The organism is Ottowia flava (assembly GCF_008017535.1).
GTDB lineage: Bacteria > Pseudomonadota > Gammaproteobacteria > Burkholderiales > Burkholderiaceae_C > Ottowia > Ottowia flava.
The window spans coordinates 1-56,115 of record NZ_VRUA01000008.1; the positions used below are offsets into that span (position 1 = coordinate 1).

General features: G+C 66.8%; 49 protein-coding genes, 1 tRNA gene, 2 pseudogenes and 1 riboswitch (1 of these 53 only partly in view). Of the genes and pseudogenes, 26 read left to right on the plus strand and 26 right to left on the minus strand.

All coding sequences use genetic code 11. The features are described from left to right. Positions 1-26: 26 nt before the first annotated feature. Positions 27-980, minus strand: a complete 954-nt coding sequence (locus FVQ98_RS09745) for an IS5 family transposase (protein WP_147913252.1) — start codon at positions 978-980, stop codon at positions 27-29. A gap of 288 nt (positions 981-1,268) precedes the next feature. On the opposite strand from FVQ98_RS09745, the gene FVQ98_RS20305 reads away from it, so the two are divergent. Both FVQ98_RS20305 and FVQ98_RS20310 read left to right on the plus strand, forming a co-directional pair. Continuing rightward, positions 1,269-1,385: a DUF4113 domain-containing protein gene (locus FVQ98_RS20305; protein WP_147913253.1), complete on the plus strand. Its 117-nt coding sequence runs from the start codon at positions 1,269-1,271 to the stop codon at positions 1,383-1,385. A gap of 347 nt (positions 1,386-1,732) precedes the next feature. Next, a complete protein-coding gene (locus FVQ98_RS20310) occupies positions 1,733-1,909 on the plus strand; it encodes a hypothetical protein (protein ID WP_370512939.1) in 177 nt (58 codons plus the stop codon). On the opposite strand, the gene FVQ98_RS09760 is transcribed toward FVQ98_RS20310, so the two are convergent. After that, positions 1,843-2,034 carry a type II toxin-antitoxin system TacA family antitoxin gene (locus FVQ98_RS09760; protein ID WP_147913254.1) on the minus strand — a complete coding sequence of 64 codons (192 nt, stop codon included), beginning with the start codon at positions 2,032-2,034 and terminating at the stop codon, positions 1,843-1,845. The two genes, FVQ98_RS20310 and FVQ98_RS09760, sit on opposite strands and share 67 nt — an antisense overlap. Positions 2,035-2,054: 20 nt before the next feature. On the opposite strand from FVQ98_RS09760, the pseudogene FVQ98_RS09765 reads away from it, so the two are divergent. Continuing rightward, positions 2,055-2,294 (plus strand): annotated as a pseudogene (locus FVQ98_RS09765) (chromosome partitioning protein ParB); the annotation flags it as partial. 22 nt (positions 2,295-2,316) lie between these two features. On the opposite strand, the gene FVQ98_RS09770 reads toward FVQ98_RS09765, so the two are convergent. Both FVQ98_RS09770 and FVQ98_RS09775 read right to left on the minus strand, forming a co-directional pair. Further along, positions 2,317-3,009, minus strand: a complete 693-nt coding sequence (locus FVQ98_RS09770; protein WP_370512940.1) for an inovirus Gp2 family protein — start codon at positions 3,007-3,009, stop codon at positions 2,317-2,319. 136 nt (positions 3,010-3,145) lie between these two features. Continuing rightward, positions 3,146-3,364 (minus strand): helix-turn-helix transcriptional regulator, encoded by a 219-nt coding sequence (locus FVQ98_RS09775; RefSeq protein ID WP_370512945.1) that lies wholly within the window; start codon positions 3,362-3,364, stop codon positions 3,146-3,148. A 303-nt stretch (positions 3,365-3,667) separates the two neighbouring features. Here FVQ98_RS09775 and FVQ98_RS09780 point away from each other — a divergent pair, with 303 nt between their 5' ends. Further along, the gene (locus FVQ98_RS09780; RefSeq protein WP_147913256.1) at positions 3,668-4,570 is read left to right on the plus strand and encodes a hypothetical protein; all 903 of its coding nucleotides are present in this window, start codon (positions 3,668-3,670) and stop codon (positions 4,568-4,570) included. A gap of 234 nt (positions 4,571-4,804) precedes the next feature. Here the strand turns inward: FVQ98_RS09780 and FVQ98_RS09785 are convergent, their stop codons facing one another. Beyond that, positions 4,805-5,998, minus strand: a complete 1,194-nt coding sequence (locus tag FVQ98_RS09785) for a tyrosine-type recombinase/integrase (RefSeq protein ID WP_147913257.1) — start codon at positions 5,996-5,998, stop codon at positions 4,805-4,807. Positions 5,999-6,433: 435 nt separating this feature from the next. Here FVQ98_RS09785 and FVQ98_RS09790 point away from each other — a divergent pair, with 435 nt between their 5' ends. Beyond that, positions 6,434-6,706, plus strand: coding sequence for a hypothetical protein (locus FVQ98_RS09790; RefSeq protein WP_147913258.1), 273 nt, complete (start codon positions 6,434-6,436; stop codon positions 6,704-6,706). Positions 6,707-6,866: 160 nt separating this feature from the next. On the opposite strand, the gene FVQ98_RS09795 is transcribed toward FVQ98_RS09790, so the two are convergent. Continuing rightward, entirely contained in the window at positions 6,867-7,913 is a 1,047-nt protein-coding gene (locus tag FVQ98_RS09795) for an AraC family transcriptional regulator (protein WP_255507732.1), read from the minus strand. Positions 7,914-8,443: 530 nt separating this feature from the next. Between FVQ98_RS09795 and FVQ98_RS09800 the strand changes: the two genes are divergently transcribed. Then, positions 8,444-8,848: a hypothetical protein gene (locus tag FVQ98_RS09800; protein WP_147913260.1), complete on the plus strand. Its 405-nt coding sequence runs from the start codon at positions 8,444-8,446 to the stop codon at positions 8,846-8,848. A 67-nt stretch (positions 8,849-8,915) separates the two neighbouring features. Next, on the plus strand, positions 8,916-10,445 hold the full coding sequence (locus tag FVQ98_RS09805) for a phosphatase domain-containing putative toxin (RefSeq protein ID WP_147913261.1): 1,530 nt from the start codon (positions 8,916-8,918) through the stop codon (positions 10,443-10,445). Between the two features lie 61 nt (positions 10,446-10,506). Here FVQ98_RS09805 and rpiA read toward each other — a convergent pair whose 3' ends face one another. Further along, positions 10,507-11,178 (minus strand): ribose-5-phosphate isomerase RpiA, encoded by a 672-nt coding sequence (rpiA, locus tag FVQ98_RS09810; RefSeq protein WP_147913262.1) that lies wholly within the window; start codon positions 11,176-11,178, stop codon positions 10,507-10,509. Between the two features lie 48 nt (positions 11,179-11,226). Between rpiA and FVQ98_RS09815 the strand changes: the two genes are divergently transcribed. Together FVQ98_RS09815 and FVQ98_RS09820 are read left to right on the plus strand one after the other, a co-directional pair. Then, positions 11,227-12,297 (plus strand): quinone-dependent dihydroorotate dehydrogenase, encoded by a 1,071-nt coding sequence (locus tag FVQ98_RS09815; RefSeq protein ID WP_147913263.1) that lies wholly within the window; start codon positions 11,227-11,229, stop codon positions 12,295-12,297. Further along, positions 12,294-13,781 (plus strand): MFS transporter, encoded by a 1,488-nt coding sequence (locus tag FVQ98_RS09820; RefSeq protein ID WP_147913264.1) that lies wholly within the window; start codon positions 12,294-12,296, stop codon positions 13,779-13,781. The genes FVQ98_RS09815 and FVQ98_RS09820 overlap by 4 nt, the downstream gene beginning before the upstream one ends. Position 13,782: 1 nt before the next feature. Here FVQ98_RS09820 and FVQ98_RS09825 read toward each other — a convergent pair whose 3' ends face one another. Together FVQ98_RS09825 and FVQ98_RS09830 are read right to left on the minus strand one after the other, a co-directional pair. After that, the gene (locus FVQ98_RS09825) at positions 13,783-14,910 is read right to left on the minus strand and encodes an NAD(P)/FAD-dependent oxidoreductase (protein WP_147913265.1); all 1,128 of its coding nucleotides are present in this window, start codon (positions 14,908-14,910) and stop codon (positions 13,783-13,785) included. Beyond that, entirely contained in the window at positions 14,907-15,941 is a 1,035-nt protein-coding gene (locus FVQ98_RS09830) for a histone deacetylase family protein (protein ID WP_147913266.1), read from the minus strand. Before FVQ98_RS09830 ends, FVQ98_RS09825 begins: the two co-directional genes overlap by 4 nt. Before the next feature lie 221 nt (positions 15,942-16,162). On the opposite strand from FVQ98_RS09830, the gene FVQ98_RS09835 reads away from it, so the two are divergent. Then, complete coding sequence (locus tag FVQ98_RS09835) at positions 16,163-16,564, plus strand: hypothetical protein (RefSeq protein ID WP_147913267.1); 402 nt, start codon at positions 16,163-16,165, stop codon at positions 16,562-16,564. 151 nt (positions 16,565-16,715) lie between these two features. Here the strand turns inward: FVQ98_RS09835 and thiD are convergent, their stop codons facing one another. The 3 genes from thiD to FVQ98_RS09850 form a co-directional block, all read right to left on the minus strand. After that, positions 16,716-17,576, minus strand: coding sequence for a bifunctional hydroxymethylpyrimidine kinase/phosphomethylpyrimidine kinase (gene thiD, locus FVQ98_RS09840; RefSeq protein ID WP_147913268.1), 861 nt, complete (start codon positions 17,574-17,576; stop codon positions 16,716-16,718). Between the two features lie 95 nt (positions 17,577-17,671). Continuing rightward, entirely contained in the window at positions 17,672-19,339 is a 1,668-nt protein-coding gene (locus tag FVQ98_RS09845) for a PfkB family carbohydrate kinase (protein WP_147913269.1), read from the minus strand. 2 nt (positions 19,340-19,341) lie between these two features. Continuing rightward, positions 19,342-20,163 (minus strand): thiazole synthase, encoded by an 822-nt coding sequence (locus FVQ98_RS09850; RefSeq protein ID WP_147913270.1) that lies wholly within the window; start codon positions 20,161-20,163, stop codon positions 19,342-19,344. 155 nt (positions 20,164-20,318) lie between these two features. Here FVQ98_RS09850 and FVQ98_RS09855 point away from each other — a divergent pair, with 155 nt between their 5' ends. Further along, positions 20,319-20,711, plus strand: a complete 393-nt coding sequence (locus tag FVQ98_RS09855) for a nuclear transport factor 2 family protein (protein ID WP_147913271.1) — start codon at positions 20,319-20,321, stop codon at positions 20,709-20,711. Positions 20,712-20,833: 122 nt separating this feature from the next. Here FVQ98_RS09855 and arcD read toward each other — a convergent pair whose 3' ends face one another. The 5 genes from arcD to thiC form a co-directional block, all read right to left on the minus strand. Then, positions 20,834-22,282, minus strand: a complete 1,449-nt coding sequence (arcD, locus tag FVQ98_RS09860; protein ID WP_370512941.1) for an arginine-ornithine antiporter — start codon at positions 22,280-22,282, stop codon at positions 20,834-20,836. An 82-nt stretch (positions 22,283-22,364) separates the two neighbouring features. Continuing rightward, on the minus strand, positions 22,365-22,868 hold the full coding sequence (locus tag FVQ98_RS09865) for a hypothetical protein (protein ID WP_147913273.1): 504 nt from the start codon (positions 22,866-22,868) through the stop codon (positions 22,365-22,367). Between the two features lie 17 nt (positions 22,869-22,885). Continuing rightward, on the minus strand, positions 22,886-23,134 hold the full coding sequence (gene thiS / locus FVQ98_RS09870; protein ID WP_147913274.1) for a sulfur carrier protein ThiS: 249 nt from the start codon (positions 23,132-23,134) through the stop codon (positions 22,886-22,888). Between the two features lie 83 nt (positions 23,135-23,217). Next, the gene (locus FVQ98_RS09875; protein WP_147913275.1) at positions 23,218-24,369 is read right to left on the minus strand and encodes an FAD-dependent oxidoreductase; all 1,152 of its coding nucleotides are present in this window, start codon (positions 24,367-24,369) and stop codon (positions 23,218-23,220) included. A gap of 64 nt (positions 24,370-24,433) precedes the next feature. After that, entirely contained in the window at positions 24,434-26,314 is a 1,881-nt protein-coding gene (thiC, locus tag FVQ98_RS09880; RefSeq protein ID WP_147913276.1) for a phosphomethylpyrimidine synthase ThiC, read from the minus strand. 73 nt (positions 26,315-26,387) lie between these two features. Beyond that, positions 26,388-26,499, minus strand: a riboswitch (TPP riboswitch). Between the two features lie 116 nt (positions 26,500-26,615). Here thiC and FVQ98_RS09885 point away from each other — a divergent pair. Next, positions 26,616-26,691 (plus strand) — tRNA-Asn (locus tag FVQ98_RS09885). 43 nt (positions 26,692-26,734) lie between these two features. Here the strand turns inward: FVQ98_RS09885 and FVQ98_RS09890 are convergent. The 3 genes from FVQ98_RS09890 to FVQ98_RS09900 are packed head-to-tail and all read right to left on the minus strand — an operon-like array spanning position 26,735 to position 29,032. Beyond that, positions 26,735-27,091 carry a tyrosine-type recombinase/integrase gene (locus FVQ98_RS09890; protein WP_255507724.1) on the minus strand — a complete coding sequence of 119 codons (357 nt, stop codon included), beginning with the start codon at positions 27,089-27,091 and terminating at the stop codon, positions 26,735-26,737. 31 nt (positions 27,092-27,122) lie between these two features. Further along, positions 27,123-28,058, minus strand: coding sequence for an amidohydrolase family protein (locus tag FVQ98_RS09895; RefSeq protein ID WP_147913278.1), 936 nt, complete (start codon positions 28,056-28,058; stop codon positions 27,123-27,125). A 14-nt stretch (positions 28,059-28,072) separates the two neighbouring features. After that, a complete protein-coding gene (locus FVQ98_RS09900; protein WP_147913279.1) occupies positions 28,073-29,032 on the minus strand; it encodes a Bug family tripartite tricarboxylate transporter substrate binding protein in 960 nt (319 codons plus the stop codon). A 136-nt stretch (positions 29,033-29,168) separates the two neighbouring features. On the opposite strand from FVQ98_RS09900, the gene FVQ98_RS09905 reads away from it, so the two are divergent. Further along, complete coding sequence (locus tag FVQ98_RS09905) at positions 29,169-30,074, plus strand: LysR substrate-binding domain-containing protein (RefSeq protein ID WP_147913280.1); 906 nt, start codon at positions 29,169-29,171, stop codon at positions 30,072-30,074. A 205-nt stretch (positions 30,075-30,279) separates the two neighbouring features. Here FVQ98_RS09905 and FVQ98_RS09910 read toward each other — a convergent pair whose 3' ends face one another. From FVQ98_RS09910 to FVQ98_RS09925, 4 genes are all read right to left on the minus strand, one after another. Continuing rightward, positions 30,280-31,236, minus strand: coding sequence for an alpha-E domain-containing protein (locus FVQ98_RS09910; RefSeq protein WP_147913281.1), 957 nt, complete (start codon positions 31,234-31,236; stop codon positions 30,280-30,282). Continuing rightward, entirely contained in the window at positions 31,230-31,376 is a 147-nt protein-coding gene (locus FVQ98_RS20315; RefSeq protein ID WP_147913282.1) for an alpha-E domain-containing protein, read from the minus strand. The genes FVQ98_RS09910 and FVQ98_RS20315 overlap by 7 nt, the downstream gene beginning before the upstream one ends. Positions 31,377-31,388: 12 nt before the next feature. Beyond that, complete coding sequence (locus FVQ98_RS09920; protein ID WP_147913283.1) at positions 31,389-32,858, minus strand: circularly permuted type 2 ATP-grasp protein; 1,470 nt, start codon at positions 32,856-32,858, stop codon at positions 31,389-31,391. 107 nt (positions 32,859-32,965) lie between these two features. Next, the gene (locus tag FVQ98_RS09925) at positions 32,966-35,485 is read right to left on the minus strand and encodes a DNA internalization-related competence protein ComEC/Rec2 (protein ID WP_147913284.1); all 2,520 of its coding nucleotides are present in this window, start codon (positions 35,483-35,485) and stop codon (positions 32,966-32,968) included. Between the two features lie 233 nt (positions 35,486-35,718). Between FVQ98_RS09925 and FVQ98_RS09930 the strand changes: the two genes are divergently transcribed. From FVQ98_RS09930 to FVQ98_RS09945, 4 genes are read left to right on the plus strand one after another with little or no spacing between them, the layout of a single operon-like run. After that, positions 35,719-39,255, plus strand: coding sequence for a transglutaminase family protein (locus FVQ98_RS09930; protein WP_147913285.1), 3,537 nt, complete (start codon positions 35,719-35,721; stop codon positions 39,253-39,255). Positions 39,256-39,298: 43 nt separating this feature from the next. Then, positions 39,299-41,929, plus strand: a complete 2,631-nt coding sequence (locus FVQ98_RS09935; RefSeq protein ID WP_187265690.1) for a circularly permuted type 2 ATP-grasp protein — start codon at positions 39,299-39,301, stop codon at positions 41,927-41,929. A gap of 2 nt (positions 41,930-41,931) precedes the next feature. Continuing rightward, positions 41,932-42,876 (plus strand): transglutaminase family protein, encoded by a 945-nt coding sequence (locus tag FVQ98_RS09940; RefSeq protein ID WP_147913287.1) that lies wholly within the window; start codon positions 41,932-41,934, stop codon positions 42,874-42,876. Positions 42,877-42,909: 33 nt separating this feature from the next. Beyond that, positions 42,910-43,365 (plus strand): RidA family protein, encoded by a 456-nt coding sequence (locus tag FVQ98_RS09945; RefSeq protein ID WP_147913288.1) that lies wholly within the window; start codon positions 42,910-42,912, stop codon positions 43,363-43,365. 274 nt (positions 43,366-43,639) lie between these two features. Here FVQ98_RS09945 and FVQ98_RS09950 read toward each other — a convergent pair whose 3' ends face one another. Then, positions 43,640-47,293, minus strand: a complete 3,654-nt coding sequence (locus FVQ98_RS09950; protein WP_147913289.1) for an indolepyruvate ferredoxin oxidoreductase family protein — start codon at positions 47,291-47,293, stop codon at positions 43,640-43,642. A gap of 145 nt (positions 47,294-47,438) precedes the next feature. Between FVQ98_RS09950 and FVQ98_RS09955 the strand changes: the two genes are divergently transcribed. The 9 genes and pseudogenes from FVQ98_RS09955 to ahbB (FVQ98_RS19895) all read left to right on the plus strand — a co-directional run bounded on the left by FVQ98_RS09955 (position 47,439) and on the right by ahbB (FVQ98_RS19895) (position 54,915). Then, complete coding sequence (locus FVQ98_RS09955) at positions 47,439-47,960, plus strand: Lrp/AsnC family transcriptional regulator (protein WP_147913290.1); 522 nt, start codon at positions 47,439-47,441, stop codon at positions 47,958-47,960. Between the two features lie 93 nt (positions 47,961-48,053). Then, on the plus strand, positions 48,054-48,257 hold the full coding sequence (locus FVQ98_RS09960) for a hypothetical protein (protein ID WP_147913291.1): 204 nt from the start codon (positions 48,054-48,056) through the stop codon (positions 48,255-48,257). Between the two features lie 409 nt (positions 48,258-48,666). Continuing rightward, positions 48,667-50,427, plus strand: a complete 1,761-nt coding sequence (locus FVQ98_RS09965) for a cytochrome D1 domain-containing protein (protein ID WP_370512942.1) — start codon at positions 48,667-48,669, stop codon at positions 50,425-50,427. Between the two features lie 200 nt (positions 50,428-50,627). Then, a complete protein-coding gene (locus FVQ98_RS09970) occupies positions 50,628-50,936 on the plus strand; it encodes a c-type cytochrome (RefSeq protein ID WP_147913292.1) in 309 nt (102 codons plus the stop codon). A 20-nt stretch (positions 50,937-50,956) separates the two neighbouring features. Beyond that, positions 50,957-51,325, plus strand: a complete 369-nt coding sequence (locus tag FVQ98_RS09975; protein WP_147913293.1) for a c-type cytochrome — start codon at positions 50,957-50,959, stop codon at positions 51,323-51,325. Positions 51,326-51,332: 7 nt separating this feature from the next. After that, positions 51,333-52,565: a cytochrome D1 domain-containing protein gene (locus FVQ98_RS09980; protein WP_370512943.1), complete on the plus strand. Its 1,233-nt coding sequence runs from the start codon at positions 51,333-51,335 to the stop codon at positions 52,563-52,565. A gap of 261 nt (positions 52,566-52,826) precedes the next feature. Continuing rightward, positions 52,827-53,888 (plus strand): siroheme decarboxylase subunit beta, encoded by a 1,062-nt coding sequence (gene ahbB, locus FVQ98_RS09985; protein WP_187265691.1) that lies wholly within the window; start codon positions 52,827-52,829, stop codon positions 53,886-53,888. After that, a pseudogene (locus FVQ98_RS20110) lies at positions 53,878-54,282 on the plus strand (Lrp/AsnC family transcriptional regulator); the annotation flags it as partial. The gene ahbB (FVQ98_RS09985) and the pseudogene FVQ98_RS20110, both read left to right, overlap by 11 nt. Positions 54,283-54,435: 153 nt before the next feature. Beyond that, a complete protein-coding gene (gene ahbB, locus FVQ98_RS19895) occupies positions 54,436-54,915 on the plus strand; it encodes a siroheme decarboxylase subunit beta (protein ID WP_222707597.1) in 480 nt (159 codons plus the stop codon). A gap of 174 nt (positions 54,916-55,089) precedes the next feature. On the opposite strand, the gene FVQ98_RS09995 is transcribed toward ahbB (FVQ98_RS19895), so the two are convergent. Continuing rightward, on the minus strand, positions 55,090-56,115 hold the 3' portion of the coding sequence (locus FVQ98_RS09995) for a 2Fe-2S iron-sulfur cluster-binding protein (RefSeq protein ID WP_147913295.1). It continues 99 nt past the right edge of the window; the window shows 1,026 of its 1,125 coding nt (coding positions 100-1,125); the start codon falls outside the window, past its right edge — the gene reads right to left on this strand; the stop codon is at positions 55,090-55,092.

Here is a 56,115-nt window from a genome sequence, read left to right on the forward strand (position 1 = left end):
GGCGCCTTGCTGGGGCAGGCTTTATCTCACGGACGGGCGTAGCTCACTTCCAAGTAATTCGTGCAGACCTTCCTTAGGCGGGCCGTGTTCTTGGCCAAGCCGCGGTAGCGCACCTTGGCGTAGCCGAACTGCTGCTTGACCACCCGGAACGGATGCTCGACCTTGGCCCTGATGCTGGCCTTGAGCTTCTCGGCCTTCTCCCGAAGCCTGTCGAGCTCCCGCGCTGGATCGAGCCGGCGCCGCTTGCCAGGACGCATGGCCACTTCCCAGCGCACGACGCTGCCCTCGCACTCCTTGCGCTTGTCCACGCCCTGGTAGCCCGCGTCGCCCCAGGCATCGCTTTCCTGCCCATGCAGCAAGGCCGCCGCCTGGGTGACATCGGCGACGTTGGCGGCCGTGCCGATGACGGTATGCACCAGCCCCGAATCGGCATCCACGCCGATGTGGGCCTTCATGCCGAAATGCCACTGGTTGCCCTTCTTGGCCTGGTGCATCTCCGGGTCACGCTTGCCCTCGGCGTTCTTGGTCGAACTCGGCGCGGCAATGATGGTGGCGTCGACCACCGTACCGGTCTTGAGCATCAAGCCCTGCCGGGCCAGGGTGGCGTTGATGGCGGCCAGCACCTTCGGCGCGAGTTGCTGCTTCTCCAGCAGGTGCCGAAAGCGCAGGATGGTGGTCTCATCGGGCATGCGCGCCGAGCCGTCGAGCCCGACGAAGCGCCGGTACAGAGGGCGCTCGTGCAGTTCCTCTTCCATGGCCGGATCGCTCAGGTTCCACCACAGCTGCAGGCAGTGGATGCGCAGCATGGTCTCCACTGCAAAGGGTGGGCGGCCTCCCAGGGCCTGGTGCGCCCCGCGGGCATGGGGCTGGATCAACGCCACCAGCGTCGACCAGGGCACAACCTGGTTCATCTCTTCAAGGAAGACTTCCTTGCGCGTCTTCTTGGGCAGCGGGTCGAGGCCGAGGTTGATCTGGTCCATGGCCCCGATCCTCGCTCATCCGATGCTTGCCTGCCACCGGGCCGGGAGGTTTTGCAGACCTTCCTTAGCAGCCCTTGCACCTGAAATTGAAAAACAAAAAGAAAGAGCTAAGGCTGGGATGCGTACGAAAGATTCCCGCCGTCGAGTTAGGGCGGCTCGACCGCTGGCCGACACAAAGCAGAGCCTCACGAACGGCCCTATGGCCGCCGTGAGGACAGTCAATTGCCACCATATACGACTCATCCGAGCGACGGCGGCGACCATGGCCAACGCAGAGGCTGTCCAGACATGAAGCAGGAGCGACGCACGCCGCAGTACACGACGCGGTGGGAGGACGTTCCCATTGTGAGCGTGATCCCTGTGGTGTACGTCCAGATGGCTGCCGAACAAATCCCCAACGCATGAGCGTGCTTGCGTTGGAGCTGACGGGAGATGGTCCAATCGGGTCCATTTTTCTGAGAGTGTTTTGCGATTGTGATTTCGACATCTTCTTGGCCAGGCGGCTGGCTCCTGGCGACCACGCTGATCCTTTGCTTCAGCGTCTGTGCTCCCACCCCGACATCGGCGCGTACGTCTCAGTTCGACAGAACGGCGTCACTAACACCCGAACCCAGCAGTTTTGCGCAGTGCCCGCAGTTTTTTATGGGCGGGAACCCTCCGGCCATCACACCCCGCCCTCAGCTGCGTGAGCTGTGCTACGAAGCCTTTGCGGTGCTGCACAGTGGGACGACCCGACCCGAACGCCGGTCTATGTGGCGCAGCGTCTGAACCGACGCAGCGTCGAGGATGCGGACGAGAAGCGTGCCAAGAGATTCTTTGCAGATGCGCGGCTGCCCAGTGGCGAGCGGGCAGAGCTGGAGGACTACAGGAACTCCGGCAAATCCATCAGGGCTTGGTACTGGCTGCCCGACACCATGAACAGGCGCTGATCTAGCAGGGTTTGCTCGGCGGCCAAGCAGGTGCTGTCCAGAATGAAGTCCGTCAGGGATTCATGCGCCACCTCGGCGGCACGGCGCAGCGCCACCTCCTGTTCGGGTGTAGCGCGTAGTCCCAACCGAGCAGTGCGTACAGAAGGAGGACCGACTAGAAGGCATGCCGGACTGGCCCGCCATGGCGCTGCGCGAACTGCAACAGGTGGCGGGTGATGCCTTGCCGCAGGACGGTGCCGAACTGTTCGCCGCGCTGTCGGCGATGAAGCAATGCGAACTGGTCAAGCGGCTGGCAGTGTGTGTGGCCGTGACAGTAAACATGGGGATACCCCGTGCCACCACGCAGCAACCGAACGCGGAACTGGCGCAGATCGAGGGGCTGGATAACCGTTCAGTTCCCTCCTTCGTCACTTTCTGCTCGCACCGTAACCATGGTGACCATGCCCATACTGCTTCGTTTGAGCCTTGCACAAGTAACTCGCCCGATAAAAGAACGCCGAAACCGACCCAGGATCGTTGCGCGCGAGCATGTACGACGGATTCTCAGTGAAATGCACTAGCGGCTTGGCGCTCTCGACTGTCTCATTCAGGGCACTTGCCCAAGCCTCCCAGATGCGATTGGCGATATTTCCGCCAGACGCTCGGTAGGTGCCCAGCCAATTAAAAGCGTGCCCATTCAAGAACATCGCGAAGTGGTAATGGACTCGACCACAATCACCGACCTCTCTCACCCAGAAGTATCGAACCTCGGTGTCATGGAAAAACGAGCCCTCCTTGGCAAGGCATTGCCTGTTATGCCTTATTTTTGCCTTGAACGACTCGATAAACCTGGATGCCACGGAATTGCAAAGCTCAACGGAGTTTGCATCCATACCCAGAGGAAGATGAAGATCAAACCTGAACGCGAAGACCTTTGAATATTGGGTCAGTGACTTACATACCACCGCATGCAATGCCTCCAGGTACTCCTTGATCATGGGGTAGCTCCTCCCCATGACAGATAGTTCGTTGTACTCATCACCCAAATGTAAATGATGATTCTTACCTAATTCGTAATCCATAGCAACCTCACTCACTTCAATGCCTAACCATTCATCCATGATGTTAGTATTTATTTATATTACCAATACCTAGATCAAAAATTAAGACAATCACTCAACTCACAAATCCCCCCCTCTAAGGAACAGCAGAAAATCATTCACACAACGAATTTCCCACTCTGGAAAAACGGGATGATCAATAGGCCGCTCTCGACTCCTTTCGCTGACGCAACCACTCCTCAATCTCTTCCTGAAGCCAGCCAACGGATCGAGGTCCCAGCTTCAGAGGCTTTGGAAAGTGGTTGTTTTTCATGTACAGATAAAGCGTGGATCGTGGTAGGCCAGTTACCTCACGCACCATGGGGAGTCTCAATACCTTCATGCCTTGCACCTTGCGAAGTTTCGTACAGAGCATTCCCACGGTCCGTTTTTCTTTATTGGGCCTGTCGTTTATTTACCATGGACGGGGAAGCACAGAGCCACGCGCGAGACAGGTCTCTCCCAGTGAACTTGGTCGACGTGAGTCCCCCATGGGCCGCCGGAAAACCAGGACAGCCGGAAACAGTTCGCCAGATGGGCTCAATGACATTGACATGGAGCAGCTAATGAAAAGTGTCATATATTCAATCTACTTTTCTTCTAGAAGCAATCTACATTGCACCTCCATCATCTCTTTTTTTCATCTATAATTCATCATGTTTCCTCATGGAGAATCATCATGGCAGTGAGCAGTGAAAAAAAAGACGTGCTATCGATTTATTTTGGCGTACGACTAGCTTCCGAGCGCTTGTTTTCTCTTGTGTGGACCATGATTTGCACATACGATCCGCAATTTCAAAATCAAAACATCGAAGGAAATTCAGAAGAAATCATCAGATATTTAAACAACAGCCATGGGCTACGAGAAAATGTGAAAAACATGCTTCGATACGCCTTAATTCCAGACGAAAATCTTGATTGGATCACAGATAGCAAACGGCAGCTCACATGGATTTTTAACTACATCAAATCGATCCCCGGAGCTCAAAAGTCCCCCATACGAGTTCCAATTCATTTATCAAAGAGAAATCAGGTCATTGCCTATCTTGACTATTGGTCAGGAACATCTCTCCCCGACGTACTGGCACGCCTTGGATTCAATCACACAATGCAGAGCAACTGGGAGATTCAAACCAAGCCGGATCGCCACTTTGACTGGCTGAAGAAAGATGGCAGCCCGGAAAAGATAAATTTCCTCTGGGATTGGCTGCCAGCCAATAGTGGAATATTTACTGGCAGGAATATATTTATCGGACATGAGGCAAGATTCAAAAACCACGAAGATGTTCTAATTTTCTCCGATCAAGCCAGACTATCCAATGCAGACATTATTCTTCTGAACCAGAGAGCCCGGAGAACATGGCTCCAGCGGCAGCAGAGGGCCAAGGCGGTGGATAAAGGGCAATGCAATTTCGTACTAACAAAGAGCACGATCGCCAAGCTGGAAAAGCTCGCTCAAAAGCATCGCTCAAACCGAACCGAGATAATTGAATTGCTTATCAACGAGGAGTTCAGAAGCGAGCACCACATTCACCAAGTAAAGCTCCGCCCACTGAGTCCAGAAACCCAAAAAATAAATTAATCGCCCCTAGAGGGGCGCGTAATATTTCAGAGGTATCACATTGCACGAAAAGGCCGTGCAATAGCCGAGCACATAAGCCATGGTCACGGCCACGGCCACGGCCATTTGGCTCTGACGGACAGGGTCTAGATGTGGGTTCACCGAGAACCTCCTGACGGTTGCAGCGGTAGACCTGGATATGCGTGGAGCAATATCGATAGGATGTTTCTCAACGCGATTGCGAAGGGACTCAACTCACGCGGACTTGGCACAAAAATGCGCCCATTCTTCCATCATCTGGCGCCGTTTCTCCAAGGCATCCCCCCGGCGGTAGGCGGCCTCGACCTTGCTCTCCAGCGTGTGCGCCAAGGCCTGCTCCGCCAGCTCCCGGGGGTAGTCGGTCTTCTCCCCCACCCAATCGCGGAAGGTGGAGCGAAAGCCGTGGGGCACGGCGTCCACGTTCATCCGGCGCATCACGGCCGTCATGCTCATGTCCGAGAGTGGCTGCCCCTTGGTGCCAGGAAACAGCAGTTCCGTGTCTTCAAATCGAGGGAGTTTGTGCAGTAAATCCATGGCCGCCTTGGATAGCGGGACACGGTGCTCGGTGCTGGCCTTCATCCGCTCGGCGGGGACCGTCCAGACGGCGGCTTGCCTGTCGATCTCCGACCAAGTCGCGCCCCGTGCCTCTCCGGACCGCGCGGCGGTTAGCACCACGAATTCCAGGGCGCGCGCCGCGATACCTTCGCGTTGGCGGAGATACGCCATGAAGCGCGGAAGATCCTCGACGGGAATGGCACGGTGGTGTTCGACCTTCTGGATCTTGGAGGGGGCCGCCAACACCTTGTCCAGATGGCCTTTCCAGCGCGCCGGGTTCTCCCCGGTCCGGTATTTGCGCACGGTCGCCCAGTCCAGGATGGATTCGATGCGCCCCCGCAACCGGCTGGCCGTCTCGTTCTTCGTGCTCCAGATCGGCTCCAGGCAGGCGAGTACGTGCGGGAGATCGATCACCGACACGTTGAAATGGCCGAGGTGAGGCATCGCATAGGTCTCGAGCGTGTTCTCCCACTGCTGGCGGTGCTTGGGGTTGCTCCACTCGGGCGCCTTCGCCCGCAGGAACTCTTCCATGCACCAGCGAAATGTCTTTTCGGTGGCAGCCTGCGCGGCCAAGGCCATGCGCTGTTGCTTTCGCGGGGCCACGGGATCCACCCCTTCGCGCAGGCCGGCGTGGATCTCCCGAGCCTTGTCGCGAGCCTCGGACAGCCCCACGGAGGGATAGGCACCCAGGCCGATGTCGCGCCGCTTGTCACCCACCATCAGGCGCAGAACCCAGCCCCTATGGCCTGCGCTGACTCGCAAGTGCAGGCCAGGAGCACCGCCCACGGCATGCCGCCCATCGGTCTTGATCGCCGCCACGGCGCGATCGGAAAGCTGCCTGGCCACCTTGGGCATGGGAGGGTCTCCGCCAAAAAATCTTGTCCCACATTATGCCCACATAAAACACTGGCTGTGGCTAGAGCTGATTGGATCTTCTTGGACAACAAATAACAAATAATCTATTTGAAATCAATAACTTACCAAACATCCATGGACATCATTGGAACTGCATTTAGCGGACGCCCTCTCCGCCACGGTGAGATCAACGACAGCCTTTGCAACGTATCCGGTTGCAAAGGCTTTGTCTTTTGGGTCGATCAGATCCGTCAGTCCGGCGTGGAACGGTCTCGCCCAATGCGCGGCAAGCCGCTCCCATGCGTGTCGGCCGCAGCCTCGCTTGCTGGCGTTGTTTCCATCCCTTTCAGAACGCCTCGATCGACTGCACTGAGGCACTGTCCAACTGGACCGAACACCTAGCGTCCCTGGGCTTCGGCCGCTAGCATGGGTACCATGAACATCGTCATACCCTTGCTCGTGTTTTTCTTCATCGGCGGGGCGATGATCATGGCGCTTGGCGTATTCGTATTTCCGCTGTACCTGCTGGCGCTCTGGCACGCAAACAATAGCTTGGAAGAGGCGCACGCAGCGCAGCAACTGCTGGACCCTGATGGGGCTTCCAACGCTGAGCAGGTTTGTCCCTGTTGCGGTCAGGCTGTGCGTGTCCGAGCCCACCGTCGCAGGCGGCAGCGCAAGCAGCGGTATGCGCGGTCAGGTGAGGATTGAGCGCACAGGCAGCGGCTGTGAAATTGCACCGGACGACTGCTGCCCATTTAGCACCTGAGGCAGGCAGGCACACAGCCCGAAGTGCAGCCAAAAGGCTCTCCAGCCATGCTGGCGTGATGCCGGCTCTTCGGCCGTTGACCGCCCAGGTGGCCTTACTTGGTCAGCGACCGCCCTTGCGGTAGTACTGCGGCGTGTGACCTGTCCAGCGCGAGAACGCGTTCCTGAAGTTGGACACGTCGCTGTAACCCAGGCGCGAGGCCACTTCCACGGTGGACATGCGCGTTTTGCGAAGGTATTCGATGGCCAGCAGCTTCCGTACACCCGCCAGCAGCTCGCGGTAGGTCGTGCCCTCGGCTTCAAGGCGGCGACGCAGTGTGCGCACCTGCATGCCCAACTCAATGGCCATGGCTTCGGTGGTCAGGAACTGGCGCGGGGTCTTTTCCAGCAAGGCCCGCCGAACTTGCGAAGCGACGCCGCCGACGTGCGACATATCGGTCAGGAACTGCTGGCAGAACTCCTCGGCCATCAGATGGGACACCGCGTCCGGCGTACGACTGGGCTTGTCCAGCCAGTAGGGATTGATATCCCAGCGATTGACGGGCTGGCCGAACAGCACCGGGCAGCCCAGGTATCCGGCGTAGCGCTCGGCATTGGGTGGCGCAGCGTAGACGAACGACACCGCCTGAAAACTGAACTCGTCGCCATACAGATCGCGGCAAATCCGCGTCTGGGAAGCACTGAAAAATTCCAGCGCGAAACGATAGACCGGGTCGGTCGGGTCGGTGCTCAGGGCAACGCCCATGGTCAGCCAGGCGAGTTGCTCCTCACGGGCGAAATTGAGCAGCCGAATGACCGAGCCCGTCACCTGGTTGTACTTGAGCGTGAACTGGATTTGCTCCAACAGCGTAGGGCTGCTCAGGATGCCGTAGCCGTACATCCCATACGCCGCAACATGCATGCGCGTACCAGCGCGAAAGGCGAGGTCAGGATCCTGTGACAGCCGCAGGCCGTTCTTGATCACCGTCAGGAGTTGGGCATAGGAAACGCGCGTCGAAGTCGAATACAGCATGTCGGGCGTCAGCCCGGTCCCAGACAAAGCTTCCGGCGCGCCGACGCCCTCTTCCGCGAGCGTCGCCACGATGGCGGAGATTCTCTGCGGTGCGTACAGACGCGATTCCCAATCGAGCAGAAAACTACTAGCAGTCATCTTCAAGCTTCAATCACTAAAACACTTGCAACCACGGATTGCGTTTCAAAACGGAAAGTGCAACCACCATTCCCATCGTCCGAGTCCAAACGCATCCTGGACGCGCGCTGAATCGACTTGCCAAGTGCAATGGCACACACCTGTATTCAACTCGCAATCGATGTCATATTGGTATTACCACCAATCGAAACACCCCCCAGAGCATTCATTCACCCCATCGACTGTGGGCTCACGTTCACAACGTGAAGAAGTCAAGGTTAAGCCGAAATACCTCTCATTTTGATGGTTTAATTGACCTATTTCGATGTTAAATTTCTCCTCCTCCCTAGGCGAATTGACGCAATTACTGTCTATTTGGCCAAAGTCCACTCACATCGGTATATCCATGTCCTTTTTTCACATTTCCATGAATAACTCACACGGCAAACATCGACAATCGATCATTTGTTACAAAAATTCAACAATCAATCCTATTTTTACTACTAAAGCTATAGAATTTCCCCGTTATCACTTGTTTCAAGGAAATCAAAATGTCCCTCGATGCCAAGCTCGCAAGCGTCAGCACTACGATCCCGGAGTGTGTTGCGGCCGGATATGTCGATATCGGCTCAGGCATGTTGCTGTCAGTCAAGACGGTCGACTCGCACCCCCAGGAAGTGATCGCGTTGCTGGCAGCGGCAACGGCCGACATGTTTGCAGGCCCGAATATCAGCACGATCGAGCGGCTATTTAAAAAAGCTCGCGGCATCGCCGACGATGGGCATCACTATTTCCAGGAAATGGTGGTCAACAGCGACAACCTGGTGCACGTCTTCCTGCGCGGCAAGCAATATCCTGACTACGTGGCGGTCTTCGTCTGCCGAAAGAGCGCCAACCTTGGCATGGCCCTGACCAAGGCGCGCATGGCCATGCCTGAAATCGAAGGCGCGGTGTAATCCTTAAGCCGTACTCAGCTTCGTTTATCTGGCTGGTCTACCTATCCCGCTTTTTCCGGTTTTTTCGATGTCTGCCCTCCAGCTTTCAGGATTCGGCGTCTGTTTTGGGCACCGGGTAATACTGTCGAACATCGACCTTGAACTTCCCGCACAAGGTGTGGACGTTCTGATGGGGCCAGTCAAGACGGGTAAATCAACCCTGATGCGCACGCTCGCCGGTTTGAATGCCTGCACGACCATCCATCGGCATTGGGGATGCGCGAAACTGGCCGACCGACCGGTGGGTGCTGGCTGGCGGCCGACACTGGTGCAGCAGCATGCCGCGCTGTTCAAGTCTTCGGTTCAAGAAGCGGTGCTGGCACAGAGCGCGCCCGCCACGCGGGCACAGCGCGACGAGGCCGCTCGCGAGGCCTTGCAGGCCCACGGGTTGGGCAGCATCGCCAATGGGCTCCGCCAATCGGTGCTTGAGTTGCCGGTGCACCAACAGCGGGCGATCAACATCCTGGCGCATGCGCTGCCTTGCCCGCCGCTGCTGATGGTCGATGAGCCGACCTACGGCCTTCCGCCCGATGCTGCCCAGTGGCTGGTGGACTGGCTGCGCGCGCTGGGGGACAAGGTGCGCCTGTTGGTGGTGCTGCACCACCAGGGCCAGGCCCGACGGCTGGCCGACCGCGTGGTGTTGCTCGGGGGAGGTGTTGTGCTGGCGCACGGGCCAAACCCGCGCTTTTTTACCCATCCAGTCAACGACTGGGTGCGCCAGTTCGCGCTAAGCGGCAGCTTGTCGGTAGCATCGCCGGACGCGCGGGAAGAAGACCTTGACCCCTCGGTTCCGCCGCCCCCGCGCCTGCCCCAGGCCGCGCTCGACGCGGTGGCGGAATTCACGCAACGCCCGCCTCCGGCAGCACCCGTCGCGGCGGCCGTGCCACCGCCCTCGCCGCGGCCTCCACCGCCCGTGGATGTGCCGGCGCTCGCATCGATCGCTGTCAACGGCCACGCCACGACGCCACCGGCCAGGCATTGTGCGTCCACGGCGCCCATGGCCACGGTCGGCGCAGCGCTGCCGCCGCTGTCCCGCACGGGGGTCGAGACGGCCTCCATGGTCGGAAAGGCGATCATGACCGAGTACCGCGGGCCACACGGCTTTCATTGGATCATTCCCGGCACGCTCGCAGGCTGCGGCGAACCCGGCGCGATGGCGCCAATCGATTACGACATGCAGTTGCTCGCCAACCTGGGAATTTCACATCTCGTCACCCTGACGGAGAATGACATCGACGAGAACGCACTCGAACGCAACGGCCTGAAAAACATCCACCTGCCCATCTTCGACCGCGAGGCGCCCTCCGTCACACAGGCCTACATGCTGGTGCGGCGCATGCAGTTGCTGCTGGACCAGGGCCACGTCATCGCGGTGCATTGCAAAGCGGGCATTGGGCGCACCGGCACCATCCTCGCTGCTTGGCTGATACGTGAGGGGGGCCTGAGCGCATCCGACGCGATCGCCCGGCTGCGCAACATCCACACCTACTACGTGCAAACGCGCGAGCAGGAAGTCTTTCTCGAACGGTTCGAGCAGGACATTCTCAAGCGCACCTGAAGCGCCAGTATTTTCAAGCGAAACTGGCCTGAAGCGCGCTCTTATAGAGCGCAACCAGCTATCAAAAGCGCAGTGTCCTGACCCCATTGGCCGTGCCCAGCAGGCACACGCTGGCCTTCTGGTGCGCGAAAACACCCACGGTGACGACGCCCGGCCATTGGTTGACCTCGCTTTCAAAGCCCAGCGGGTCGGTGATCGCCAAACCGCGCACGTCCAGAATGTGCTGGCCGTTGTCCGTCACCAGCGGCTGGCCGTCTTTCACGCGCAGCGTGGCCTGCGCATTCATCGCGGCAAACTGGCGCGCAATGCGCTGCGCCGCCATCGGGATCACCTCCACCGGCAGCGGGAACTGCCCCAGCACGTCGACCCGCTTGGAATCGTCCGCGATGCACACGAACTGGCGCGCCTGCGCGGCCACGATCTTCTCGCGCGTCAGCGCCGCGCCGCCGCCTTTGACCAGGTAGCCCTTGGGGTCGATCTCGTCCGCGCCGTCGATGTAGACGGCCAGCTCGCCGACCTCGTTGGCGTCGTACACCGGGATGCCCAGTGCCTTCAGCCGCGCGGTAGACGCTTCTGACGACGACACGGCGCCGGCGATGCGGTCCTTGACCAGCCCGAGCTCGTCAATGAACTTGTTCACCGTCGATCCGGTGCCCACGCCCACGATTTCGCCGGGCACCACGTAGTCCAGCGCGGCCTGGCCGACCATGGCTTTGAGTTCGTCCTGGGTCATTTGCGACAATTCCTCCGGTTCACACAATGTCTTGCGAAGAATTATCCAATGGCCCTGCTCCCCTACGGTCTGGCGCGCCCCTTTCTGTTCAACCTGGACCCGGAGGCGGCGCACGAGATGACCATCGACGCCCTGGCGCGCGGCGCCGGCACGCCGCTGCAATGGGCCTGGTGCGGGGCGCGGGTGGACGACCCGGTCATTGTGGCGGGCCTGCACTTCCCCAACCGCGTGGGCCTGGCAGCGGGCTTGGACAAGAACGCGCGCGCCATCGACGGCTTTGCCGGCATGGGCTTCGGCTTTGTCGAAGTCGGCACCGTGACCCCGTTGGCGCAGCCGGGCAACCCCAAGCCGCGCATGTTCCGCCTGCCGCAGGCCCATGCCCTGATCAACCGCATGGGCTTCAACAACGACGGGCTGGACGCGTTTGTACGCAACGTCAGAAACTCCCGATTTCATAGCAGATCGCGCAGTTCTGGCAAGGGCCAACGCATGATTCTTGGCCTGAACATCGGCAAGAACGCGACCACGCCGATCGAGCGCGCCACCGACGATTACCTGATCGGCCTGGCCGGCGTGTACCCGCACGCCGATTACGTGACGGTGAACATCTCCAGCCCCAACACCAAGAACCTGCGCGACCTGCAAAGCGACGCCGCACTGGATGCGCTGCTCGGCGCGCTGAAAAGCCGCCAGCGTGAGCTGGCCGACGAACACCGGCGCCAGGTCCCGCTGTTCCTGAAGATCGCACCGGACCTGGACGCCTCGCAGGTCCAAGCCATCGCGGACGCGCTGCGCCGCCACGCCATCGACGGCGTGATCGCCACCAACACCACGCTGTCGCGCGAGGCGGTGCAAGGCATGCGCCACGCCGACGAGGCGGGCGGCCTGTCCGGCGCGCCGGTGCGCGAGGCCAGCAACCGCGTGGTGTCCGAGCTGCGCGCGGCCCTGGGCGAGGGCTTCCCGATCATCGGCGTGGGCGGTGTGATGAGCGGCGCCGACGCCGTTGCCAAGATCGACGCCGGGGCCGACCTGGTGCAGATCTACACCGGGCTGATCTACCGCGGCCCCGCGCTGGTGCAGGAAGCCGCCGCCCAGCTGCGCCAGCGCGCGGCCCGATGAATCCGACCCCGGGGGCGCCGGAGCCAGCAGACCCACCGGGCCGCCCGGACATCGAAGCCACCGGCGTCGGATCGGCCCACCCGGCGCCGTCGCCCGCGCCGAGCGCACCCGATGGCCTGCCCCAGCCCGCGCGGCGCTGGGCCATGGTGTGCATCCTGATCGGCATTGGCCTCTCGGTGCTCGATTCGAGCGTCGTCAATCTGGCGCTGCCCACCATCGCACGCGATTTCGGCGGGCCGGCAGCGCATTCGATCTGGATCGTCAACGCCTACCAGCTGGCCGTGCTGATGCTGTTGCTACCCTTCGCCACCCTGGGCGACAAGGTCGGCTACCGCAAGGTCTACATCGGCGGTGTCATGGGCATGCTGGTCGGCAGCGCCGGTTGCCTGTTGGCGCGCGACATGCCCACCCTGATCGCCTGGCGCGCCGTGCAGGGCGTGGGCGCGGCCGGGCTGATGGGCGTCAACGCCGCTCTGGTGCGCCTGACCTACCCGCGCGCCGAACTCGGGCGCGGCATGGCCATCAATTCGGCCACCGTGGCGGCCACGTCCGTGGGCGGGCCGGCCATCGCAGCGGCCGTGCTGTCGGTCGCGCACTGGCCATGGCTGTTCGCCATCAACCTGCCGCTGCTGGCCGGCCTGTTGTGGCTGGCCCCGCGCACGCTGCCATCGCCGCGCGGCAACCCGGCAATCCGCCTGCGCCTGGGTGACGTGTTGCAGAACGCCTGCACCTTCGCGCTGATCTTCCTGGGCGTCGAATTGCTCGGCACCCGCGCCAGCAGCAGCGCCACGCCCAACCTCACGCTCGGCGCAGCCATGCTGTTGGCCGGGCTGGCGATCGGCGCATGGTATGTGCGCGGGCAACTGGCGCGCAGCACGCCGCTGCTGCCGGTCGACCTGATGCGCAATCCGGTCTTTGCGCTCACCGTGGGCACGTCGGTGTTGAGCTTTGCGGCGCAGACGCTCGGCTTCGTCGCCATGCCGTTCCTGCTGCTCGGCGAGCATGGCCGCTCCACCGCCGAAGCGGGGCTGCTGATGTCGGCCTGGCCGCTCGGATCGATCGTGGTCGCGCCCTTGGCTGGCCGGCTGATCGGTCGCGTCAACGCTGGCGTGCTGGTCGCCATGGGCTTGGGCATCCTGAGCCTCGGGTTGGTCCTGCTGGCCACCCTGCCCGCAGCCGCCAGCAGTGTCCACATTGGCCTGTGCATGGCGCTGTGCGGTGTGGGTTTTGCGCTGTTCCAGTCGCCCAACAATTTCACGCTGGTGACTTCCGCGCCCACGCACCGTTCGGGTGGCGCCAGCGGCATGCTGGGCACGGCCCGCCTCATCGGCCAGACCAGCGGCGCGGTGGCGGTGGCCATCGTGTTCAGCGCGGTCGGCAGCCGCACCGGCGGTCCGATCACCGCCCTGTTTCTCGGTGCGCTGTCGGCCTTCGTGGCGGGCATGCTCAGCCTGCGGCGCCGGGCCGCGCTGGCGTCGGTGTGAGTCAGGAACCGGCCAACGCGGCGACAACGGCCTGCCCCAGCGCCAAGCAGCTGGTCAGACCAGGAGACTCAATGCCGAACAAATTGACCAGCCCGCGCACGCCGTGTTCGCGCGGGCCCTGAACCGCGAAGTCGGCCGCCGACTCGCCCGGTCCGCTGATCTTGGGGCGGATGCCGGAGTAGCCGGCCTGCAGCGCACCAGGGGGCAGGCCGGGCCAGTAGCGGCGCACTTCGGCGTAGAAGGCGTCGCCGCGGGCCGGATCGACCAGGTAATCGTCCGGGCCGTCCACCCATTGCACATCGGGGCCAAACTTGGCCTGGCCGCCCAGGTCCAGCGTCAGGTGCACGCCCAGGCCACCGGGTTCGGGCACCGGGTAAATCAGGCGACCAAAGGGTGCGCGGCCGCTCAGGGTGAAGTAGTTGCCCTTGGCGAAGTGCGCGCGCGGCACATGGTGCGCGGCCAGCCCGCGGGTGCGTTCGGCGAGCGCAACGGCCCCCAGACCGGCCGCGTTGACAACGGTGCGCGCGTGCAGGCGCACACCGCCTACCGCTTCAATTTCAATAGCTGCCTGCGCAGATGGTTGTAGGGCTGCAAGGCTAAAAACCTCTGAATTGACGGCCAGCATACCGCCCGCGTTCTCCAGATCGCCCAGCAGCGACAGCATCAGCCCGTGGCTGTCGACGATGCCCGTCGATGGCGACAGCAGCGCGGCGTGACAGGCCAGCGCAGGCTCCAGGGCCTGCGCCTCGGCCGCGCTGAGCAGGCGCAGGTCGTGCACGCCGTTGGCCGCGGCACGCCCCTGGATGGCCCGCAGCTCATCGACCTGCGCGGCGCTGGTCGCCACGATCAGCTTGCCGCAGCGCTGGTGCGCCACGCCGCGCTCGGCGCAGTAGGCGTAGAGCATGTCCTTGCCCTGCACGCACAGCCGGGCCTTCAGCGACCCTTGCGGGTAGTAGATGCCGGCATGGATCACCTCGCTGTTGCGCGCGCTGGTGGCGGTGCCAAAGGCTTCGGCGCGTTCCAGCACCATCACCTCGCGCCCCGCCAGCGCCAGCGCGCGGGCGACCGCCAGGCCAACCACGCCGGCACCGATGACGACGGTGTCCACGGTCTCAACGCCGTCGCTCATGCTTCGAATCCTTCCAGGACGTGGCAGGCGTTGTCGCCCAGTTCGGCGCTGGCGTAGCCGCCCTCCAGCACCATCACCGTGGGCAATGCAAGTCGCTGCAGACGGGCGCCCAGGCGCGGGAAGTCGTCGGCCTGCAGGCCAAAGCCCGCAATCGGGTCGGCGCCAAAGGTGTCCAGCCCGAGCGAGACGACCAGCGCGTCCGCCCCGTGCGCCGCCACACGCTGGCAGGCCGCGTCCAGCGCGTCGAACCAGGCATCGGGCCGCGTGCCCGCCGGCAGCGGCAGGTTCAGGTTGAAGCCCGCGCCCTCGCCCTCGCCGGTTTCGTCGGCGTGGCCGAGATAAAACGGATATTCCGTGCGTGGATCGCCGTGCAGGCTGACGAAGAGCACGTCGGCACGGCGGTAGAAGATCGCCTGCGTGCCGTTGCCGTGGTGGTAGTCCACGTCCAGCACCGCCACGCGCGCCGCACCGCCCTGGCGCAGGGTTTGCGCGGCCACGGCGGCGTTGTTCAGGAAGCAATAGCCGCCCATGAAGTCCGGCCCCGCATGGTGGCCGGGCGGGCGCGTGGCGCAGAACGCCGCGCGCTCGCCCGACAGCAGCGCGTGCGCTGCGCTGGCGGCGGCGTCGGCGCCGCCCTTGGCCGCGGCCCAGGTGCCCGCGGCCAGCGGGCTGCCGTTGTCCATGGCATACAGACCGAGCCGGGCAATGAAATTGGCGGGCTCCACGTCACTGCGCAGCGTGCGCACGGGCCAGACCGAAGGGAACGGCTGCACGTCGGCGTTGGCCCCATCCAGCGCCAGCCACTGCCGCCAGGCGTCCTGCAAAAAGGCCAGGTAGCGCGGCGCGTGCACTTCCGCCAGCACCGCGGTGCTGTCGTGCGTGGGCGACCCGACGGGCACGCCACGCGCCGCCAGGGCTTCCAGCACGTAGCGCGCGCGGGTCGGGTTCTCAAAGCACGGCACGCGCTGGCCGCGGAAGAATTCGTCGCGCGGGTTGTGGCCGGCCTGTTCGGGGTTGCTGAAGATGCGCATGGACTGGGCAAGTGTGCAGACAGCAGATTATCGCAGCTTCGCAATCGCCTGTTCTGCCAGCACCGTCCACTGTCAGACAGCGCTGACACACCCAGGCCGCGCCGCCCTACCAGCCCACTGCAGGCGCGCCGACCCGCGTGCTGGCGCGTACCCCCTACAGTGGCCTTCGACTCGGGGACTTTCCCCGTCCCGCAATACCCGAAGTGCAAGGAGATCACACCATGAAGCATCTGACCCCGACCCTCGCCGCGCTGCTGGCCGCCGCGTTCTTTTCCGGCCACGCCATGGCACTGACGAAAGCTGAGTACGACGCGGAGAAGGACCGCATCGAAGCGACCTACAAGTCCGAGAAGGAACAGTGCAAGTCGATGGCCGGTAACGCCAAGGACGTGTGCGAAGAGGAAGCTGAGGGCAAGGAAAAGATCGCAAAGGCCGAGCTGAAGGCGCAGCACGAGCCCACGCCGCGCAACCACCAGAAGGTGCTGGAAGCGCGCGCCGATGCGACTTACGAAGTCGCCAAGGAAAAATGCGACGACCTGAGCGGCACCGCCAAGAACGCCTGCGAGAAAGACGCCAAAGCCGCGCACACCAGCGCCAAACAGGCGGCCAAGGCAGCCAAGTAACCAGGCAAAGCGATCGCCGCCGCCTTGGACGGTGGTCGCGCTTTGCCCCCGACGAGCCGATCCGGTCGGCCGGGGCGCAAGAAAAAGAGAACTCAGGCCCGCTGAACAGCGGGCTTTTTCATGCATGCGCAGCGCGCACGCAGAGGCGGCTTCAGCCCAGGTCTTCCAGTTCGCGAAACACCGTCTGCTTGGGTGAAAAGCCGTGGTTCAGCGGACCAGCGCCGTGGCCGGTGCGCACGCCCGCGCCGCTCTTGAGCGCGTCCAGCACGAAGCTGCGCGCCGCCTCGGCCGCCAGGCGCAGCGGCAAGCCCTGCGCCAGGAACGCCGCCAATGCTGACGACAGGGTGCAGCCCGAGCCGTGCACGTTGGGCGTGTGCACGCGCTCCGAGCGCATTACGTGCGATTCGCCGCCGCGCTCGATCAGGTAATCCTGCACTTCATCGCCCGCCAGGTGCCCGCCTTTCAGCAGCACCGCGCGCGCGCCCATCTGCAGCAGCGCCTGGGCGGCCGCCGGCATGTCGGCCGCGGTGGCCACCGGGCGCCCCAGCAGCAGCGCGGCTTCGTCCAGGTTGGGGGTGATCAGGTCGGCGCGCGGAAACAGCTCGCTCACCAGCGCCTGCACCGCATCCGGCTGAATCAACGTGGCGCCGGTGGCCGAGACCATCACCGGGTCGAGCACCACGCGCGTCAGCCCGTGGCGGTCGATCGCCTGCGCAACCACGTGCACCAGCTCGGCGCTGTGCAGCATGCCGATCTTGACCGCGTGCGCACCGATGTCGGTGGCCACGGCGTCGATCTGCGCTGCCAGGAATTCCGGGGGCGCGGCGTGGATGGCGCTCACGCCCTGTGTGTTCTGCGCCGTCAGCGCGGTCACGGCGTTCATGCCGTAGCAACCCAGCGCGGCCAGCGTCTTCAGGTCGGCCTGGATGCCGGCACCGCCGCCGGAATCGGAGCCGGCAATCGCCAGCACGCGCACGTATTCATGGGTAGGAGGAAGGGAATCCATCGACATTTCATCGGCCCTTTGGTCGAAACAAACATGTCCAGAGCGCCATTAGAGCAGGTGCACCAGCCATCCGTATTTCAGAGCGCAACCCTGCGGGCTTTTCAATCGGCGCACGCCAGCGACGGGTGCGGCAGCGCCGGCACCGGCAAGCGCGCGGCCGCACGTCCGCGCGCGATGGCGGCCTGCCAGCCCGGTGCCTGCGCGGCGGGGTCGTCGCCCAGCCCGCGCACGATGCACACGCCCGCCGCGCCGCTGCGGGCAGCTTCTTCCGCCTGTGCGTGCTCCAGGATGCCGCCGATGGCCACCACCGGCGCGCCCGCCATCTGCACCCACCAGGCCAGGTTGTCCAGACCCTGCGGCACCCAAGGCATGTCCTTGGTCAGCGTGGGCCAAATCGGCCCGCAGGCCGCGTACCAGGGGTGCAGGCCGCGCGCGCGTGCCAGCTCCCACAGGCTGTGGCTGCTGATGCCCAGCTGCAGGCCGGTGGCGGCCAGCTCGGCACGCCCGGCGGTGCCCAGGGTGTGCAGGTCTTCCTGGCCCAGGTGGAGGGCCAGGTGCGGCGCAGCGCTGGGTTCGCGTTGCGCCAACGCGTGGGCGATGCGCCAGTGGTCGTTGACGACCAGGGTGGCGCTCGCCGCTTGGCAGGCGGTCAGGGCGGTTTGGAGCTCAGTTTCGAGGCCGGTGAACCATGGCGCGTCCACGTCACCCGGCGTCTTGATGCGCAACTGCACCGTCTTCACGCCGGCCTGCAACACGCGCTGCACGCGCGCCGCGCTGTCGACGATGGCGTACAGGCCGAGGTCGGCATTCTCAGATGAAATTCGGCTCTGGCCCTTGTCCCATCTGCGCAGGCAGCTATCCAAATCGTAGTCGTCGCCCCAGCCCATGCAGGGCGTCAACGAGGGATCGGCGCCAAACCCGGCGGCCGCCGCCACGGGGCCAGCGCCCTGCCCCGCTGCATAGCCGCGGCGCAGCGCGTGGGTGGTCGCCATCTTGGCGAGCACCAGCGCATCGGGCGCGACAAAGCCCAGCGCCATCGCGGCGGCGGCGCTGCTGGCGAACGTGCAGCCGGTGCCATGGGTGTGCGGCGTGGCCACGCGCGGCAGCGCCAGCCAGCCACTGGCCAGCAGGGTCTGCACCCAGTCGAGCGACCAGGTGGGCTGCGCCGCGCCCTCGTCGCCGCCGGTCACGCAAACGCTGGCGGCGCCCAGGGCCTGCAGCGCGGCGGCCAGCGCGGGCGCGTCGGTGCTGTCCGGCAGGCCGGCGAGTCGCAGCGCCTCGCGCCGGTTGGGGGTGAGCAGCGTGGCGCGGGGCAACAGCAGGTCGCGGTAGGCGTGAAGGGTGGCCTCGCCTGCGAACGCAGTGCCGCTGGACGAGCGCAATACCGGGTCGACCACCAGCGCCACGCTGGGCTGGCGTTCGCGCAGGCGGTCCACCCAGCGGGCGACCACGGCGACTTGCTCGGGGCCGCCCAGCAGACCGGTCTTGATGACGGTGGGCGGCAGGTCATCGGCCAGGGCGGCGAGTTGCGCGTCCAGCACCTCGGGCGCGACGGGAACCACCTGCGTCACGGCCTGCGAGTTCTGCGCCGTGATGGTGGCAACCACGGGACACAGGTGCACACCGAACGCCTCGGCCGCGCGCTGGTCGGCCGCCAGGCCGGCGCCGCCACCGGAATCGTTGCCGGCAATGCTCCAGACAATGGGCTTGGCGTAGTCGGATACTTCTTTTTTTTTGATAGCTGCCTCCGCAGGTGGTTGTAGGGCCACGGTCAGTTTCCGATCAAAAACGGGTTACCGGTCACCGGGGTGGTGGCGGTGGCGAAGTCCTGCTTGGCCATCACGCCGGCGCGGTAGGCGGTGCGCCCGGCCTCAATGGCCTGGCCGAAGGCGGCGGCCATGCGCAGCGGGTCGCTGGCCTGGCTGACGGCGCTGTTCAGCAGCACGGCGTCGAAACCCATTTCCATGGCCTGCGCGGCGTGGCTGGGCGCGCCGATGCCGGCGTCGATGATCAGCACCACGTCCGGCAAACGCTCGCGCAGCGTGCGCAGCGCAAAAGGGTTGATCAAACCCTGGCCGCTGCCGATGGGCGCGCCCCAGGGCATCAACAGCGGGCAGCCGGCGTCGAGCAGGCGCCTGCAGGTGACCAGGTCGTCGGTGCAGTACGGGAAGACGGTGAAACCGTCCTTAGCCAACTGCCGCGCGGCCTCGACCAGCTCCACCGGGTCGGGCTGCAACGTGTATTCGTCGCCCACGACTTCCAGCTTGACCCAGGGCGTGTCGTACAGCTCGCGCGCCATGTGCGCCAGTTGCACGGCCTCGCGCGCCGTGGTGCAGCCGGCGGTGTTGGGCAGCAGGCGCGCGCCCTGCGTCTGCATGGCGGCGCGGATGATCTCGACAAAGCCGTTGTCGCCCGCCGCCGCCAGCTGGCGCTTGAGGCCCACGGTGACGATCTGCGCGCCCGAGGCGACGATGGCCTCCCCCAGCACCTGGGGCGATGGGTAGCCGGCGGTGCCGAGCAGGAAGCGGCTGGTCAGCGCGGTTTCGCCGACCCGCCAGACGTCGGCGGCAGAAAAATCAAGAGTGGTGGTCATGAAGAGATTCGCTTGAATGCGTGAAAACGGAGGCAAGGGGAGGAGGCGGCGTCAGCAGGTTCCGACAAGGCGCGGGGGCAAACGCGCACAGAACCAGCACGGCGACACGAGCACGATGTCATTTCTGGTCGATTCTGCATTCCCAAGGAGCCCCCATGAGCACCCCACCCCAAGCCGCCGACATTGAAAAACTGGAACACGCCTTTTGGCAAACCATCGTCGACGGTCGCCATCAGGAAGGCGCCGCGATGCTGACCGAACCGGCCGTCATGGTGATGGGCCGGGGCGCGATGCGCTTTGACCACGCGCAATACCTGCAGATGGCGGGTCAGGCCGACGCCGCCATCGAAAAATTTGCGCTGTCCGACGTGGAGGTCCTGCTTCCCACCGACGATGTGGCCGTCATCACCTACAAGGTGCAGCGCACCATGAAGCCGGCTGGCGGCCAACCGGCCGAAATGGCCACGGTGGATTCGAGCACCTGGGTGCGCCAGGGCGGCCAGTGGCTGTGCGCCGTGCACACGGAAAGCATGGCGCCGGCCGCCTGAGCGCAGGCAAGGCGCGTCAGCGCGCCACCAATCGTGCTGGCGACGGCGCGGCCTACCCACCGATCCGCTCTTCATTCGATAGCTTGCTGCGCTTGTCCGGCAATGCTTGGCGGTCAATTTGTTCACAGATTCAACCACCCAGCCCGCAAGCCCCAGACGCCGATGCCAGCCGCCACCAGCAACGCGACAAACGCCAGCCACTCGGCGCGCGACAGCAGCGCGCGCCCATGTTCGCGCCGCGCCCAGGCGTACAACAACGCCCCCGGCGCGTACAGCAGGGCGGACAGCAGCAGGTATTTCATGCCGCCCGCGTACAGCAGCCACGCGGCGTACAGCACAGCGGCGGCGCCCACGCCCATGTCGCGCAGGCGCAGCGCAGCCTGCGCCGCCCCGTAGCCCTGCCCGCGCCAAGCCAGCGCCAGGGCAAACAGCGCCGCCCAGGTGTAGGGCAGCAGCACCATGGAGGTGCCCAGGTTCACCAGCGACAGGTAGGTCGAATTGCTGACCAGCGTGATCAGCAGAAAGGCCTGCACGCAGCCGCTGGTCAGCCAGAGCGCCGGGGCCGGCACGCCGCGCGCGTTTTCACGCGCCAGCCAATGCGGGGCCGTGCCGTCGCGCGCGGCCATGTACAGCGTCTCGCTCGACAACATCAACCACGACAGCAGCGCGCCAGACAGCGAGATCAGCAGCCCCACGCTGATCAGCGCCGCACCCCACGGCCCCACCACGTGCGCGAGCACATGTGCCATCGACGGGTTCTTCAGCCGCGCGAGTTCCGGTTGTGACAGCACGCCCAGCGACAGCAGGCTCACCGACACCAGCAGCGCCAGCGTGAACAGAAAACCCAGCAACGTGGCGCGACCCACGTCGATGCGGCGCGCAGCGCGGGCCGAATACACGCTCGCGCCTTCCACGCCAATGAAGACCCACACGGTAACCAGCATCATCCCGCGCACCTGCTCGGTCACGCTGCCCAGCGCAGGGTTGGCACGGCCCCAGATGTCCTGCGTGAAAAGGTCTGTGCGGAAAGCCAGCGCGACCAGCAGCACGAACAAGCCCAGCGGCACCAACTTGGCCACCGTGGTGATCTGGTTGATGACCGCCGCTTCCTTGATGCCGCGCAGCACGAGCGCGTGCATGGCCCACAGCATGACCGACGCGCAGCCCACCGCCAGCGGCGTGTTGCCGTCGCCAAACACCGGCAGGTAGTGGCCCAGCGTGCTGAACAGCAGCACGTAGTAACCCACGTTGCCGAGCACCGCCATGAACCAATAGCCCCAGGCAGAGCTGAAGCCCACGAACGGCCCGAAGCCGGCGCGCGCGTAGGCGTACACCCCCGAGTCCAGATCCGGGCGGCGCAGTGTCAGGTTCACGAACACGAAGGCCAGCGCCAGCATGCCCAGCCCGGTGATGCCCCAGGCCAGCGCCGTGGCGCCCACGCCCGCGCTGGCCGCGGTGTTCTGCGGCAGCGAAAAAATGCCGCCGCCGACCATCGAGCCCACCACCAGCGCGGTCAGTGGGCCAAGTCGCAGTTGGGCAGGGGCGGTCAAGGCGCGGCTCCGTGCGCCCACAGGCTCAGGCGGTCCTGCATGAAGCCTGCGCGCCACGCAGCGGCCACGTCGCCCTGCCGCCGCACATCCAATGGCAAGGCCGTCACCACAACTCGACCACCTTGCCGCCGTGGCGCTCCACCTGGGCTTGCAAAAAGTCCCGCATCGGATCGGGCAGGCTCTCGAGGGGCAGCGTCATGGGCGCGCCGCCGGCAAGGATCAGCGTCCAGTGCTCAGGGTACTGGCGCAACTGCGTCACGCGCGGCCAGGCCAGCGCAATCTCGCCGTGTCGAGTGGCGATTTGAAACCGCGCGTCCGACAGCGTCAGCTGCGCTGTCGCGGGCTCGCCCAGATCGCGCAACGCCACGCGCGCGCGCCGCGCCAGAAGCCAGCGCATCGACCATGCGAACAAAAAGCACAACAGCCACACCGCGGCCAGCGCCTTGTCCCACCACATGGAAGACGCGCTGGCCCACCCGAACAGCAAAGCTCCGGCCAATACGAGCATCGCCCACCAAAAGCTGGATCCAAACAAGCTGTGCCAGTAGCGGCGGGTCGCCATTTGCACCAGCTGCGGCGAATAGCGCAACTCGGCCTGAAGACTCACGCCCGCAGCGGCCACCCTCAACCGCCCACGATCGGCTGAAACAACAGCACCACGTCGCCCGCGACCAGCACGCGCTCGCGCGAGCCGCGCGCGACGAAGTCACCATTGACGGCGGTGCTGACGGATTTCTCTTCATGCCCCAGGGCGGTGACCAACTGCGCCAGTGTCGTGCCGGCGGCAAGCCAACGCGGATGACCGTCCAACTGGATAGGAACGGCGCCCGCGCCGGGTGCGTCTTGCGGAACAAAGATATCGGTACTTTTCATGGCTTGGCCGGCGCCCAGATTGCGGGGCCAGCTATTCAAATCGCAGCAAATTCGGCAATGTCGCACCGCTACCACGCGGCGCATCAATGCGCGGCTTCGGTTATACCCCCTGCCAGGGAAGGCAGGCCGAGGGCGTGCGCGGCCGGTGCGGCCAGCGCCTGTTCGACCAGCGCCGGCGCCAGCAGCCAGCCGTGACGAAACAAGCCGTTGATCACCAGGCGGCGCCCCGTCCATTCGACGCGCGGGTTGTTGTCGGGCGAGGCCGGGCGCAGGTTGACGTCGAGCTTCAAGATGCGCGCCTCGGCCAGCGCTGGCACGACGCTGTGGGCGGCGGCCATCAACTCGGTCGCACTGCGCAGGCTGACCGGGGAGCGGTCTTCGCTTTCGACCTCGCTGGCGCCCACCAGCACGTCCTGCGGTGATCGCGGCACCACGTACACACGGTGGCGCGGGTGCAGCAGCCGCACCGGGCGCGTGAGGCCGTGGCCCGGCGCCTGCAACCAGACCACTTCGCCGCGCACGCCGCGCACCGGCACATCGGGCCGCGCGCCCACGCCGCGCACGTCGATCACCACGTCAAACGCCAGCATGCGCCCGTCGGCCAGGCGCAGCGTGCCGCCGCCCTCGCCCGCCTCCACGGCGATCACGCGCTGGCCCCAGTGCCAGTCGACGCCAGCCGCGTCACCGTGCAGCGCCATCAATGTGGCCACGGTGTCGATCTGGCCTTCGCCCGGCAGCAGCCAGGCATGCGCCGGCCCCTGGATGGACGGCTCCAGCGCGCGCAGCGCGGCCAGGTCCAGCGCCTGGGCGCCTTCCGGCGGGCTGGCGTCGCGCCAGGCGGTCGTGGCCGTGGCCGTGGCCAGTCGGTCCAGCATGCGGCGCGCCGAGCCCAGGTCGTTGCGGTGCGCCACCAGCAGGCTGCCACGGTCGGCAAAGGCGGGCTGTGCCGGCAGCGCTGCGGCGATGTCGCGCCACAGCGCCAGCGAACGCCAGCCCAGCGCGGCCACCGCAGGCTCGGCGTTGTCGAGTTCGGCCAGCGGACTGAGCATGCCCGCCGCCGTGAAACCTGCCGCCGTGGGCACGTAGGGATCGGGCGCCTGGCTGCGCGGCACGGGCGCGGGTGAGGCGGCCGTGTCGAACACGCTCACCTGATGGCCCGCCCGTGCGAGCTGCCACGCCAGCAGGCGGCCCAGCAGGCCCGCGCCCGCCACCCCGATGCGCATCGACTCGATCATGATTTCGCTTTCAAAAAGATAGCTGGCTGCGCCCGATGGACGGGCGCTGCAGGTCAATTTGGCACTAAGCCTTGTGGATGGGCACGTAGAACTCGCCGCCCTTGGCCTGGAACTCGGCAGACTTCTCGTCCATGCCGCGCCGCAGCGCCTCCTGCTCGCTCAGCCCCTTGGCGGCGGCGAAGTCGCGCACCTCCTGCGTGATTTTCATCGAGCAGAACTTCGGTCCGCACATGCTGCAGAAGTGCGCGGTCTTGCTGCTGTCCTTGGGGAGGGTTTCGTCATGGAATTCGCGCGCCGTGTCGGGATCGAGCCCCAGGTTGAACTGGTCTTCCCAGCGGAATTCAAAGCGCGCCTTGCTGATCGCGTCGTCGCGCGCCCGTGCCGCCGGGTGCCCCTTGGCCACGTCGGCCGCGTGCGCCGCGATTTTGTACGCGATGATGCCCTGCTTGACGTCGTCGCGGTCGGGCAGGCCCAGGTGTTCCTTGGGCGTCACATAGCAAAGCATGGCCGTGCCCATCCAGCCGATCATGGCTGCGCCGATGGCGCTGGCGATGTGGTCGTAGCCCGGCGCGATGTCGATGGTCAGCGGGCCCAGCGTGTAGAACGGCGCCTCGTGGCAAGTTTTCAGCTGCTCGTCCATGTTGGCCTGGATCATGTGCATGGGCACGTGGCCGGGCCCTTCGATCATGGTCTGTACGTCGTGCTTCCAGGCGATTTGCGTCAGCTCGCCCAGCGTGCGCAGTTCGGCAAACTGCGCTTCATCGTTGGCGTCGGATGCGCAGCCCGGGCGCAGGCCATCGCCCAGCGAGAAGCTGACGTCGTACGCCTTCATGATCTCGCAGATCTCTTCGAAGTGCGTGTACAGAAAGCTTTCCTGATGGTGCGCAATGCACCACTTGGCCATGATGGAGCCGCCGCGGCTGACGATGCCCGTCACGCGGTCGGCCGTGAGGTGGATGAAGGGCAGGCGCACGCCCGCGTGGATGGTGAAGTAGTCCACGCCCTGCTCGGCCTGCTCGATCAGCGTGTCGCGGAAGATGGCCCAGGTCAGGTCTTCGGCGATGCCGCCGACTTTCTCGAGCGCCTGGTAGATCGGCACCGTACCGATCGGCACCGGCGAGTTGCGCAGGATCCAGTCGCGCGTGGTGTGGATGTTCTTGCCGGTGGACAGGTCCATCACCGTGTCAGCGCCCCAGCGGATCGACCACACCAGCTTTTCGACCTCTTCCTCGATGCTGCTGGTGACCGCGCTGTTGCCGATGTTGGCGTTGATCTTCACACGGAAGTTGCGGCCGATGATCATCGGCTCGATTTCCGGGTGGTTGATGTTGGCCGGAATGATGGCGCGGCCGCGCGCCACCTCGTCGCGCACGAACTCGGGCGTGATGCGGTCGGGGATTTGCGCGCCCATGGGGTTGCCATGGCGGCGGGCCTCGCGCCGGGGGTCGCCCAAATGCTCGGCCAGCCATTCCATGCGGCCGTTTTCGCGCAGCGCGATGTATTCCATCTCGGGTGTCACGATGCCACGGCGGGCGTAGTGCATCTGTGTGACGTTGGCGCCTGCCCTGGCGCGGCGTGGCTGGCGCTGAAGGCCCGCGGCTTCGCGCCGCAACTGGTCGATGCGCTCGGCGTCGCGCGCCTCCAGCTTGCCGCCGTCGTCGAGGATGTGCGCCAGGCGGCCTTCGTAGGCTTCGGTGTCGCCGCGTTCGGCGATCCACCCGGCGCGCACCGGCGCGAGGCCTTGACGGACATCGATCGTCACCGCGGGATCGGTGTACGGGCCGGACGTGTCGTAGAACGACACCTCGCGCCCGTTGGTCAAGCGCACGTCGCGCACCGGCACACGCAGATCGTCACGGCTGCCAGCCATCGTGCCTTTGGTGGATGCGGGCAGTGGCTCGCGCGTGAGCGCCAGCAAATGGGCCAGTTTGTCGGGTGCGTTCATTTCAGGTCTCCGTTGGGGTCATGACAAGGACTCCGGATGACCTGTCGGGCGATGGTCCGCGTGCTGCGGAATGCCCTTGGGCTGCTGCTCTTCCTTACGCCGGTACTAACCGGATCAAGTTGACGGGTTCAGTCGATGTCTCGACCATCTCAGCTCGCCTGACGCGGGCACCCCGGAGTGTGCGCCGATGATAGCGCGCCCTGCAGCCCAGCGCGCGCTGAAGCTGTCTGCGTCAGCCTTTCGACAAAATTTTCGAGTCGCTTGAGAAGTCTCAATTTCCGGCATATAATGCGAGGCTTGTTCCCTGATAGCTCAGTCGGTAGAGCGACGGACTGTTAATCCGCAGGTCCCTGGTTCGAGCCCAGGTCGGGGAGCCAACAAACGCAAGGCCTCGCACGAAAGTGCGGGGCCTTTTCGTTTCTAGGCGTGACGAAAACGTGACGGCGGCACCACGTTCCGCCCTTCCCGACTCAGCTCGATCCTGGTCGCCGCGGACAACAGGTTCTCGGTTGCAAATTTGGCGTAGCGATCCATCATGCTGCGCGACTTCCAGCCACCCAAGTCCTTGAGCTCGTTGCAGGACGCGCCTGCCTGACGGTGCCAAGAAGCCCAGATGTGCCGAAGAGCGTGAAACCGGAAATCGCTGATCCTGGAGCGATTCAACGCCATTTGCCAGGCCGTGTTGATCCCGTCCCATCGGATGGGCTGGCCGTTATAGGTGAAGCAAAACTCCGGGTTCTTGCCGATCTTCGAACGATGCCATTCAGGGCGGCTCACAGGTGCCCAAAAAACTGGGGCGATTCACAGTTCAAAGCCGCTTCAAACGCGGAAACAGCCGCTCCGCGTTACCTCGATCAATCGCATGCCGCTGCTCCGGCGTCAACGCAAACTCATCCAGCAAACGCGCGAAGTGCCAGGACCTTTGCTTGGGAGCAAACGGCCAGTCGCTGCCAAACGTGATGTGGGTGGGCTCGGCGAAGGCCAGCAGGCTGGGCAGCGCGTACGGGCTGCTGGACAGGGCCAGATCGAAATAGAAGCGCTTCAGACGCGCGCAACCCTGGGCCATGTCTTCACCATCATCGGCGCAGGCACGGGCCATGCGCTCAGCGGCGAACGGCACGAAGCCGCCGGCGTGCGACAGGATGATCTTCAGGTCAGGGTAACGTTCAAACGTGCCGACGCGCGCCAGGTTGATGGCGGCGCGCGTGGTGTCCAGCAGAAAGTCGGCCACGAAGGGCGCGATGCCGGGCACGGGTGGGCACGGCAGCGACGAGGGGTGGATGAAGACCACGGCGCGGCGCGCGTTCAGCTCGGCCATCAGCGGCTCCCACGCCGGATCGCCCAGGTAGGTGCCGCGCACATTGGCCAGCAGTACAACGCCGTCGGCGCCCAGCACGTCGAAGGCGTGGCGCCCTTCGGCGATGGCGCCCTCCACGTCGGGCAGGGTCAGCGTGGCGAAGAAGCCGAAGCGGTCGGGCGCACCGCGCACCACGTGGGCGGCGAATTCGTTGACCTCGCGCGCCTTCTCGCGCGCCTCGCCGTCATCGCCCAGGTGGGCGCCGGGGGTGGACACGGACAGGATACCGGTGGCGATACCGGCGCCGTCCATCAGTTCCAGTGCGGCGGGCACGGTCCATTCGGGAATGGCGCGGCCACCGGCGTTGATGCCGCGCGACGCCAGCCACGCCGCATAGGCGGGCGGCACGACGTGCAGGTGGGTGTCGATGCGTTGATGGGTGGTCATGGCGCGCTCCTGCCTCACTCGGCTTTCAGGTCGGCCTGCTTCACGGCGCCGGTCCACAGCTTCTGCTCACGCGCGAGAAAGTCGCGCGCATCCTTCACGCTGCCGCCCACTGGGTAGGTCGCGGCGGTCTGCAGTTTCTGCACCAGCGCGGGCGCTTTCAGCGCCGCATTCACCGCATCGTTGAGCTGCTGCACGCGCGCGGCCGGCACGCCCTTGTTGGTGAACAGCATGAACCAGCCAGACACCTCCAGCCCAGGCACGGTGGCCTTGGCCAGCGGGTAGGCTTCCAGCCCCGGCAACACCTGGCGGGAGGTGACGGCCAGCGCCTGCAGGCGCCCCGCCTTGACCAGCGGCAGCAGGGGCGCGATGCCGTCGACCGACACCTGCGTGTCGCCGCCGACCACCGACTGGATCGCCTGCCCGCTGGTGCCCATGGGCACGTTGCGCAACTGGATGCCCGCCATCTGCTCCAGCAGTTCACCGCTCAGGTGTGGGACCGACCCTCGCGAAGGGCTACCCAGGGTCAGATCGTCCGGCTTGGCTTTGGCCTGCGCCAGCAGTTCGCCCAGCGTCTTGATCCCGGTCTTGGGATTGGCCACAAACAGCATGGGCGTGTCGGCCACCACCGACACCGTCTCGAAGTCGCGCGCCATGTCGTACTTGGCCGCGCGGTAGAGCAGCGGCGTGAGCGTAACCACCGCAGCCTGCGCCAGCAGCACGGTGTTGCCATCGGCCTTGGCCGATTTGGCGGCCAGCGTGGCGACGATGCCGCCCGCGCCGGGCCGGTTGTCGATGACCACGGGCTGGCCCAGGCGCTGCGTCAACTCATCGCCCAGCAGGCGCGCCACGATGTCGGGCGCGCTGCCGGCGCCTGAGGGCACCACCATGGTCAAGGGCGGGGTCGCGCCGGCCCAGCCGGCGGTGCTGATCAGTCCGGCGGCGATGGCCAGGCGCACCCAGTGGCGTCGTTGCATGTGTCTTGTCTCCTGTCGGTGGAACGGACCACGGCAAAGCAGGCGATGGGCCCGCGTTTTGACCGTGTTGCCACGCAGCGTACGGGGCGTCAGAATTCGCGTCTACGGCATGAATTGAGTATGCCAAATCGATTTCATGGATATCAGAACCATCGATCTGAACCTGCTGCCGGTGCTGGACGCCCTGCTGCGCCAGCGCAGTGCCACCCTGGCGGCGCGCGAGCTGGACATGAGCCAGTCGGCACTCAGTGCCGCCCTGGCGCGCCTGCGCAAGCTGCTGGACGATGACCTGTTCGTGCGCACGGGCCGCGGCCTGCTGCCGACAGCGCGGGCCAGCGCGCTGGCTGAGCCGGTTGCCGCCATCCTGGCGCAGGTGCGCGAGCAGGTGCTGCGCGCCGGGGCGTTCGAGCCCGCCACCGCGCAGCGCAACTTCCAGCTGCTGCTGTCCGACGTCGGCGCCTACGTGCTGCTGCCGCGCATCGTGCGCGCGGTGCGCCAACTGGCGCCCCAGGTGTCACTCACGCTGCACCCGCTGGGCGGCACCGACATTGCGGCCGAGCTGACCGATGGCCGGATCGACCTGGCCATCGGCCACTACCCCGCCCTGCCCGACACGCTGTTCCAGCGCCGCCTGTTTGATCGCCATTTCGTCGGGCTGGTGCGCCGCGGGCATCCGCTGGCGAGCGGGTCGCGCCTGAACCTGCGCCGCTTCGCGGCCACGCCGCAACTGGTGGTGCGGCTGACCTCGGGCATCCAGATCCACATCGACGAAGGCCTGGCGCAGCACGGCCTCAGTCGAGCAGACACGCTGGAGCTGCCGTCCTACCTGATGGTGCCGCCGCTGCTGGAAGCCACCGACTACCTGGCCGTTGTGCCCGGCCAGTTGGCCGACGCCTTTGTCGCCGATGGCCGGCTGGCCGTGGTCGACCTGCCCTTGCCTCTGCCCGAAAGCACCATCCGCATGCACTGGCACCGGCGCTTTCATGAAGACCCCGGCAATGTCTGGCTGCGCGGGGTGGTGGTGGCGGAGCTGGGCCTGTGATGGGTGGCTGAGCCCCGCCAACGCAGATGTATGCACCAACACCCTTCTGGCAGCCCATGCAGGATGCTGGCACGACCCCGGCAGCAGCTTTGGAAAACTACTTATTTGATAGCTGCCTGCGCAGGCCTGGCATGGTCCGAAGGCCAATTTTTCTTGAGTGTTCCTAACGACTTCAGGACTTGTCTGGACGCCAGCCGTCCGGCTTTCAATCCGCTGAAACCAGAAAGTCCCGGCTGATGTGCCCGCCCAGCGCGTTCACCCGGTCGAGGAACTGCGTTAAAAAGGCGTGCAGCCCGGTCGCCAGGATCTCGTCGATGTGGCCAAAGCGCAGGTCGGCGCGCAGGCGGCCGGCGTGGCGCATGGTTTCGCCGACCGGGTCGGCGCCGACCAGGCGCAGGTTGCCCACCACTTCGCCCATGCAGTGGTGCAGCGAGCGCGGCATGTCGTGGCGGAGCATCAGCAGTTCGGCCACGCGCTCGGGCTCGATCACGTCGCGGTAGACCTTGCGGTAGACCTCGAACGCGCTCACGCTGCGCAGGATGGCCGACCAGTGGTAGAAGTCGTATTCGATGTCGCGCTCGCTGGCGGTGCCGAAGAAGTCGCTTTCGACCGCGTGAAACTTCACGTCGAGCAGGCGCGCGGTGTTGTCGGCGCGCTCCAGGAAGGTGCCCAGGCGCAGGAAGTGAAAGGCCTCGTCCTGCAGCATGGTGCCCAGCGTGACGCCGCGCGACAGGTGCGAGCGGAACTTGACCCATTCGAAGAACTCGCCCGCGTCGCGCTCGAACGCGCCGGCGCGGCGCAGGCGCACGATCTCCAGCCAGGTCTGGTTCAGCGTTTCCCACACTTCGGTCGTCAGCGTGCCGCGCACGGCGCGGGCGTTCTCGCGCGCGGCTTTCAGGCAGGCCATGATCGACGCAGGGTTGCCCTCGTCCAGCACCATGAAGTTCATAACGCCCTGCGGCGTGACCTCGCCGTGGCGCGCGGTGTAGGCCGGCAGCAGCTCGCTGATCGACAGGATGCCGGTCCAGCCGTGCTCGGACACCGCCGCCGACTGCGGCAGCAGCGAGGTTTCGTAGTGCACATTCAGCAGGCGTGCGGTGTTCTCTGCCCGTTCTGTGTACCTCGACATCCAGAACAGGTGGTCGGCGGTACGGCTCAGCATGACGGCTCCTCGGGCAGAGAACACCGCGCGTGCTGCGCACGCCTGCGGTGTTGTGGCGAAAGACCGCCTGCGGCGGCCTTTTCTGCCCGCTCGGTGTAGCGTGACATCCAGAACAGGTGATCAGCGGTGCGACTCAGCATGGTGCAACTTCCTCAAGCTTCCAGTACCCAGGTGTCCTTGGTCCCGCCACCCTGCGACGAGTTGACCACCAACGACCCTTGCTGCAGCGCCACGCGCGTCAGCCCGCCCGGCACCATCTGCACTTCCTTGCCCGACAGCACGAAGGGCCGCAGGTCGATGTGGCGCGGAGCGATGCCGGCGTCGACGTAGGTCGGGCAGCTCGACAGGCTGAGCGTGGGCTGGGCGATGTAGCCCGAGGGGTTGGCCAGCACGGCGGCGCGGAAGGCCTCGATCTCGGCGGCCGTGGACGCGGGGCCGACCAACATGCCGTAGCCGCCCGCACCGTGCACTTCCTTGACCACCAGCTCATGCAGGTTGGCCATGACGTACTGCAGGTCTTCCGGCTGGCGGCACATGTAGGTGGGCACGTTGCTGAGGATCGGCTTTTCGCCCAGGTAGAACTCGATCATCTTGGGCACGTAGGGGTAGATCGACTTGTCGTCCGCCACGCCGGTGCCGACGCCGTTGCAGATCGTCACGTGGCCGGCGCGGTAGGCTTCCATCAGGCCGGCGCAGCCCAGGGTGGAACTGGGGCGGAACACCTCCGGGTCCAGAAAGTCGTCGTCCACGCGGCGGTAGATCACGTCCACCCGCTTGGGGCCGCGCGTGGTGCGCATGTAGACGAAGTCGTCCTTGACGAACAGGTCCTGCCCCTCGACCAGTTCGACGCCCATCTGCTGGGCCAGGAAGGCGTGTTCGAAGTACGCGCTGTTGTACATGCCGGGCGTCAGCACCACGACCGTGGGGTTGGCCGAGGTGCCGGGGCTGCTGTCGCGCAGGGTTTCCAGCAGCAGGTCGGGGTAATGGGCGACCGGTGCCACGGGGTGGCGCGCAAACAGGCTGGGGAACAGCCGCATCATCATCTTGCGGTCTTCCAGCATGTAGCTCACGCCGCTGGGCACGCGCAGGTTGTCTTCCAGCACGAAGTACTCGCCCTGCCCGTCCACGCGGCCGGCGCGCACGATGTCCACGCCCGAGATGTGCGAATAGATCTGGTTCGGCACATCCACACCCTGCATGACCTGGCGGTACTGCGTGTTCTTCAGCACCTGGTCTTTCGGGACGACGCCGGCGCGCAGGATTTCCTGGTCGTGGTAGACGTCGTGCAGGAAACGGTTGAGCGCCGTCACGCGCTGCACCAGGCCGCGCTCCAGGTGGTCCCATTCGTCCGCCGGGATGATGCGCGGGATCAAATCGAACGGAATCAAGCGCTCGGTGCCCGAGCCGTCCCCGTCCTTGGCGCCGTACACCGCGAAGGTGATGCCGACGCGCCGGAAGATCACCTCCGCCTCTTCGCGCCGGTCGCGCATCTGCTCGGCGCTCTGCCCGGCCAGCCAGGCCGCGTACTGCTGGTAATGCGAGCGCACGGCGGCGGCGGCATAGGCCTCGGGCAGCGCCGCCGCGTTGGCAAGCGATTCGTACATTTCATCGAACGGGTGCATCCCAAGGCCTCCTGCTGCCCGCCACCGCGCCACCATGCGCAGTTGCCGGCCAAGCTAGGATAGCAAGAAGGGCGCCAGCCCGGCAAAAGCCCCGGCTGGCGCGGCTTTCAAGGCAGCTGGTGCTGCCAGTAGCGGCGCCGCAGCGCGCGTTCGCACCCCAGCGCGCCGGGCTGTGCACTCCGCCAGTGCATCGCACCACAATGGGGCGAATCGACCACCGCGATGCCGCGTTCGGCATAGCGCGCGAGCACGGGCGCGGCGGGGTGGCCAAAGCGGTTGCGGTAGCCCGACTGCACCCAGGCCCAGCGCGGCGCCACGGCGTCGATGAATTCGGGCGTGGACGAGGTCCGGCTGCCGTGGTGCGGCACCAGCAGCACCTCGGCGTGCAGCCCGGCGCCGTGCGCGTGCACCAGCGACAGCTCCTGCGCCGCCTCGATGTCGCCCACCAGCAAGGCACCGGCGCCACCGGCCGCGCGCACGCGCAGCACGCAGCTGAGGGCGTTCGGCTTCAGGCCCTTCGCGTCGTACAGCGCCGGCGTGGGGTGCAGCACCTCGAAACGCACGCCGTCCCAATCCCAATGCTGCCCCGTCAGGCAGCGCAGCACGGGGCGCACGCCGCGCAAGGGGTGATCGGCCTCCAGCGACGACAGCACGGCCGCTTGGGGCTGCCCGGTCAGCAGCGCCGCGGCGCCACCGGTGTGGTCGCTGTCGCGGTGGCTCAGCACCAGCGTGTCGACCCGTTCACCCAAAGCGCGCAGCAGCGGCAGTAGCACGCGGTCGCCGGCGTCGCTGTCCAGCGAATAGCGCGGGCCGGCGTCGTACACCAGGCTGTGCGTGGCGGTGCGCAGCAGCACGGCGTTGCCCTGCCCGACGTCGGCGGCCAGCAGCTCAAACTGCCCCGGCGCAGGTCGCGCCGGCTGCCACAGCAGCAGCGGCGCCAGCAGCGGCAGCCCCACCACCCGCAGCTGCCATGGCCAGGGCAGCGCGAGCATCAAGCCGCCGGCCACCGCGGCCGCGCCCAGCACCAGCGGCGCCTGCGCCACGGCCACACTCGCGCCCGGCCAGGCCGCCAGCCACTGCAGCAGCGCGATCAGCGGCTGCAAGGCCCACGCCGCCGCTTGCCACAGCGGCGCCCACAGCACGCCCAGCACCGCCAGCGGGGTGACGAGCACGGTCACCCACGGGATGGCCAACAGATTGGCCAGCAGCCCCACCACCGAAGCCTGCCCGAACAGCAGCAGCGACAGCGGCGTGAGCGCCAGCGTCACCACCCATTGTTCGCGCAACAACTGAACAAATCGACCGCCAGCGCTATAACCATCAGCGCTACCAGCTCCTGAATCGGTAGCAAACAGCACCCCGACAGCGACAAAGCTCAGCCAGAAACCCGCCTGCAGCCAGGCCCAGGGGTCCCACGCCAGCACCAGCGCGCAGGCCAACAGCCAGGTCAGCCACCACGGCCAGCGCAGCCCGCTGACGCGCAGCGCAGCCACAGTGGCCAGCATCAGCACCGTGCGCTGCGCCGGAACGCCCCAGCCGCTGAACAGCGCGTACGCCGCCGCCAGCGCCACGCCGCCGACCAGGGCCGCGTGCGGCGCCGGCCAGCGCAGGCAGGGGTTGAAACGCGCCGGCCACCGCAGGCTCGAACTCCAGCGCGCGCTGCGCCGCCACGCCCAGCCGACCACGGCCGCGGCGAGCCACGCGAACATCGTGATGTGCAGGCCCGAAATGCTCATCAAATGCGCGACGCCCGTGGTGCGAAACAGGTCCCAGTCGCCGCGCTCGATCAGCGCCTGGTCGCCCGTCAGCAGCGCCGCAACCACCGCCGCGCGCCGCTGTGCCGCCGGGTCGGCAGACGGCGCGGCGGTGCGCATAATGCGGTCGCGCACCGCCTGGCGCAGGCGCTCGACGGCGTGACCTTCGCCGCTCGCCAGGCGCTGCGGCACGGTGTCGCTGGCGCCCGCGCGCACATAGCCGGTGGCGCGCACGCCCTGCTCCCACAGCCACAGCTCGTAGTCGAAGCCGTGCGGGTTGAAGTTGCCGTGCGCCGCCTTCAGCCGCGCGGTGAAGCGCCAGCGTTCGCCGGCGTGCAGCTCGGGCAGCGCGGCGCCGGTGCCGGGCGCCGTTGGCGCGAAGCCGCCACCATCGCGGTACCAGCCGATCAAAAGGCGCGGCGGCACCGCCACCGGGCGGCCGTCCTGCGTGGCCTGCACCACGTCAAAGAAAAAACGCGTACCCTGCTCGCCCAGCTGCGGCATGCGCGCCACAACGCCGGTCAGCTGCAGGTCCACGCCTTCCAGCGCCGCACCGATCGGCGGCAGCTGCGTGGCGCGCCCGCCGGTCAGTGCGAAGGCGAGCAACGCGGCGCTGATGGCGGCCAAGGCCGTGACCGGCAACACGTGGCGGCGCCAGCGAACGACCACCCAGACGGCGCCTGCCGCCGACAGCAGCGCAGCCACCGCCAGCAGGGCGTACGCGGCCAGGCCCCACAGATCGCGCTGCTGCAATTGCAGTGCCGTGCCCGCGATCCAGCCGGCCAGCGCGGCGGGAAGCAGCCAGGCCGTGCGCGCGACAGCGGCGACAGAGCTGCTGCCCGGTTCATTGGCGTGCTGCGCAGGCGCGCTCATTCACTATCCCATTGATAGCTGCTTGCGCAGGTGTCTGTAGGGCTGGCGGCCATTTTCTTTTGCAATCCTCCCTGGCGGGCACGGGCCACGCACGCGCCCTGCGCCAGCACCACAGCGTAGCGGATGCGCGGCTTGGCAGCGCCGCCGGTCAGCGCCCTGCCCTACACGCCGCTGGCCCGCCGCTTGCTAGCATGACTTCGTCCCCGGTACACCTTTGGCAGGCAACGCATTCCATGGCCATTCACGTCGCCCTCACCCACGTCACCGACTACCGCTACGACCGGCCCGTGCAGCTGGGTCCGCAAACGGTGCGCCTGCGGCCGGCGCCGCACTGCCGCACGCCGGTGCTGTCGTATTCGTTGACCGTGCAGCCGGCGCAGCACTTCATCAACTGGCAGCAGGACCCGTTCGCCAACTACCAGGCGCGACTGGTCTTTCCGGACAAGACCACCGACTTCCGTGTCACCGTGGACCTGGTGGCCGAGATGGCGGTCTACAACCCGTTCGACTTTTTCCTGGAGCCCTCGGCCGAGCGCTTCCCGTTCAGCTACACGCCCGAGCTGCGCGAAGACTTGGCGCCGTACCTGCAGGCCGACACGGCCACGCCGCTCGTCGCGAAGTACCTGGCCGGCATCGACCGCAGCGAGACGCCGACCATCGATTTCCTGGTGCAGCTCAACCAGCGCGTGCAGCGCGACGTGGCCTACCTGATCCGCATGGCGCCCGGCGTGCAAACGCCCGAGCAGACGTTGCAGTTGGCCAGCGGCTCGTGCCGCGATTCCGGCTGGCTGCTGGTGCAGCTGCTGCGCCACCTGGGCTTGGCGGCGCGCTTTGTGTCGGGCTATTTGATTCAGCTGGCACCGGACGTCAAATCGCTGGACGGCCCCAGCGGCACCGAGGTCGACTTCACCGACCTGCACGCCTGGTGCGAGGTGTATTTGCCCGGCGCCGGCTGGGTCGGCCTGGACCCGACCAGCGGCCTTCTGGCCGGCGAAGGGCACATCCCGCTGGCCTGCACGCCGCAGCCGTCGTCGGCCGCGCCCATTGAGGGGCTGATGGACGAAGCCGAGGTGCAGTTCAACCACACCATGACGGTGACGCGCCTGCTGGAAACGCCGCGCGTCACCCTGCCCTACAGCGACGCACAGTGGGACGCCATCCTGGCCGCCGGCGACGCGGTCGATGCGCAGCTGCAGGCCGGCGACGTACGCCTGACCATGGGCGGCGAGCCGACCTTCGTCGGCGTGGACGACCCGGACGGCCTGGAATGGAACACCACGGCGCTGGGACCGACCAAGCGCGTGTTCGCGCTGGACCTGCTGTACCGCCTGAAAGACCGCTACGCCCCGCGCGGCCTGCTGCACCTGGGCCAGGGCAAGTGGTACCCGGGCGAGCAACTGCCGCGCTGGGCGCTCAGCCTGTTCTGGCGCGAAGACGGCCAACCGCTGTGGCAGGACGCGCGCTGGCAGGCCGACGAGCGCCAGCCGCAGAACGCCACGACCGAAGACGCGCGCCGCTTCACCGAAGCGCTGGCCCAGCGACTGGGCGTGGGCACCGCCACCGTGCGCCCGGCCTACGAAGACACCTGGCACTACCTGCAGCGGGAGCGGCAGCTGCCCTTCAACGTCGACCCCTTCGACAGCCGCCTGGCCGACGAGGCCGAGCGCGAGCGCCTGCGCGCCGTCTTCACGCAAGGGCTTGACGCGGTCGTCGGCTACGCTCTGCCTCTGCACGCCACGGCGCAGCTCGAGAACCTGCCCGAGCCGTGGCCGTCCGCCGACGGGCAGCGCCCGCGCTGGCTGAGCGCGCGCTGGTGGTTCCGCGGCGACAGGCTGACGCTGGTGCCAGGCGATTCGCCCATGGGCTTCCGCCTGCCGCTGGCCAGCCTGCCGTGGGTCAGCGATGCCGATCTGGCGCGCCACCTGAATCCCGACGGCTTTGAAGAAAAAGAGCCTCTATCCGTAGATGAATCTGCGCAGGCAGCTACAGAATCAGGAGCAATTTCCAGCCCCTCCGAAGACGGCAAGGACCCGCGCGACCGCGCGCCAGCGCGCCATGAATCCGCCGCGTGGGTGCCACGCACCGCGCTGGTGGTCGAAGCGCGCGACCCGGTGCGAGGCCACAGCGTGCTGGAGGAATTCCCCGACATCGAAGGCGATGACGACGCCGCCAACGCCGCCCGCGCTGCGCGTGAGCGGCACCGCGCAGCGGTCGAGCGCTTCGCCCCGGTGGCCGGCGCGTCGCGCGTGCTCTACGTCTTCATGCCGCCGCTGGAGCGGCTGGAGGACTACCTCGACCTGTGCGCCGCCATCGAAGCCACCGCCGCCGAGATCGACCAGCCCGTGGTGCTGGAAGGCTACCCGCCGCCGCGCGACCCGCGCGTGAAGATGCTGCAGATCACGCCCGACCCCGGCGTGATCGAAGCCAACGTGCAGCCCGTGGCCAGCTGGCGCGAACTGGTTGGCAACACCGAATTTCTGTACCGCGCCGCGCACGAAGCGCGCCTGTCGGCCGAAAAGTTCATGACCGACGGCCGCCACACCGGCACCGGCGGCGGCAACCACGTGGTGCTGGGCGGTGCCACGCCGGCCGACAGCCCCTTCCTGCGCCGGCCCGACGTGCTGGCCAGCCTGCTGGTGTACTGGCAGAACCACCCGTCGCTGTCCTACCTGTTCAGCGGCCTGTTCATTGGCCCCACCAGCCAGGCGCCGCGCGTGGACGAGGCGCGCGACGACCAGTTGTACGAATTGGAGATCGCCCTGCAGCAGCTGCGCGCGCAGACCGGCGCCGCGCCGGGTGTCGTGCCCGAAGCCGGCGCCGTCGCGCCCTGGCTGGTCGACCGCACGCTGCGCAACCTGCTGGTCGACGTCACCGGCAACACGCACCGCAGCGAGTTCTGCATCGACAAGCTGTACGCACCCGAAAGCCCCACCGGGCGGCTGGGCCTGCTGGAGTTGCGCGCGTTCGAGATGCCGCCGCACGCGCGCATGGCGATCGTGCAGCAGCTGCTGATCCGCGCGCTGGTGGCGCGCTTCTGGCGCACGCCGTACCCGCGCGCGCCGATCCCTTGGGGCAATGCGCTGCACGACCGCTTCATGCTGCCGGCCTTCGTGCAGGCCGACTTTGCCGACGTGCTGGCCGAGCTGCGACAGACCGGCTTTGCGCTGGAAGACGCATGGTTTGCGCCGCACCAGGAGTTCCGCTTTCCGCTGGTCGGCGAGCTGGACCTGCCCGGCCTGCGACTGACGCTGCGCCACGCGCTGGAGCCCTGGCACGTGATGGGCGAGCAGAACGCCGGCGCCAGCACGGCGCGCTACGTCGATTCGTCGGTCGAGCGACTGCAGGTGCAGGTCAGCGGCTTCAACGCCGCGCGCTACGTGCTGGCCTGCAACGGGCGCGCGGTGCCGCTGCAGCCGCTGGGCGCCGAAGGCAGCTACGCGGCGGGCGTCCGCTTCAAGGCGTGGAACCCGTGGTCGTCGCTGCACCCGTCGATCGAACCGCAGGGGCCACTGACTTTTGACGTGATCGACAGCTGGAACCAGCGCAGCGTGGGCGGCTGCCGTTACCACGTGGCGCACCCCGGCGGGCGCAACTACGGCAGCTTTCCGGTCAACGCCTACGAAGCGGAAAGCCGCCGCCTGGCGCGCTTTTCGGTGGTCGGGCATTCGCACGCGCCGTCGGCCCTGACACCCGACGATGCAGCGCGCGCCGGCAGCCGCGCGTTTCCGTTCACGCTGGACCTGCGCCGCCACGCCCGCCCGCGCGCCTGAAGCCAGCCCGGCACGCGGGCCCTTGGGCGACAATAGCCGGGTCATGTCTGCATCGGACACCGCATCCGAGGAATTGCGTCTCTTGCGCTCACAGTTTCAGGGCGCCAGCGGCGCACATTTTCCCCGCGCCGCCGAGGCGCACTACGACGAGCTGTTCGGCCAGCGCGCCCGGGCCGTGACCGGCGCCAGCGCGGCCGACACGCCCCTGGCCCCGGCGTGGGCGAACTTCTTTCGCGCGCTGGGCCCGCAGGGCTGGTCGCAGCTGGACCAGCGCGCCACGCGGCTGGCGCGCCAGCTGCGCGAGAACGGCGTTTCCTACAACGTCTACACCGACGACGTGCAGTTGCAGCGGCCCTGGGCGCTCGACCTGTTCCCGCTGCTGATCACCCGTGCCGACTGGGCCCACATCGAAGCCGGTGTGCTGCAGCGCGTGCGCGTGCTCGAAACGGTGATGGCCGATGCCTACGGTGAACGCCGCCTGCTGCGCGAAGGCCTGGTGCCCCCCGCGCTGGTGCAGGGCCACCCCGACTACCTGCGCGCGCTGCACGGCGTGGCACCCGTCGGCGGCCAGCACCTGCACGTGGTGGCCATGGACCTGGCGCGCGGCCCCAACGGCCACTGGTGGGTGGTGTCGCAGCGCACGCAGGCGCCTTCGGGGTTGGGCTACCTGCTGGAAAACCGGCTGGCGGTGTCGAGCCAGTTTGCCGAGGCGTTCAACGCGTTGCATGTGCGGCGGCTGGCGGCCACTTACCGCGATTTCATCGAGGGCCTCAAGCGCCTGGCGCCAGGCGGCGCCGACGCGCACGTCGCGCTGCTGACGGCGGGCCCGTACAACGAGACCTATTTCGAACAGTCCTACCTGGCACGCTACCTGGGTGTGACCCTGGTCGAGGGCAACGACCTCACGGTGCGCGGCGAGCGCCTGTTCCTCAAGACATTGCACGGCCTGCGGCCGGTGGATGCGCTGATCAAGCGCGTGGACGACGCCTGGGTCGACCCGCTGGAGATGCGCCCCGACTCGCGCCTCGGCGTGCCCGGGCTGGTGCAGGCGGTGCGCGCCGGCAACGTGCTGATGGCCAATGCACTGGGATCGGGCTTTCTGGAGTCGAGCGCGCTGCTGGGCTTTCTGCCCGCGCTGGCGCGCCGCCTGCTGGGCGAAGAACTGAAGCTGCCCGCCCTGCACACCTGGTGGTGCGGCGAACAGGCGGCCATGCAGGAAGTGCTGCCGCAACTGGCGCGTTCGGTCATCAAGCCGACCTACCCGTGGTCGCTGTCGCGCGGAACCTTCGAAGCCGGGGTCGGCCCGCTGATGGGCCCCGAACAACTGGCCGACTGGGTCGACCGCATCCGACACACCCCGGACGAGCACACGGTGCAGGCCTTCCTGCCCACCTCGCAGACGCCAGTGTGGCGCAGCGGCCCGGAAGGCTCGCGCATGGCGATGCGCTCGTCCATCCTGCGCGTGTTCGCGCTGTCGGACGGCTCGGGCGACTGGCAGGTGCTGCCCGGTGGCATGGCGCGGCTGGTGGCTGGCGACGCCGGCATCGCCAGCATGCAGAGCGGCGGCTCCAGCGCCGATGCTTGGGTGCTGGACGAACAGGCGCCCACCGACGAAACCGACCACAGCCCCCTGGCGCCCACCATTGCCGCCACGCCCGGGCCGCAAGGGCTGCCACGCGAGCGGCTCGTCACCAGCCGCTCGGCCGAAAGCCTGTTCTGGCTCGGGCGCTACACCGAGCGCGCCGAGAATGCCGCCCGCCTGGCGCGCATCACGCTCGAAGCACTGCACGGCGAGGAGGACGCCTCGCCCGCCATGCTGATGTGGCTGGGCCAGCTGGCCGAAAGCGCTGGCCTGACCGCCAGCGGCGAACCGGAACCGCTGCAATGGCGAGCCGAATTCGAACGCGCCCTGATTGCCCACCTGGGCGACACCCAAACGGTGCCGAGCGTCGGCTACAGCCTGTGGTGGCTGCGCAGCGCCGGCGCCGCGCTGCGCGAGCGCTTGTCGACCGAACACTGGAACTTCATCAAGCAGGCGCAGGAGCAGTTTCGCGACGACTGCGAAGCACTGAACCGCTTCGATCCGCCGGCTGCGTCGGACGCGCTGTCCGCGCTGGACCGCCTGAGCCAGAACCTCGCGGCCATCACCGGCGCGCAGAACGACCGCATGTGGCGCGACGACGGCTGGCGGCTGCTTTCGGCCGGGCGTCAACTGGAGCGACTGGGCTTTCTGACCGACGCCCTGTCGCGCGGCTTCTACACCAACGCCGTGCACGACGCCGCGGGCTTCGGCGTGGTGCTGGACCTGTTCGACTCGGCGATCTCGTTCCATGCGCGCTACCAGCGCAGCCGCGAAATCCCGGCGCTGCTGGAGCACGTGGTGCTGAACTACCAGAACCCGCGTTCGCTGGCCTGGGTGGTGCAGACACTGAACGGGCGCCTGGGCTACCTGCACCAGCGCGAGGCGATGGGGGTTGAAAACCTGTCGCAGCGCCTGCGCCAGCCCGACATTGCGGAGCTGCCCACGCTGTGCGAGGCCGACGCCATCGGTGATTTCGTCCCCCTGCAGGCGCTACTGCACGCACTGGGCGACGCGGCGGGCGAGCTGTCGGACGCGATCGCGCTGCGCTACTTCAGCCACACCGACGACGCGCGCCGCAGCGTGGGGGCCTGAGCATGCGTCTGGCCGTCACGCACGACACCCGCTACGACTACCAGCCGCCCGTAGCGACTGCGCGGCACCTGATCCACCTGATTCCGCCGCACACCCCGCGCCAGACGGTGCGCGACCACCGGCTGGAAGTCAGCCCCACGCCCACCGTGCGACGCGACGAGGCCGATGTGTACGGCAACCAGCGCAGCATGATCGAGCTCGACCGCCCGCACGACGGCCTGCTGGTGCGCGCGCGCAGCCTGATCGACACCAGCGTACCGCCGCTGCCCGAGAGCAGCATGGCCTGGGAGGCTGCGCGCGAAGCCTTCCGCTACCGGGCCGAGCAGCCCTACCACGCGGCCAGTGAATTCGTTTTTCCCTCGGTTTACGTGCACCCGGGCGACGGGTTCGCTGCGTACGCGCGTGGCTGCTTCACCCCGGGGCGCCCGCTGATCGAAGCCGGGCGCGCGCTGATGCACCAGGTGCATAACGAATTCACCTACCGCGCCCACGTGACCGAGATCAACACGCCCGCGGCGCTGGCGCTGCAGCGGCGCGAAGGTGTGTGCCAGGACTTTGCCCACGTCATGCTGGCCTGCCTGCGCTCGCTGGGGCTGGCGGCGCGCTACGTCAGCGGCTACCTGCTGACCCAGCCACCGCCGGGCATGCCGCGTCTGGTGGGCAGCGACGCTTCGCACGCCTGGGTGTCGGTCTACCTGCCCGATCTGCCCGCGCAGCCGGGCAGCGACGGTCCCGGCGGCTGGTACGACCTGGACCCGACCAACGCGCGCGATGGCTGGGGCACGCCGGGCGAGGATTTCGTGCGCCTGGCCATCGGGCGGGACTACGCCGACGTCTCCCCTCTGCGCGGCGTGATCAACGGCGCCGGGCAGCACCGCCTGCACGTGGGCGTTACAGTCGAACCGTACGAAGCCGACCAGCTGCCGCCCGAATCGCCCGCCAGCTGACGGCCCCGATTTCCATCCAACCGAGACACCGCCATGAGCATCCAGAGCCAACTTGACCAGCTGGGCATCACTCTGCCCCCCGTTTCCGTGCCCGCCGCAGCCTACGTGCCGTTCGTGCGCACCGGCGACCTGGTGTTCCTGTCCGGCCACATCGCCCGCAAGGACGGCAAGCCCTGGGTGGGCCGCATGGGCCAGGACATGACCACGGCGCAAGGCGCCGAGGCCGCGCGCGCCGTCGCCATCGACCTGATGGGCACGCTGAAGGCCGCCGTGGGCGATCTGGACAAGGTGCGCCGCATCGTCAAGGTGATGAGCCTGGTCAACAGCACGCCCGATTTCACCGAGCAGCACCTGGTCACGAACGGCTGCTCCGAACTGCTGGCCCAGGTCTTTGGCGACAAGGGCGCGCACGCCCGCAGCGCCTTCGGTGTGCCCACGCTGCCGCTGGGCGCGTGTGTGGAGATCGAGCTGATCGCCGAGGTGGCGTGAGAGCAGGCTCGGGGCACTTGACCCGGCGCGGCGTTTTCAGATCCAATCGGGCTCTGAGCCTACAGTCACCTGCGCGACAAGCTACCTTTTAAATAGCATCTTCGGTTCCGGCGTGGGCTTCCCTTGAGCGCCAGCGCACCAGCAAAAAAGGCGACCTATCGGGTCGCCCTTTTTATATCCAATCGGCGTCAAGACTTACAGCCACCAGCGCAGGCAGCTATTCTTTCAATCGCCTACTGCCTGCGCTTGCGCCCGCCAACGGTGCGCTCGCCTCTTACGCCGTCTCGCGCTGGCTGCGGATCGCAATGCCCTTGATTTGCCCCGCCTCGGCCGTCGCGGGCCGCTGCGGCGCCGGGTAGCGCTCGGGGTTCAGGCGGTGCAGCAGTTCGGTTTCGCGCACGCGGGCCAGCGCCACGTTCGCCAGCTTGACGTGGCCATAGCCGCGCATCGACAACGGCAGCGCCGCGATCTGCGTGGCCAGCGCCAGCTGCTCGGCGCCAATTTGCGGCAGCAACTCGCGCACGCGGTCCTCGAAGCGCGTGATCAGTTCGCGCTCCATGCGGCGCTCGTCGGTGCGTCCGAACACGTCGAACACGCCGCCGCGCAGCGCCTTGCCCTTGGCCAGCCAGCGCATGGCGCGCCACATCCAGCTGCCCAGCTCGACCTTGCGCGGCGGCTCGCCCTGCTTGGCGCGGCTGAGCACCGGGGGCGCCATGTAGAAGCTCAGGCGCACGTCGCCTTCAAACTGCTGCGACAGCGCCTTTTCAAAGTGGCCGTCGGTGTACAGGCGCGCGACCTCGTACTCGTCCTTGTAGCTCATCAGTTTGCGCAGCGACTGCGCGACGGCGCGCGTGAGCGGCCAGGCGTGTTCGTCTGCGCCCTGCAGCGTCAGCGCCTGCTCGGCCGCGTAGACCTCGCGCACCAGCTTGGCGTAGCGTTCGGCCCAGGCGGCGTTCTGCCAGGCGGTCAGGTGGCTCATGCCCTGGGCGATGAGGGCGTCGATGCCCCGCACTGCGGGCGCGTCTGGCTGGACGTGGTCGCCCAGCAGCGCTTCGCAGGCGCCGGGATCGGCCGCGGCCAGGCGGCCAAGCGAAAACGCCGCCACGTTCGACGCCACGGCCACGCCGTTCAACTCGATCGCGCGCAGCAGCGCGGACAGGCCGACGGGCACCAGCCCGCGCTGCCATGCGTAGCCCATGGCTAGGATGTTGGCGGTGACGGTGTCGCCCAGGAAATCCTGTGCCAGCGTCTGCGCGTCAAAGGTTTCCACCCGGTCGTCGCCCGCGGCGAAGCGCAGCTTGCCCAGAAGCAGATCGGTCTTCAGGTCGGCGTCGGGGTTGCGCAGCGATTCGGCCACGGGGGTTTCGTGCACGTTGGCCAGCACGCGCGTGCGGCCGTGGCGCACGGTGCCCAACGCTTCCGGCTGCGCGGCGACGACCGTGTCGCAGGCCAGCAGCGCGTCGGCCTGCTGGGTGTCGATGCGCACCTGGTTCAGGCGCTCGGGCACATCCGCCAGGCGCACGAAGGACATCACCGCTCCGCCCTTCTGCGCGAAACCCATGAAGTCCAGCACGCTGGCGCTCTTGCCTTCCAGGTGGGCAGCCATGGCGATGACGGCGCCCACCGTCACCACGCCGGTACCGCCCACGCCCGTGACGAGCAGGTCGTACGGCCCCGTCCAGCGGTGCAGCGCAGGTTGCGGCAGGCCATCCACCAGCCGCTTGAAGGCCGCCTGACCGGCATCGCCCGCCAGCGCACCGGCCTTCTTGCGCAGCTTGCCGCCGGTCACACCGACGAAGCTGGGGCAAAAGCCCTTGGCGCAGGAATAGTCCTTGTTGCACGCGGTCTGGTCGATCTTGCGCTTGCGGCCGAGGTCGGTTTCCAGCGGCAGCACGGCGACGCAGTTGCTCTGCACGCTGCAGTCGCCGCAGCCTTCGCACACCGCTTCGTTGATGAACAGGCGCTTGGCCGGATCGACTAGCTCGCCCTTCTTGCGGCGGCGGCGCTTCTCGGCGGCGCAGGTCTGCTCGTAGATCAGCACGGTGACACCATCCACGTCGCGCAACCGGCGCTGCACGGCGTCCAGCTGGTCGCGGTCGTGGAACTCGGTGCCCGCCGGGAACTTGCCCTTGATCGCGTCGTACTTGCCGATGTCGTCGGACAGCACCACGACCTGCTTGACGCCCTCGCTCTCGACCTGGCGCGCGATGGCGTCCACGCTGATGACACCGTCCACCGGTTGGCCGCCGGTCATGGCCACCGCGTCGTTGAACAGAATCTTGTAGGTGATGCGCGCCTTGGCCGCCACCGCCTGGCGGATCGCGAGATAGCCCGAGTGGTAGTAGGTGCCGTCGCCCAGGTTCTGGAAAACGTGCGGCATCCGCGTGAAGCGCGAGTGCGACACCCAGTCCACGCCTTCGCCGCCCATCTGGATCAGGCCTTCGGTATCGCGCTCCATCCAGTTGGCCATGAAATGGCAGCCGATGCCCGCCTTGGCGGTAGAGCCTTCAGGCACCTTGGTCGACGTGTTGTGCGGGCAGCCCGCGCAGAAATACGGCAGGCGCTTGACACTGTCCGACGCGTTGCTGAGCAGCTCGGGCAGCGTGAAATCGCGCACGTGGGCGCGGCGATCGCCAAAGCGTTCGGGGAAATGGCGGATCAGCCAGTCGGCCGTCAGCTCGATCAGGCGCGAAGGGCGCAGCTCGCCCAGGCTGCTGACCAGCGGCTGGCCTTGCGCGTTTTTCTTGCCCAGGATCGCGGGGCGCGTATCGCTGGGCAGGTTGTAGAACAGCTCGCGCAGCTGGTTTTCGACGACGGCGCCTTTTTCCTCGATCACCAGGATCTCGCGCAGGCCATCGGCAAACGCCGTGGCCCGACCCGCGTCGATCGGGTACGCCAGGCCGATCTTGTAGAGGCGCACACCGGCAACGGCCAGCATGTCTTCGGTGATTTCCAGGCGGCGCAGCACCTCCATCAGGTCGTAGTGCGCCTTGCCACAGGTGACGATACCCACCGTCGCCTGCGGCGCGGGGATGGTCAGCCGGTCGATCGAATTGATGGCCGAAAAGGCCGCCACGGCTTGCAACTTCTGCGCAAGCCGCTCTTCAATCTGTAGCGACGGAAAGTCCGGCCAGCGGTAGTGCAAGCCCTCTGCAGGCGGCTGGTGACCGGTGAGCGCGCGCACTTCGTCGGCGCTTTTCCAGGCAGCGACGCGTGCATTGATCGCGTCCAGATCGACGGTGGCGCCGCTTTCCACCACCTCGGACAGCGAGGTCAGCGCGACCCAGTTGCCCGAATAGCGCGACAGCGCCCAGCCGTACAGGCCGAACTCCAGGTGCTCGCCCACCGTGGCCGGAGCAACAACGGGCATGTGGTATGCCTGAAAAAGCTGATCGCTCTGGTGCGGCATGGAGGACGACACACAGCCGTGGTCGTCGCCCGCCACCACCAGCACGCCCCCGCGCGGCGAACTGCCGTAGGCGTTGCCATGCTTGAGCGCGTCGCCCGCGCGGTCCACGCCCGGGCCTTTGCCGTACCACATCGCGAACACGGCGTCGCAGGTCTTTTCGGGATCGCTCTCGACGCGCTGCGTGCCCAGCACCTGCGTGGCGCCCAGTTCCTCGTTGATGGCGGGCACGAAGTTCAGACCTTCCTCGCGCCAGGTTTTGCCCGCCTTCCAGATCTGCTGGTCGACCATGCCCAGCGGCGAGCCGCGGTAGCCGCTGACGAAGCCTTGCGTGTTGAGCCCGGCGGCCGCGTCGCGCCAGCGCTGCATCAGCATCAGGCGCACCAGCGCCTGCGTGCCGGTCATGAAAACCTGGCCTTCGCGGGCCCAGAGGTTGTCGGCCAGCTGGTAGCCCTGGCGGACGATGGTGTCGGGGGGGGCCGCGCCTGCGGTGGTCGCGGCGGTGGCAGAGGTGGCGTTCATGAGCTTGTCTCCGGTGGGATCGGCTTGTCGTGTGTCGCAGGCAGTCCGTCACTTTAGGTCGCTCGATGAAAAAAAGGTGCCCTGAAAACGCTGAGATAACGCCAAAATAGGAATCCCATTCTCGAAATAGACATCATTTAAGAACATGATTCTTGATCACTACAGTCTGGCCATCCTGCGCGAGTTGCAGCGCGACGCACGCCAAACCGTGCAGCAGATCGCCGAGCGCGTCGGCCTGTCCACCACGCCGTGCTGGAAGCGCATCAAGGACATGGAGGCCGCGGGCGTGATCACCGGCTACAGCGCGCTCGTCGACCGAGGGCGTGTCGGCTTGGGCCTGCTGGTGCTGGCCGAGGTCAACCTGAGCCAGCACAGCGCCGACACGGTGCACGCCTTCGAGCGCGCCGTGCAGGCGACGCCCGCCATCGTGCGCTGCTTGTCCACCACCGGCCAGGCCGACTACGTGCTGAGCGTGTTGGCCCCCGACATCGCCGCCTACGAGCAGATTCTTCACACCGAACTGTTCCGGCTGCCTGGCGTAACGCACGTGCGCTCGTCCATCGTGCTCAAGGAAGTGAAGGCCGATGTGCGCCTGCCGGTGCCGGCGCAACCGCCCGAACCGGCCCCGGCGCCAAGACGCCGGCGGCGCGCCGCAGACGGGGGTTGAGGGCATCGCAGCGGTCTTGTCCGACAGACAGGCGGCCCGGGCGCCCGCCATCATCGCTTGCACCCTTCCCCTAACCCACCGGAGACGATCGCCATGCGCCGCCCAGCCACACCCCCGTCGCTGCACTGGAGGTTCACGGTGCTGACCTTGCTGGCCGTGGTGGTAGCGTTCGGGGTGCTCGCGCTGCTGCCGACGACCCCGCCGGTGACGCACGACGAAGTCAGTGGTGCCATCGACCACCTGATCGGCGCCGACAGCGGCCACAGCTCCCCACCCGCCACCGCGCCTACACGCTGACGCGCTGGCGGGCGCTCGGGACGCCGCCGCCACGTCGAATTCCGGGGCCACTTGAGTCCGGTCGCGCAACCGGACTTTCCCGCACCTCTGTCCCGGCTCGGCTTTCGCTGCAACGGCAAGTCGCCTGTTGCTGACGCTCCCCTGCACCTGGTTGGCCGAATCCCTCAGCGCGTTATCCCTAGGAAATGCCTGCGCGCGTGTCATGGCCGCTGCATTCCACCGCACCGATCTGCGCCCCGTCTGATCCAGATCAACGCGCGTGCATGCCCCGCCGAGCCGCCGTGGTGACTTGAACTATGTCAAGGAACCGCGCGGGGTCAATCTAGATGATGTCAAGGCCCGGCGAGATATTCAGCGGCCATCGACGGGCAAACCCAAACAGGCCGCTCCGGTGACTCGGAAACAGACGATGAAAACGAACTTGAGGAAGTCCAGACTCTCGCCGCTGACGGCGGTGCTGACCACAGCCTTGCTGATGGGCGGCGCTGCCATGGCGCAGCAGACGGCTGCGCCATCCGCGGGCGGCCACAAGGCTGACGTGACGCCTGCTGAGCAGAATTACCAGGGCGCACCTTCGCCCTTGGCCAACGAACCCATGCATCAGGCGGCCAACCCTAAGGCACCGCCGATGTCGCAGGCCGAATTCGACCGCGCGCGCCAGATCTACTTCGAGCGCTGCGCGGGCTGCCATGGCGTGCTGCGCAAGGGCGCGACCGGCAAACCGCTGACGCCCGACCTGACCATTCCCAAGGGCACCGACTACCTGAAGGTGTTCATCGGCTACGGCTCGCCGGCCGGCATGCCGAACTGGCTGACTTCGGGCGACTTCGACGAGAAGACGGTCGATCTGATGGCCCGCTACATCCAGCACGACCCTCCCACACCGCCCGAGTTCTCCCTGGAAGACATGGAAAAGTCGCGCAAGGAGTACGTGCCGCTGGCGCAGCGCCCGACCAAGAAGATGAACAACTACAACATCAACAACATCTTCTCGGTCACTCTGCGTGACGCGGGCGAGGTGGCGTTGATCGACGGCGACACCAAGAAGATCATCAACATCGTCAAGACCGGCTACGCGGTGCACATCTCGCGCACCTCGGCCTCGGGACGCTACCTCTATGTGATCGGCCGTGACGCGCGCCTGAACCTGATCGATCTGTGGATGGAAAAGCCCGACAACGTGGCCGAGATCAAGGTGGGCCTGGAAGCGCGCAGCGTGGAAACGTCCAAGTTCAAGGGCTGGGAAGACAAGATCGCCATCGCCGGCACCTACTGGCCGCCCCAGTTCGTGCTGATGGACGGCGACACGCTCAAGCCGCGCAAGATCGTGGCGACCCGTGGCATGACGGTGGACAACGAGTACCACCCCGAGCCGCGCGTGGCCGCCATCGTGGCCAGCCACCAGAAGCCCGAATTCCTGGTCAACGCCAAGGAAACCGGCAAGATCTGGATGGTCGACTACACCGACCTGCAGAACCTGAAGACCACGCAGATCGACTCGGCCAAGTTCCTGCACGACGGCGGCTTCGACTCCACCCGCCGCTACTTCATGACGGCCGCCAACGCGTCCGACAAGATCGCGGTGGTCGACACGAAGACCAGCAAGCTGGCCGCCCTGGTGCCCGTGGGCAAGACGCCCCACCCGGGCCGTGGCGCCAACTTCACGCACCCGAAATTCGGGCCGGTGTGGGCATCGTCCGGTCTGGGTGATGAGAGCATTGCGCTCATCGGCACCGACCCGGTCAAGCACAAGGCCAACGCCTGGAAAGTGGTGCAAAGCCTCAAGGGTCAGGGCGGCGGCTCGCTGTTCATCAAGACGCACCCGAAATCCAGCAACCTGTGGGTGGACACCACGCTCAACCCCGATCCGAAGCTGAGCCAGAGCGTGGCGGTGTTCGACATCAAGGACCTGAGCAAGCCGCCGCAGATCGTCGACATCGCCGGGTGCGCGGGCATCAAGGACGACGGCCCCAAGCGCGTGGTGCAGCCTGAGTACAACGTCAAGGGCGACGAGGTCTGGTTCTCGGTGTGGAACACCAAGGACAAGGAGTCTGCGCTGGTGGTGGTGGACGACAAGACCCGCACCTGCAAGACCGTGATCAAGGACCCCAAACTGGTCACGCCGACGGGCAAGTTCAACGTCTACAACACGCAGCACGACGTTTACTAAGCCCCCTGTGCCGCTGGCGCGGCTTCCCCGCGGGGGACGGCGCCAGTGGCCGGTTCAAGCCCGGCCACGGCGCCCGCTGAGATGGCCTGCTCCGCGGCCCGCTTGGCGGCTTGCTTCGCAGCCGCCCACGGATGAGCCGTGGATGTGCTGACGATCCCCGGGCACCAGCCGGTGCCTGATTTCACCAAGGAGATGTTTCGATGAAATCGCTTGCTTTGATCGCCACCGCGCTGGCCTTTGTCGCCACGCCGGCGCTGGCCAACCCTGAAGCCGCCATGACCAAGGGCGGCTGCATGGCCTGCCACGCCAAGGACAAGAAGCTGGTGGGCCCGTCCTTCAAGGACATTGCGGCCAAGTACAAGGGCCAGGACGTCAGCGCCAAGCTGATGGACAAGGTGCGCAAAGGCGGCTCGGGCGTGTTCGGCCCGATCCCGATGGCGCCTAACGGCCCCGACAAGATCAGCGACGCCGATCTGAAGGCTGCTGTCGACTTCATCCTGAAGTCGTAAGCGGATCCACGGGCTTCGACATGCGCTGGAAAACTTCTCTTTTGATAGCTGGCTGCGCAGTTCTGACAAGCGCTGCAGCCGCAAAAGACCTCAACTCCGGCGCCTCTGACACCACCCTGCCCGCCGCGCGCCAGACCCAACTGGTGCGCATGGTGCGGCAGGACTGCGGCTCGTGCCACGGCATCCAGCTGACCGGCGGTCTGGGCCCCGCGCTCACGCGCGAACGCATGACCGAGATCCCGCTCGACAGCCTCGTCGCCGTCATTTACCAAGGCCGCCCCGGCACGCCCATGCCCGGCTGGAAGACCATGATCAGCGAGCCCGAGGCCGCCTGGATCGCCCGGCGTCTGCAGACCGGCTTCCCTCTGGATTCGGGCCCGGCGCCCTGATCCCTCCATGAAACTTTCAGCCATGCGCCTGGCCCTCGCCTTCCGGTTTTCCACCCTGCTGCTGGCCGCTGGCCTGCTGGCAGGCTGCGCCACGTCAGGCACCTCGTCTCCCTCATCTTCCCTGCTGGTGCCGCCTGAGCGCGGCAACGGCGACCTGGGCCTGGTGATCGAGCGCGAATCCGGCACCCTGGGCGTACTCGACACCACCGCCCGCACGCGCCTGGGCACGGTCGCTGGCCTGGGCGACTTGTCGCACGCCTCGGTCGTGTTCTCACGCGACGGCGCGCTGGCCTACGTGTTCGGGCGCGACGGCGGGCTGACCAAGGTCAACCTGCGCACCGGCGCCATCGAAGGCCGCGTCATGCAGGCCGGCAACAGCATCGGCGGCGCCATTTCGACCGATGGCAGCCTGATCGTCGCGCAGAACTACCAGCCCGGCGGCGTGAAGGTGTTCGACGCGCGCACGCTGGAACAGTTGGCCGACATCCCGGCTGTGGTGGACGGCAAGGCCTCGCGCGTGGTGGGCCTGGCCGACATTCCGCGCAACCGCTTCATCTTTTCGCTGTTCGACGCGGGGCAGATCTGGATCGCCGATCTGGCCGACCCCAGGCAGCCCAAGATCCAGAAATTCGCAGGCATCGGCAAACAGCCCTACGACGCGCTGATCACGCCCGATGGCCGCCACTACATCGCCGGCCTGTTCGGCGAGGACGGCCTGGCCAAGATCGACCTCTGGGCGCCCGAGCCGAAGGTGGAACGCATCCTGCCCGGCTACGGCAAGGGCCAGCAGCCACTGCCCGTCTTCAAGATGCCGCACCTGCGCGGCTGGGCCGTGGCCGGTCGCCACGCCTACCTGCCCGCCGTGGGCCGCCACGAAGTGCTGGTGGTCGACACGCAGACCTGGCAGGAAGTCGGCCGCATCCCGGTCGCCGGTCAACCGGTGTTCGTGATGGCGCGGCCCGACGGGCGCCAGGTGTGGGTCAACTTCGCGGTGCCAGACTACGACACGGTGCAGGTGATCGACACGCAGACGCGCCAGATCGTCCAGCGCTTGAAGCCCGGCAAGGCGGTGCTGCACATGGAATTCACCCCGCGCGGCGACGCGGTGTGGATCAGCACGCGCGACGACCACCGGATCTCGGTGATCGACACGCAGGGTTTCAAGACGCTGGCGACGCTGCCGGCCAAGTCGCCAAGCGGGATCTTCTTTACGTCTCGCGCTGCGCGCACGGGGTTCTGATGGGACACCCCCCTGAGCGGCTTCGCCGCTTCCCCCCGCTCTCTTCGCGCTGCGCGCTTCGGGCAGGGGGACAACGCCGATGCCCGGCGCAGGTCCGGGCATGGCGTTTGCTGGGGCGGCCTGCTCCGCGGCCTTTCGCGCGGTGGGGCGCGGTGCGGTGCGGGGCTTTTGCCAAGGGTGCTGCAACGCCGTCGTTCAAGGCTGCTGCGTCGAATCTCGGCGCGTGGACAGTGGCAGGAGTGGGCACCGGGACGGATCGACATGCCTGACACATCGCGCGCTTTGCGCTCCGCCCTGCCCGACTCGCCAGCCTGGCTGCCGCGCCTGCTGAACGAATGGCAACGCGGCTTTCCCTTGGCAAATCGGCCATTTGCCCTAGTGGGACAAGCGCTGGCAGCTACAGAAAACGAAGTGATCGACGCCGTCGCCAGCCTGCTGGCCAGCGGCGCGGCCAGCCGCCTGGGCGGGGTGTGGGCGCCGGGCGCGGGTGGCAGTGCGCTGCTGTGCGCGATGGCGGTGCCGCCGGCGCAGCTGTCGGAGGTGGCGGCGCGGGTGTCGGCGCACCCGGGGGTCAACCACAACTACGAGCGCGAACACGGCATCAACCTGTGGTTCGTCACCACCGGCTGCGACGCGGTCGCGGTCGAATTTGCGCTGCGCGACATCGAACGCGACACCAGCCTGCCGGTACTGCGCCTGGCGATGCAGCGCGCTTACCGGATCGATCTGGGGTTTGACCTGCACCGCCCTGCGGGCGCTGGCGGCGTGCAGCAGCGCGCGCCCAAGGTGCGCGCCGAACACGCGCCGCTGGCCGCGCTGGTGGAAGCCGGCGTGCCGCTGGTGCCGGCGCCCTACGCACAGTGGGCGGCGCAGCTCGGCTGCAGCGAGGCCGAGGTGCTGGCGCAGTTGCAGGCCTGGCTGGACGCCGGCACGCTGCGGCGGCTGGGCTTGGTGGTGCGCCACCACGAGGCCGGTTTTGCCGCCAACGCCATGACGGTGTTCGACCTGCCGGATGATCAGGTCGACACCTTTGGCGAGCGCCTGGCTGCGCAGCCGGGCGTGACGCTGTGCTACCGCCGCACGCGCGCGGTGGGCTGGCCCTACAACCTGTACTGCATGGTGCACGGCCGCAGCCGCGAAGACACGCTGGCGCTGCTGCAGGCCGCCATCGCTGGCGCCGGGTTGCAGGCCGCGCCGCAGCAGGTGCTGTTCAGCCGCCGTCGCTTCAAGCAGACCGGCGCGCGCTACTTTCGGCCCTTGCCCACGGGCGATGCTCAGCCCGCTGGCCCGTCGGCCGCACCGGAGCCCGCCCATGCTGACTGACCCGCTGCACCCGCCTGCGCCGCGCCTGCCGGTCGGCATCGAGCTGGACGACGCCCGCCTGATCGACCACCTGCAACTGGAACTGCCGTTGACCGAGCGCCCGTTCGCCGACACCGGCGCCGCGCTGGGCATGAGCGAAAGCGCCGTGATCGAGCGGCTGGACCACCTGCTGAGCGCGGGGGTGCTGACGCGCCTGGGCCCGCTGTTCCAGATCGAACGCGCCGGTGGCCAGTTCATCCTGGCGGCGCTGGAAGTGCCCGAAGCGCGCTTCGCCGAAGTCACGGCGCTGGTGAACGATCTGCCCGAAGTCGCGCACAACTACCTGCGCGACCACCGCTTGAACATGTGGTTCGTCGTCGCCGCCGAAACGCCCGAAGCCGCCTGGGCGGCCTGCGACCGCATCGAAGCGGCCACCGGCCTGCCCGTGCACGCCTTCCCGAAGGAGCGCGAATTCTTCGTCGGCCTGTACTTGCCGCTGCTGACCCCCGCGCGCCAGGCAGCGGCGCCCTCGCTACCCCGAGGCAGCGCCGGCGCCCCCGCCCACAGGTTGAGCGATGACGACCGCGCACTGATCGCCGCCACCCAGGCCGGCCTGCCCCTGGTCGCGCGGCCCTACGACAGCGTGGCCGCCCTGCTCGGCACCACCGGCGCCGCCGTGCGCCAGCGCCTGGCCGATCTGCTGGCCGCCGGCGTGGTGCGCCGCGTCGCCGCCGTGCCCAACCACTACCGCCTGGGCTACGTCGCCAACGGCATGAGCGTGTGGGACGTCGACGACGCCGAGGTCGACCGCCTGGGCGAGTTGCTGGGCAGCCAGCCCGCCGTCAGCCACTGCTACCGCCGCCCGCGCAAGGCCGGCGTGTGGCGCTACAACCTGTTCGCCATGCTGCACGGCCACAGCCGCGACGAGGTGCTGGCCCAAGCCGAAGCGGTAGCCCAGCTGCTGGGCCCCGCGTGCCGCGCACACGACGTGCTGTTTTCCAGCGCGATCCTGAAGAAAACGGGCCTTAGGCTACGGCAGGCGATCTAAAAGGTTGCTGAAATACCTCACGCGACCCACCGCGCAACGCTGGCGCCCACGCGCGCAAGACAGTGCGGCATGCGTGAATACGGCACTTTCACCGAGAGCCTGTTCAGCGCTAAGAAGCTTGACGACTTCGTGTCGGCCCGGGCCGGCAGCCAGCCTGCCCGCACTCGGCGACGGCTACGCCGCCACCTTCGGCGCGCAGGTCGGGCAGCTCACGGTGCCCAGGCGCCGGTGGTAGAGCACCTCGACGCCGCTGGCCACTTCCGCGCCACAGTGGTCGCACAGCGTCGCTGCGGACAGGGTTTCGCGCTCGAAGCCTTCGGTGTAGATCTCGACGCCGCCTTCGACGCGCGGCCAGCTGGTCGACTTGACGATGTCGGGGCGAAAGTACTCCTCAAAACGCGTCCAGCGCTGGATCTGCGCTTCGCTCAGGCCATGCTCACGCAGCGTCTGCACCATCAGCGACTGGCGGAAGTCGAACAACTCGTGCGTGATGATCATCCAGTGGTGCGCATTGCGCGGGCGGTCGCCGAAGTAGATCTTTTCTCCGGTCATGGCCAGGCGCAGGAACGAATACTGCTTGTCGATGGCGCGCTCGATGGTCACGCCGCGGAAGAACGGTCCAAGCCGCTCATCCGCATAGACCTTGGGGTAGAAATCCTCCAGCACCGCACGTACGGTGCGCCCCTCGTCCAGCTCGTGCCACAGCGCGAGGTCGGTGTGCGTCATCGGCAGGCCCTGCGACGGCACGCCGTCGAACGGGCCGCGCACCTCGAACATCCAGCCGAACTCGGCGTCCGGGCCAAAGCCTTCGGGCAAGCTCGTGCCGGGGCGCAGCCTCAGCTCGCCAGTCATGACCATGTCGACCGCCGGGTCGGAAGTGATCACGATCTCCGGCTCCACCCCGCTGGCGGTGACGACGCGCAAGGTCTGCCCCCGGCGGTAGCGCAGCGCAGGCTGCGGCTCGAAGATCAGCCGCACCACCCCGTCGTCGTGACCTGCGGCTTCGCACAGCATGCACGCAGTCAGCAGGTCGTCGGGCTGCGGTGCCCTCAAGTGCATCGGGCCTTGCGCATGGCACTGGCAGGGCAGCAGGTAGTGCATGCGCACCAGGTGATCAGACAGGCCGTGCTGCGCCGCCGCGGGCACCGGGCCTTCCGTGCACTGCATCAGGCAGGTGTGGCAGGAGCCGCTTTTGCACGA

Coding starts and splice junctions, on each gene's coding strand:
- FVQ98_RS09745 (WP_147913252.1), bottom strand. CDS start 980: ATGGACCAGATCAACCTCGGCCTCGACCCGCTGCCCAAGAAGACGCGC.
- FVQ98_RS20305 (WP_147913253.1), top strand. CDS start 1,269: ATGAAGCAGGAGCGACGCACGCCGCAGTACACGACGCGGTGGGAGGAC.
- FVQ98_RS09770 (WP_370512940.1), bottom strand. CDS start 3,009: ATGGATGAATGGTTAGGCATTGAAGTGAGTGAGGTTGCTATGGATTAC.
- FVQ98_RS09775 (WP_370512945.1), bottom strand. CDS start 3,364: ATGCTCTGTACGAAACTTCGCAAGGTGCAAGGCATGAAGGTATTGAGA.
- FVQ98_RS09780 (WP_147913256.1), top strand. CDS start 3,668: ATGGCAGTGAGCAGTGAAAAAAAAGACGTGCTATCGATTTATTTTGGC.
- FVQ98_RS09785 (WP_147913257.1), bottom strand. CDS start 5,998: ATGCCCAAGGTGGCCAGGCAGCTTTCCGATCGCGCCGTGGCGGCGATC.
- FVQ98_RS09790 (WP_147913258.1), top strand. CDS start 6,434: ATGAACATCGTCATACCCTTGCTCGTGTTTTTCTTCATCGGCGGGGCG.
- FVQ98_RS09795 (WP_255507732.1), bottom strand. CDS start 7,913: ATGACTGCTAGTAGTTTTCTGCTCGATTGGGAATCGCGTCTGTACGCA.
- FVQ98_RS09800 (WP_147913260.1), top strand. CDS start 8,444: ATGTCCCTCGATGCCAAGCTCGCAAGCGTCAGCACTACGATCCCGGAG.
- FVQ98_RS09805 (WP_147913261.1), top strand. CDS start 8,916: ATGTCTGCCCTCCAGCTTTCAGGATTCGGCGTCTGTTTTGGGCACCGG.
- rpiA (WP_147913262.1), bottom strand. CDS start 11,178: ATGACCCAGGACGAACTCAAAGCCATGGTCGGCCAGGCCGCGCTGGAC.
- FVQ98_RS09815 (WP_147913263.1), top strand. CDS start 11,227: ATGGCCCTGCTCCCCTACGGTCTGGCGCGCCCCTTTCTGTTCAACCTG.
- FVQ98_RS09820 (WP_147913264.1), top strand. CDS start 12,294: ATGAATCCGACCCCGGGGGCGCCGGAGCCAGCAGACCCACCGGGCCGC.
- FVQ98_RS09825 (WP_147913265.1), bottom strand. CDS start 14,910: ATGAGCGACGGCGTTGAGACCGTGGACACCGTCGTCATCGGTGCCGGC.
- FVQ98_RS09830 (WP_147913266.1), bottom strand. CDS start 15,941: ATGCGCATCTTCAGCAACCCCGAACAGGCCGGCCACAACCCGCGCGAC.
- FVQ98_RS09835 (WP_147913267.1), top strand. CDS start 16,163: ATGAAGCATCTGACCCCGACCCTCGCCGCGCTGCTGGCCGCCGCGTTC.
- thiD (WP_147913268.1), bottom strand. CDS start 17,576: ATGTCGATGGATTCCCTTCCTCCTACCCATGAATACGTGCGCGTGCTG.
- FVQ98_RS09850 (WP_147913270.1), bottom strand. CDS start 20,163: ATGACCACCACTCTTGATTTTTCTGCCGCCGACGTCTGGCGGGTCGGC.
- FVQ98_RS09855 (WP_147913271.1), top strand. CDS start 20,319: ATGAGCACCCCACCCCAAGCCGCCGACATTGAAAAACTGGAACACGCC.
- thiS (WP_147913274.1), bottom strand. CDS start 23,134: ATGAAAAGTACCGATATCTTTGTTCCGCAAGACGCACCCGGCGCGGGC.
- FVQ98_RS09875 (WP_147913275.1), bottom strand. CDS start 24,369: ATGATCGAGTCGATGCGCATCGGGGTGGCGGGCGCGGGCCTGCTGGGC.
- thiC (WP_147913276.1), bottom strand. CDS start 26,314: ATGAACGCACCCGACAAACTGGCCCATTTGCTGGCGCTCACGCGCGAG.
- FVQ98_RS09895 (WP_147913278.1), bottom strand. CDS start 28,058: ATGACCACCCATCAACGCATCGACACCCACCTGCACGTCGTGCCGCCC.
- FVQ98_RS09900 (WP_147913279.1), bottom strand. CDS start 29,032: ATGCAACGACGCCACTGGGTGCGCCTGGCCATCGCCGCCGGACTGATC.
- FVQ98_RS09905 (WP_147913280.1), top strand. CDS start 29,169: ATGGATATCAGAACCATCGATCTGAACCTGCTGCCGGTGCTGGACGCC.
- FVQ98_RS09910 (WP_147913281.1), bottom strand. CDS start 31,236: ATGCTGAGCCGTACCGCCGACCACCTGTTCTGGATGTCGAGGTACACA.
- FVQ98_RS20315 (WP_147913282.1), bottom strand. CDS start 31,376: ATGCTGAGTCGCACCGCTGATCACCTGTTCTGGATGTCACGCTACACC.
- FVQ98_RS09920 (WP_147913283.1), bottom strand. CDS start 32,858: ATGCACCCGTTCGATGAAATGTACGAATCGCTTGCCAACGCGGCGGCG.
- FVQ98_RS09925 (WP_147913284.1), bottom strand. CDS start 35,485: ATGAGCGCGCCTGCGCAGCACGCCAATGAACCGGGCAGCAGCTCTGTC.
- FVQ98_RS09930 (WP_147913285.1), top strand. CDS start 35,719: ATGGCCATTCACGTCGCCCTCACCCACGTCACCGACTACCGCTACGAC.
- FVQ98_RS09935 (WP_187265690.1), top strand. CDS start 39,299: ATGTCTGCATCGGACACCGCATCCGAGGAATTGCGTCTCTTGCGCTCA.
- FVQ98_RS09940 (WP_147913287.1), top strand. CDS start 41,932: ATGCGTCTGGCCGTCACGCACGACACCCGCTACGACTACCAGCCGCCC.
- FVQ98_RS09945 (WP_147913288.1), top strand. CDS start 42,910: ATGAGCATCCAGAGCCAACTTGACCAGCTGGGCATCACTCTGCCCCCC.
- FVQ98_RS09950 (WP_147913289.1), bottom strand. CDS start 47,293: ATGAACGCCACCTCTGCCACCGCCGCGACCACCGCAGGCGCGGCCCCC.
- FVQ98_RS09955 (WP_147913290.1), top strand. CDS start 47,439: ATGATTCTTGATCACTACAGTCTGGCCATCCTGCGCGAGTTGCAGCGC.
- FVQ98_RS09960 (WP_147913291.1), top strand. CDS start 48,054: ATGCGCCGCCCAGCCACACCCCCGTCGCTGCACTGGAGGTTCACGGTG.
- FVQ98_RS09965 (WP_370512942.1), top strand. CDS start 48,667: ATGAAAACGAACTTGAGGAAGTCCAGACTCTCGCCGCTGACGGCGGTG.
- FVQ98_RS09970 (WP_147913292.1), top strand. CDS start 50,628: ATGAAATCGCTTGCTTTGATCGCCACCGCGCTGGCCTTTGTCGCCACG.
- FVQ98_RS09975 (WP_147913293.1), top strand. CDS start 50,957: ATGCGCTGGAAAACTTCTCTTTTGATAGCTGGCTGCGCAGTTCTGACA.
- FVQ98_RS09980 (WP_370512943.1), top strand. CDS start 51,333: ATGAAACTTTCAGCCATGCGCCTGGCCCTCGCCTTCCGGTTTTCCACC.
- ahbB (WP_187265691.1), top strand. CDS start 52,827: ATGCCTGACACATCGCGCGCTTTGCGCTCCGCCCTGCCCGACTCGCCA.